This is a genomic window from Paraburkholderia sp. DHOC27 (genome assembly GCF_003429005.1).
Taxonomy (GTDB): domain Bacteria; phylum Pseudomonadota; class Gammaproteobacteria; order Burkholderiales; family Burkholderiaceae; genus Paraburkholderia.
The window spans coordinates 671,535-728,447 of record NZ_QVQV01000001.1 but is presented as its reverse complement, the minus strand read 5'-3'; the positions used below and the strand labels follow the sequence as shown (position 1 = coordinate 728,447).

Here is a 56,913-nt window from a genome sequence, read left to right as displayed (position 1 = left end):
AGTTGTAGCGATTGTGCGCACGTGAACGCGCGGGGTAAACGGCTGGGACAGCACAACACTTGTGTCGGCAGCGAATAAGTCGATCGCACTCGATTTAATCGCTGCGCGTTGGTGCGTGAGCCGGACGGATCGTCACATTCGGCGTGTCTTCATGGCTCGCGATATGGTGTCCTGATTGTTTATCGACTGAACGTATCAAACCGGCAACGGGGTGCCTGCTTGCTCTGCGACGATATAGTCCGCGTACCACTGCGGCCAGTCTTCGTCATGCTCACCCGTCTTTTTCTCGTGTTCGCCATGTGCGGCCGCGGCGCGGCGCAATGCGCCCTCGAGTTCGAGCGCTGACGTGAAGCTAGTGACCTGTGCGTCGACGCGTCCTGGCAGCCGCGTGGTCACTTCCTGAAACATCCAGCCGTTTCCATCAGGGTCGCTGAACGACGCGAACGAACCATAGCTGCGGCGCTCCGGGTGTGGACCGTTCACACGTGCCTGATCGCCTGCGTGATGGAACAGGCCGCCAGCGTCATGGAACACTTCGCTCACTTCGACGCCTCGTGCGACCAGCGCCGCGCGGGCCTGCTCGACATCGGACACGATCAGATGCAGCCCTTGCAACGAGCCAGGAGCCTGCGTCGTGACGCCATTGCCAAAGAGAATCGAACCTTGCGATCCGGGCGGGGTGAAATGGACCACGCGAAAGCCATCGTCCTTCGCGATGTCGACGTCGAGTTTCCAGCCTAGTCCAGCGTAAAACTGTTTTGCACGATCCACGTTCGAGACGGGGATCACAACGACTTCGAGTTTCATGTCGAGCGTTTGCGTTGTTTCAACGGTTGCGCTGGCGGTGGCATGGGTTGGTGAATGGCTCATTTCAGACTCCTGGTAATTGGTCGATCAAGGCGTAACGAATGGGGTTCAGCTTCCGGTTTGCGTGTTGCTCGGGCGGATATCTGTACTACTCGCGCTGGCCATGTCGTGCGCTGTGCGGTCAGTGGCTTGCACTTTGGCCTCAGCCGCCTGGATGTCAGCCGGATAGTGCACGGTGACGTGATGAGGGTTGTAGCCGGTGGCTTCCAGTTGCACCAGCTCGGCGCGTACCTGAGCACGCGTCAGACCCGCGCTGGTCTGCTGCGCCGATGCGGTGGCCGGCAAAGCGGCCACTGCGGTGAGGGCGACGAATGCGGCGGTAACGAGGCGAAGCTTCTTCATGATGTAACTCCAATAGCAGTCTTGAGTGGGATACGGGAACGACGTGTCGTTCGTCGATCAATCGCATGCGATGTAAATGCGTGAGACGGATCATCGTTGAAAATTTCCACCTCGTCAATCGCATACGATTCATTCGCATGCGATTTATATGGTCTTGAGCGGACATTTTTGTATCCCAATGTATCGGGGCGCCGTGTTGATACAAAGCCCGTGATTTGGCAAAACTCTCTTGACCCGCCCGAGCGGCGCGTACGCCATGCTCTCCAACTTGTTCCTCCGAATCACAAGTGTTTGTCCGTGCCGGGTATTTGCACTTGTCGCCAACAAGCCTAGATTTACGACCTATCGGAGCCACGGGCCCGATCCGCAAGAGCCCACTCAACTGATTTGGAGGTTTTCCATGAGCACGTCGCAAAAGGTCGCAATCGTTACAGGCGCATCGCAAGGTATCGGCGCAGAAACCGTCAAGGCATTCCGTCAACTCGGCTATCGTGTGGTTGCCACCGCGCGTAGCATCAAGCCGTCGGAAGATCCCAATCTCGTGGCAGTGGCTGGCGACATCGCCGATCCTGAAACCGCCCGCCGTGTGATCAAGGAAGCGGTCACGCGCTTCGGTCGCGTCGACACGCTCGTCAACAACGCCGGCATCTTTATCGCCAAGCCTTTTACTGCGTACACCGCGGAAGAGTATGCGTCGGTGATCGGTGTGAATCTGAATGGTTTCTTCCACATCACGCAACTCGCCATTGCCGAGATGGAAAAGCAAAACAGCGGTCACATCGTCAGCATCAGCACCACGCTGGTCGATCACGCCATCGACGGCGTGCCTTCGGTTCTCGCTTCGCTCACCAAGGGCGGCCTGAACGCAGCCACGCGCTCGCTCGCCATTGAATACGCCAAGCGCGGGATTCGTGCCAATGCAGTGTCGCCCGGCATCATCAAGTCGCCGATGCACGCCGAAGAAACGCACGCGGCACTCGGTGCGCTGCATCCGGTAGGCCGCATGGGCGAAATGAGCGACATCGTCAACGCGATCGTCTATCTGGATACCGCCGCATTCGTCACGGGCGAAATCCTCCACGTGGACGGTGGCCAGAGCGCCGGCCACTAAGCCTCGCTTCACCGCCTCGTTGTATAGCAGGCAACCGCAAAGACTCACTGATCAGAACGGACGCCTCCGCCATGCGGAGGCTGATCCGTCCTCTAACGTCAAGGAAGGCACCATGCCAATCGTCACGATTCAGGTGACCCGTGAGGGCACCAAGCCGGGCGTCGACTCGGTCACCGCGCAAGAGAAGGCGGAACTCATCAAGGGCGTGAGCCATTTGCTGCTCGACGTGCTAAACAAACCGCTCGAAGCGACTTTCGTGGTCATCGAAGAAGTGGATAAAGAGAACTGGGGATGGGGCGGGCTGCCGGTAGACGAGTATCGCAAGCAGCGAGCCCAGAAATAACTTCGTGCACGATACCGGCGCAACAAGTGGGATGCGCGCCGCTCACTGGCTATCAAATCCGGTGATACCCCTATCGTTATAAAGCGCCCGCTGGCCGCGCAAACATTGCTAGAGTGATGCGGCACAGCGAGCGTCGCGGCCGCGTTTTTTCTTTTAGCTCGTGCTCCCATCATGTGTTGACGATCTGCACACGCCGCATTTTCCGTATTTCCAGCGAGATTGAGGATGGACCAGCTTTACATGCTGCGCGCCTTCGTTGCAGCGACCCAGCATAAGAGTTTTAGCAAGGCGGCGGCTTCGCTCGGCGTCACGACGGGTTCCATTTCAAAAGCCATTGCGAAACTCGAAGCGTCCATCCAGACGCGTGTGCTGCATCGGACAACGCGCTCGGTCACGCTCACGGAAGAAGCACAAGCCTATTATCTGAGCTGTGTTCGCCTGCTCGAAGAATTCGACGAAGCGAATCGGCGCATTACGCGCGCGCGAGAAGTCGATAGCGGCAAACTCCGTCTGGCCGTCCATCCTGCACTGGTGAACGGCACCTTCCTGAAGATGGTGTCCGAGTATCACGCGCTCGCACCGAACGTGAACCTGATGGTGTCGATACAGGAAGACGTGGTCAACCTCTATGATGGCCGCTACGACGTTGCGATCGTTCCGCCGCAACTCGTCGAGCAATCGGCGGTGATACGCAGGACCTTGTCGAAGACGCCGAACGTGCTGGTCGCGACACCCGCCTATCTGGACAGGCACGGCATGCCGGCGCATGTGGAGGATATGTCGCGACATTTTCTATTGATCGATCCACGGCTGCGCCAGACGGACTCCCATTTCATCGCGCTGTTCGAGCACGGCCGGCCCGTGAGTGTGTTGCCGATGGCATCTCTGGACGGCAACGAGGCCCTTCTGCGAGCGGCTGCGCTCATGGGAACAGGCATCGCCGTGTTACCCGAAGCCATGATCCGGCAAGACATCGACGATGGAAATCTGATGCACGTCTTGCCCGGCTGCTCGACCTCTGAGAGCGAGATCGAAATCTGTTTGTTCTATTCGCACCGTGAATTGCTGCCGGCCAGGTTCAGGACGTTTGTCGACTTTTGCGCGGCATTTTTCAGCGAGCGACATGGCAGGCAGCGAGCGCCGCGCAACGCGCCGACGCACAAACCCATGCCACCTGCCAAGCCAACGCTGACGATTGTCTGATGCGGTGCCCGCATGTGCACGCCGCGGGCTCAGCGGCGGCTTTCTCTCAGGCTGCCGCCATTAATGAAGCTCGTTCGGACAATGCAATATCGAGGAAGGCACGCATCGCGCTCGACACATAACCGTCATGCCGGCGAATGAAAAGCGTCTGAACAGAGGCCATTTCCGAGGCAAGCGTGTGAAGGGCAACGATATCCTGTTCCCCCGCTTTCGCGACCACGCCACGCGGCAGCAACGTGATGCCGATACCCGCAGCAACGCACGCGATGATTGCATCCAGTGAACCGAATTCGAGCGGCGTGGCCGTGACGATTCCTCTATCCGCGAGGAAGGCGTCGAGCCGCTGACGATATGAACATCCCGCGCGATAGACAATGGTCTTGAGATCCTGCACCGCGCGCAGCGATTCAAGCGAACGGATCGTGCGGGGCGTGACCAGCACCAGTTCTTCGGTGAACATGGTATCGACATGCAGCTCGGGATGATCGACGGGGCCAGCCACGAACGCGCCATCGAGACGACACTCCGCAACATCGCGCGTCAGGCCGCTGCTCGTGCCCGTAGTCAGCGACAAGTGCACCTGCGGGTACATCGTGGCGAAATGACTGAGAATGGGAGACAGGCGCAATGCCGTGGTGGTTTCGAGTGCACCCAGCGTGAGCGCACCGCCTGGGGGGCCGTCGTCCTGAGCCGCGTGTTTGGCATCGGCCACCAGCTTTGCGATGCGCGCGGCGTACGGCAGCATGCGCTGCCCCGCCGGTGTCAAACTCACGCCGCGCACGTGACGGTGAAACAGCGCGACACCCACCTCTCTTTCCAGCGCGCGAATCCGCGCCGTCACGTTCGACTGCACCGTGTGAAGTTCAGCAGCCGCTTTGTTCATGCTGCCGTGGCGAGCAACGGCTTCGAGTACCTTCAGGTCGGCGACATCCATGCTTTGCACCTGTTCGCTATGAGCCAAACCGGCAGCCAGCCACGCCGTGCGCGCACTTGATACTGCCATGTGAACCATGCACGTGACACCGACGTGTCACGAAGCCTGACCGCCGCGCTGTTTATTGCCGCTCTTCCACGGCCTTGATGAGGTTGTTGCGCAGCGTGGCAATGGCCTTTTGCACCTTGCCGAACTCCTGCGGCGTGAGCCCACAGGCGTCGACGAGGTCCATGTTGAGGCCTTTCTCGCGCAGGCGCCGCCCGCTTCGCGTGAGACTCACGAGCACCTGACGTTCGTCCGCAGGGTCGCGCTCCCGGGAAAGGTAGCCCATTGCCTCAAGCTTCTTGAGAATGGGCGTGAGCGTATTCGACTCCAGAAACAGCTTTTCGCCCAGGCTGCCCACCGTCTGGTTGTCTTCCTCCCACAACGCAATGATGGTGATGTATTGCGTATAGGTGAGACCCAGCTCGTCAAGAATCGGTTTGTAAGCCTTCCCAAACGCGAGATTGGCCGAGTAAACCGCGAAGCAAAGAAAGTCGGCCAGCTTTGGCGCTGTGCCTGCCTTTTCAATCGTGCTCATATGCGTCCTTCAGCGCGTCGCTGATACGTCATGAAAGGCGCATTATATATCGCATACGATTAACTCGCAAAGGCGGTATTTTTCCGGACCTCTTTGCCAACCTCTTTGCCGGTCCTTTTCCCGCTCTCTGTTAGCGGATGACGGGCTCCAATGGCATGGACCGTTCATGCCGCGCTTCGGCCAGCCGCCACGGGTACTCTTCGCGACAGTCCTTGGCTGGCGAAACCGTTTCGGCGTCTTTGGCGCCGTATCGTGCGGTGGACCTGAAAAACTGCGTGCAATAGTCGACGAAAGTGCGCAGACGCGCCGGCAGCAGTTCGCGGTGCGAGTAGAAGAGACAGATCTCGGCCTTGGTGTCGGAGGTCGTGCACATGGGCAGGATATGCGTGAGATTGCCGGCTTCAATGTCTTCACGCACCATTGTCTCTGGCAATGCGGCAATGCCGGTTCCCATGAGCGCCGCTGCCCTGAGCAGGATTTCGTTGCCGTCCATCGACGACATGGGCGACACGCTCACACGTGTTTCGCTTTCGAACAGATCGACTACCTCCACGCCTTTCTTGCGCGAATCCGTGTCGAGCAACAGGAAGTGATGCGTCAACTCGGCAGCGGACTGTGGGACGCCATATTGCTCGAGATAAGCAGGCGCAGCGACGAAGATGCGCGGCGAGGCCGACAACGTGCGGCGAATCACGGCGGACTGTTCGACCAGATGCGGCGGAAGAATCGCCATGTCGAAGCGGCCGTCATACAGGTTGGCCGTGCCTTCCTGAACCGAGACGATCAAGCTCACGTTGGGCGCAATGGCGCGATAGCCTTGCACGAGGCGCGAAAACGTTTCGCTCATCAGCATGGGATGCACGATCAGCCGCAGCTTTCCACTATCCACTTCACGAGAACGCGCAATGCGACGGTTCGCTTCGTCGAGTTCCTCTAGCAGACGGCAGCAGCTCAGATAGTAAGGCTGGGCCGCTTCGGTCAGCGAAACGGAGCGCGTGGTTCTGAGCAGAACCCGCGTCTGAATGCATGCTTCGAGCTTGGCGATCGCTTTCGACACCGACCCGGTGGTCACATTCAGCGATTCTGCAGCCTTACTGAAGCTTTGATACCGTGCAGCAGCAACGAATGCACGCAACATGTAGAGCTGATCCATCTCGTACCTCATTGGTCAACATAGAGCGGAGTAAGCAGCCGTGCCATCCAGAAAGCGCTACACAAGGCAGGTCTGCAACGGTTCAATCTCGTTCAGGGCCGATTCGAGAATCATGGCGCGCGCGTTGACAGGCGCTGGCTTCGAACGGTGTGGATGAAAGATACGGTCGCCGCGCCGGATGCGTTGGCCGCTCAAGGCACACACCCCGGACACCTTGGCATTCGCGGCACGCCAGATCTGCGCGCCGTAGAAGCAACTCGTCGGATCACGCCATGCGATGGTCACAGTCGACGAGGTGGTTCGCTCGATCAGACTCACCTTCAGATGCGGCGAGCGCGCAGCGAGCGGTGGCTTCACATCGCGGCCGCAGGATGCGCCGCGTCTTGTCACGGATGTCGCCTCGACACCAATATCTGGGAATCGCGCTCCGAACGATAGCAACTGAATCGTTTGAACCCACGGATCGACTTGGCAAAGCATGGCCGCGCTCCTTACGAATCGAAACATGACGTGTCACTGTCTCAGGTCAGGACTCTGCGCCGGCATCTATTTGTTTTGCTCGCCGAAGGAATGGGTCGTGATTCAGGTGCCCACCATCGACTGCCGCCGCGTTACAGTAAGGTATCCAATGTTTCGTTGCATCGCTAGTCGTGCAATCGGATGCGTTAAGCACCTCATCGTTCAACCTCGTCATACTTTCGCATAAGCATCCCTAACCGCTTGCCTCATTTCGCGCGATTTGAAATCATTTCGTCAGGATTGCGACTCGCTCCTCACGTCATTGAATCCCGGTATGGGTGGTGGTGTAGCGTGGCTGCGGACTTACCTTCGCAAGCAGTTGCATCAAATCGGCGATTGGCTGCTCGTCCAGCATGACGACCTGCTGGATGATTGCGTTTCGCAGCGCTTCGTCTGCATACGGCTCGCTGAGCCAGTGGAATTTCTGCACCGTACGTTCCCACGTGAATGGGTTCTCAAGACCGCCTTCGAAGCCGGTGTGTTCCTTCGAAAAGCTTCGCCCGTCCTTGCAGCGGATCGTCACACGGGTATTCAGCGCTTGCGGATATTGCGCGCTGAAGGTGGCGTCGGGTTGCACCGTGACTTTGTTGAGTAGCGCTTGTGCGTCGGCCGCCTGGATGCGTTCGGGTTCGAGCTGCGCGGGACCCACCTCGTCATCGAGCAGCGCTACCGCGATCAGATACTTGAGGTTGTAATCGGCCTGCTCTTTTGTCTGCGGATTGTCTTTCGCACCAAAGCCGCCGCCTCCCGCAATATCGAAGCCGGTCTGAAAGATGTCGCATCGCACTTCCTCGACCTCCTCACTCGTCACGCCATGTTGGCGCTTCAACTGCAGCGTCGCTTCGAGCACCGGTTGACCGTGAATCAGCGAGCAGTATTTTTTCATTACTGTCTGATGAATCACTTCCAGTTGTGGATCATCCCAGTTCACCTCGAGCGGCTGATCGAACATGCGTTCCAAACCGTTGGGTCCTTCGAACAGACGAAGCGGACCGGTGAAGCCGCGTTTGGCCAGAGAGGCCGAGTAGATTGCACGCATCCCAGTGATGCCGGGCGAAAACCCTTTCCATTGCGATACCGGTTCGGAATGGACACAGGTGAGCGAGATGTTGTCAGCGGTCGCGATCGCCACCGCGTGGGCGATCTGTTGCGCGTCGAGGCCGAATAACTTGCCCGATCCCGCAGCCGCTGAAATCGCCAACTGGATGGCGTGATTAAAGCCTTTTGCCATGACCGGAACGATGGCGGTGATGCGGCAGCCAATCTCGTACGCCACGGCAAGCGCCAGCATGAAATCTTCACCGCTTGCCGATGCGTGATCCGCGGCTGCGAGGATGGTGCCGAAGTTGTCACTGGGGTGACATAGACCGCCAGGCGACATGTAGCTGTCGAGTAGATCGACATAACGCACGAGGCCCGAGTTGTATAACGCGGCCTGATCGGGCGACGAGGTTCCGCCGCCAATCAGCGTGCACTTGCCGGAGCGGCCATATTCATCGAATTGCTCACGCAGTGCTGCGAATGGTTTGCCGGACAATGCGCCGATTGCGCAACCAAGGCTGTCGAGAATGTTGCGCTTGAACAGCGCGCGCGATTGCGGCGTGAGATGACTGGCGTGGGCATTGAATGCAAATTGCCCGATGCGTTGCACGGTGGTGGGTGGATTCATGTTGCGAATGCCTCATGGTGGGACGCCATCTAGCTGAAGCTACAGCTAAGTGGCGATTGAGAACTGGCATTCAGCAACTTCGCACCGTTTGTCCGCTGCGACAAGCGATGCCGAACGATAGGGGTATCTGTGGCGCAGATATCCAGCGTGGCGGCGCTAGCGTTTGCGCAACACCCTGCTTCAGTTATTCGAGGTTGCCTCGCGTGCCACCTCGTCGGTGGAGAGCGCGCCATCGGTCCAGTCGCGCAGGAATTCGATCCACGTTTTGATTTTCGCGTCGAGATATTGGCGCGACGCGTACACCGCAAACACATTCAGCGTTTGCAGTTGATACGCCGGCAAAACGCGCTTGAGCGCGCCCGCGTGCAACAGCGAACGCACCGTGAAGGTGGGTAACGCGCCGATACCCATGCCTTCCAGCACGGCGACCGCCATAGCATCGGGCACGTTGACCTTGAAGCGGTCGTCCGGCAGCATGAATTCGTGCTCGCCGTTGACGTCTTCCAGATGCCAGCGGTCCGCCGAAAAGATCGGCATGGCAACCTGCAAACACGTGTGGTTCGAGAGATCCGCGATGGTTTGCGGCACGCCGTGGATCTCCAGATATCTGGGCGAGGCGCACAGAATGCTGTAGAACGTACCCAGCCGCCGCGACACATAAGCGGAGTCGGGTAACGCGCCCTGCGTCACGCGCAGGGCCACGTCGTAGCCTTCTTCCAGCAGATCGGGCACGTTCTGCGACAGGGTGAGATCGACGGTGACCGCCGGATAGCGTTCCTGATACGCCGCTATGGCGGGCACCAGATAATTCTGCCCGAGGCTCGTCATGGCATGCACGCGTAGCGTGCCGATCGGCTTGGCGTGCGCGTTCGATGCTTCGGCTTCGGCCTCCGCAATCGAAGCCGTGATCGCATAGCATCGCTGCAGGTAACGCTCGCCTGCTTCTGTCAACGCAATACGCCGCGTCGTGCGATTCAGCAAACGGGTGCGCAGATGCGATTCGAGCTCGGAGATCGAGCGGGACACAAAGCCCGTGGTGGTGCCCAGTTGCTGGGCCGCCGCCGTAAAACTTCCCGCCTCGACTACCTCGACGAAAGTCTTCATGTTGCGAAACGTGTCCATGCTGCTCCGATCATTTCATAGCGAATGGAGACAGCACGCCGCTGCTCCGTCGCATTCAGGCGGCAAGCCGCATGAGCGATTGTTGAATGCTCGCGGCCTGTGTGTAACCCGAACTGAGTGGGCTAATCTTGCCATCCACTTCGACAAACAGCGACGGGAAGCCCGATACGCCCAACTTGCGCGTCAGCTCGAAATCTTTGCGCGCTGCCAGTTTGGCGTTATCGGACGACCACACGGCGAGAAACGACTTCGCATCCACGTCGAACCCCGCAGCCTGCAAGGCCGATGCGCCGACCTCAGCCAGTACTTCACCGCTGGTGGTATCGGCGCCATCCACGTAGAAGGCACGCTGGAATGCGGCGAGCACCTTCAGCAGATCAACCGACGGTTCGATCAGACGCGCCGTCACCACGGCACGGCACACGGGCTCCGTGTCATAGACGAAATTCTTCCGTGCCAGCAACGCTTCACGATTGAATTCCACGCCGCTCGCCTGTTCAACGCGCGCCCAATGTGTGAGGCGAAACCGCTTGCCTGCATCGTCCAGAACGGTGGTCGAACCGGCGGCGAGGCCGCCCATTACAACCTGCACGTCGAGATCGGGCAGCGTTTGCACGATGGTTTTCATCTCTTTGCTAAAACCATAGCACCACGAGCACATCGGATCGCCTACGAATATCAGTTTCATTGCACTTCCAGTTAAATTTCGGTTCCTGCGGCCGCTTCTGTCAGCGGTTAGTGCAGTAGATTCCAGATGGAACAACGGGTAACGTCCGTGCAAAAACTATAGGGCCAAACCGCGTCCGCATTAACCTGGTGAGACTCAATTCAGTTTTTACATGGTGTAACCAGGGCTTCGAAAACCCGCTTATGAAAATGTCGGCAAAACGACGCTGCCTAGTTCGTCGAGTATCTCGGCATAGGGACGCGGCGTGACCTTCGGGTTGAGCGCAACGTGCTGAACGCCTGCCTCACGTGCCTGCTCGAGAAAGTCGCGCAGCACGCGGCTGCCAATCGCAAAGCCGCCTCGAATGCGTCTGAATGCGCAATGCGGATTGCGGTGCAGATAGAGAAATCCACCGAATGCCAAGGGCTTGCGAGTGGCGCCGTGCCCGTCATCAGGCATTGCATCACGCCACGCGTTCCCGAACGCGTTCAGCTTGTCCGGCTCCGGCACGAAGCCGAGGTAGCCATCCATGTTGCGTGCAATCCATTCAAGGCTTTGCTGTGCGCCGCCCACCGCAATCGCGGGCGTGCGTCCGTGCAGGGGCTTGGGCAACATGTCCAGCGAGCCATCACTGCGGCCAAAACGTGCGGAATCGAAGCGCGGAAACGATTGCTCGCCCACCGTGCGATAAACGCTGAACGCGTCTCTGAAGCGATCGCCGCGCGTGTCGAAGTCGATTCCGAATACCGGATACTCGGACGGACGGTCGCCGGAAGACATTCCCGCCACGAGTCGCCCCTGCGTGAGCTGATCGAGCGAATTGATCTGCTTGGCCAGCAGCATGGGCTCGCGCATTGGCAGCACAATGCCGGCCGTGCCGAGCGTGATGTGGCGCGTCGCAGCGGCCAGATGCGCGATGTAGATGAGCGGATCGAAAATCTGCCCGACGTCGCCGTAGGCTGGATCGAAGAACGGAATGTCGCGTGCCCACAGGGCGGCCACGCCAAGATCTTCCGCCTTTTGCGCCATCGCGATGTGGTCGCGCATCGTGGGCTGCGGAGAATGCGGATGCGTCTCTAGCGGCAGGATCAGACCCACGGTCAATTGCTGCTCGCGAAAGACGCGCCTGTAGCCCGGGTGCGATTTCACATCTGACGCGTGAATGGCCGGTCGTGACTCGTGGATGGGGAGCGACATGTCCATGAACTTTCCTTAGGGTTTCGAAGCAGAGTACTGACTTTCGAACCCATCGGAAACGCAGCGCCACTAAAAACACTTGATACGGCGCGTCAAGAATCGCGAGCCTGACACGCGGGCGGCGGAGGCCACGAGGAATGCTGAGCCCGCGCCGCCATACCATTACGCCTGCAACAGTTTGACCAGCTCTTTGGCAGCCGGGCCTGACGACGCCGGATTCTGGCCCGTGATCAGGTGTCCATCTACTACCGTATAAACCGACCAGTCAGGGCCTTTTTCGTAGAGGCCACCCAGGCGCTTGACTTCGTCTTCGACAAGAAACGGCACGACCTTGGTGAGCTGCACCGCTTCTTCCTCGCTATTGGCAAAGCCCGTGACGCGCTTTCCCTTGACGATGGGCTGCCCCTGATACGTGACGTTATTCAACACGGCAGGCGCGTGGCAGACGGCGGCGACTGGCTTACCTGCGTTATAGAACGCCTCGATCAGCGCGATGGAGTGTTTGTCGCTCACCAGATCCCACAATGGACCGTGACCGCCAGGATAGAACACCGTGTCGAATCCTTCAGACGTTACTTCGGATAGCTTAATTGTATTAGCGAGAACCCGCTGCGCGGCAGCGTCTTTTTTGAAGCGTTCCATTGAATCGGTCTGATTGCCCGGCTCGTCGCTCTTTGGATCGACAGGCGGTTGACCGCCCTTCACCGACGCGACGGTGACGTCCGCTCCGGCATCGAGGAAGACGTAATACGGGGCCGTGAATTCTTCGAGCCAGAAGCCGGTCGGTTTGCCCGTATTTCCCAGCACGTTGTGTGACGTCAACACCATCAAGATCTTCATTGTGAGTCTCCGTTCGTTGAGACGAATGCCATGAGAGGCATCGTCGGTTGCAAGCTCGAAGTGAATGTGCGGACCCGCTCGAGGTACTCGCAAGGATGCGTGTGTGCGGACCTGGAGAACCGTACTTCGAATAGCGCCGGCACGCCATCAATCCAAGGCATGCTGCAAAGGTGCACTTCGGTTCGGACGACATATACCAAGGTATGGCCCAGACAGCACTTAAGCATGCAAGTGAGGTCTTCACGTCGCGGATTACCCATCGTCGAACTGTCTGCGAGCACCGCCCATTGGCACATGGAGCTATACCCTCGTATGAGGTCCCCACGCTCTTTAAGAGGCTGCCCAAGACGTTCGTACAATAGTTTTCTGGTGCTGGACCGTCTACCTTGATGTCATGGCCAACGCGTCTAATTCATGCGCGGCCGACATGGAGGATGTGTCGTGAACGCACGGGAAATAGCAGATTCGATGACCGCTTTGCGGATCGACGCACTGGCAGCGGAACCGCGCTGGATTCACAGCGATATCCCCCCATCGAATGCCCTCTCAGAGCGGATGTTCAAAATCCTCGTCGTGGCCGTCTGCGGCTGGTCGCTGCTCGAAACGCCCCTGGAACTGGGCGGCGCCGACGCGCAGGTTGGACTGCTTGCGTTGCTTGTATCGAAGCTCGTGATGCTCGCCGCCGGTCTCGCCGCCGTAGCCAACCTACGCTTTGCACGCGGCACGTTCGCGTTCATTTGCGGGGCAAGCGTATTGGCGATCGCGCCGGCGCTGCCGCTGGAATACAAACAGTCCTTTGCGATCGCCACGGTCTCGACGGTTGAGTGCCTCGTCAAGGCCGCGTGCGTGGTGGCCTATGGCTTCGTCTCGTCACGCACGCGGCGGTCACATCAGCAGTGAAATTCGCGGTTGCCGGTCCCGGTAAAAATCCTGATGCGCGTCGTCGCGTCCGTTTGAGGAGTGAGTCATGTCCAACGTATTGCACAACTGGATTTTTCTGGGCAGCAACGCCTACGACGAGTACACCTTCGTGCCCTGGCTCAACAAAAACGTGTACCGCCGCACTGTGGATCTCAGCTGCGTTTGTCTGCTGTGAGCGGATGTGTCTCCACCCCGCTACCTATCCGAAGGTATGAGTGGAGCGAACCATGAGATGAATGAGCTATCCGCTCGCACACTGGTGATCGAACGCGAATTTGTTTAGGCTGGGTGCGGTACCCAACTGGAGCGGCGTTCCGCAGTGCTGAAGGGGGCCATCAGGTAAAGCAATCCGCCGGGCCACCGACAATCGGAAAGACTGTCCACAAACGGTAGCGTTAAGGTCCAGCATTGCTTACCATACGAAAAGATCGGCGGCGTCTTGCCGTAGTGGACTTTTCGAAGATCGAGCGATGAAACAGGACAACGGTGTCACGGGAAGTGAATCACTGCCGGACTCGCTGGTTTATGTAGTCGACGACGATGAATCTATTCGAGGCGCACTGACGTCCCTACTCATGTCGGTCGGCATTCATGTGCGCGCTTACGAATCGGCCGACGACTTTCTGGCAGCCGAGCGGCCCGACGTGCCGAGTTGCCTCATTCTCGATGTCCGGCTGCGCGGTACGAGCGGCCTGACCCTGCAGCAGGAGCCTTTTAAGGAAACTGTCCGGTTTCCAGTCATCTTCTTGACTGGGCACGGCGACATTGAGATGTCGGTCAAGGCCATGAAGGCGGGCGCTTTCGATTTTATGACAAAGCCGTTCAAGGACCAGGATCTGATTGATACGATCGCCGCAGCCCTGAAGAGGGATGGTGAATTGAAGCGCCAGGAGAGGATTGTCGCGGATATCCGCCAAGCCTACGATTCCCTCACGGCACGCGAGCGGGAAGTGATCAGGTTGGTCGCCGAAGGGCTCCTGAACAAGCAGATCGCCGACCTCCTTTGTTTGAGTGAAGTGACAGTGAAGATCCACCGCGCGCAAGCGATGCACAAGTTACATGCGCGCTCGGTGCCTGACGTAGTCAGGAAGTTGCAGCAGGTGGTGCCCGCCCAGCAAGGCGCCAGGTAGAACTTTCTGGATCTGCTGCGTGAGGCAACGGTTCGCTGCGGCGAACGGGTCACGGCTAATACGAACTGTCACCCAAATCATTCGAAGGTCTTATTGTCGCCTCTCCCGTAGACCTGTAATTTGTGCAGAGGATTCGACCTTTCCGAATCCTTTCGATGGCCTGCGGACCCGAGATGATCGCAAAGCACTCTTCTGCAGTGATTGGGGTTGTGGACGATGACGAGTCCGTCCGCATGGCGACATCGAGTTTGCTGCGTTCAGCGAACTGGAAGGTGGTCGCCTATCCTTCCGCCAGCCATCTTCTGGACGATACGCACCGCTCCCGACTCAAGCTCGTGGTCGCGGATATCCATATGCCCGGCATGGACGGCTTTGGTCTGCTCGAAGCGATCAAGCAATGGAAGCGGCCCGTGCCCGTGATCTTCATCACCGCCTTCGCAACCCAGGAACTTCTCGAACGCGCCAACACGGGCGGCGCCGCGGGCTTTTTCTCCAAGCCAGTGGACGATGAGCGGCTGCTCGCGCTGATCGACGAGATACTGCAGACATAAGAGCAACGCCGCGCAGTGCGCTTAATGCTTGCCCGGCGCCGTTCCGTTGTGTTGCGCGGGCAAGGTGAACTGGAAGATCGCGCCAGTCGGCACATTCGATGTCACGGATAATTCGCCTCCGTGACTTTCCACGATCGTGCGGCAGATCGGCAGCCCCATCCCGAGGCCATTCGATTTGGTCGTGAAGAACGGCTCGAAGATGCCTTCCAGCTGGTCGGCATCGAGACCGGGCCCGGAATCCTGCACACTCACGCGCAGCCAGTTAGCGTCGATGCTGCCGGTCTGGATCAACATCGTTCTCTTGCCCGCCTTCACCGTGCTCATCGCTTCGAACGCATTGATGATCAGATTCATCATGACCTGCTGCAGTTGTACGCGGTCGCCCTGAATCTGCGGCAAGCCGTCTGCCAGGCGGGCTTCGAGTTCGACCGCGTATTTGTCGGCTTCGGTTCGCATGAACGCAATCAATTCGACAATCGTCTCGTTGATGTCGAGGCCGTCTTTGCGCTGCGGTTCCTTCTTGAAGAAGGCGCGGGTCCGGTCGATGATCGTGTTGGCGCGGCCGCTATCCACCAGAATGCGGTTGAGCGCCTGACGCACTTCGGCCAGATTGGGCGGGTGCGCCGCCAGCCAGCGCAAGCCCGCGCTCGCGTAAGCCACGGTCGCGGTAATGGGTTGCTTCACTTCGTGGGCGATGGAGGCCGATAACTGTCCCATCGTCGCCGCACGATTCGAATGCGCGAGTTCCATCTGAAGCTCCAGGTAGCGGCGTTCGCTGTCGCGCATCTCCTGTTGTGCCCGCTTTTGATCGGTCAGGTCGATGATGAAGGCCACACCCTGGCCCTCACGGTCGCCGAATGCCGCCGGCCCGATCAATACGGGCACGCGGCGCCCGTCCTTGCGCACGTACTCTTTCTCGAACGGTTTGGCGCTACCTGTTGCCATCAATTCGACTTTTGCCAGTTCGTCGGTTTCACGCCACTCGGACGGCGTCAGATCGGGCCAACGGATGCGCCGCGAAACAAGATCGTCCCGGCTGTAGCCGACGATGCGCAGAAATGCGTCATTGGCTTCGACGATGTTGCCTTCGAAGTCCCAGATGTGAATACCGATGATGTTGGAATCCACCAGGCGTCTGACCTTTGCTTCGCGCTCCTGAAGATCGGCATAGAGGCGCGTGTTTTCGAGCGAAATAGCCGCCTGTGACGCGAGCAGGTCCAGCAATGCAGAACGGCGTGCGGTAAATACATGCGACGTAGCCGTGTTCTCCAGATACAGCAGCCCGCTCAGCTTGCCCTGCCTGACGAGCGGCAGGCAAAACACGGAGCGGGTCGCGCCGCTTGCGAGGTAGCTGTCCTGCGAAAACAGATTGGGCTGCAACGCATCGTCAACGATCACGCTTTGCTGCGTGTGCATCACGTAACGCAAAACGGTGGCGGGAACGGCTGAATGCGCGAGCGGGCCGCGACTCAGCGCGATCCCGTTGCCATTGATGCGTGCCTCTGCCTCGATGCGGTAGTCATCGGGTTGCTCCAGCACGACCAGCAGGCCCCGGTCTGCGCCCGCTGTTTGCAAGGCGATGGTCATCAGACGCTCAATCAGGCCCGTCAACTCGATCTCACTGGAAAGCGCCTGCGATGCCTTCAGCAGCGTGGCGGCGTCGAACTGGCGCCAATCGAAGCTCAAGGTCGAGGTTGCCTTGTTGCCATCCTGCTCCGCAAGACGCGGAAATTGGGCGTCGAGTTGCGCGACTTTGCCATCGGCACCCCACACCGCGAAGCAGCGGCGCGCCTGGCGCAAATACGCGTCGGCACTCGTTCTGAAGCCACGGTCCAGATAAAAACGGCCAGCGAGTTCGTTGGCCATGCCTTCGTGCTGCAGAAAGCCATTTTCATGCGCCGATTGAATCGCCTCGTCGTAAAGATGCATGGCGTCCAGATCACGGCCCTCGATGCGCGCCAGCTCCGCGCGAATCAAGGCATAGCGGTTCTGATAGTTTTCGGGGCAGTGCGTCGCCCACATCTCGAACTTCTCGAGTTTCGCGGCGAGCAGGTGCGCAAACACCTGCTTCTGTTCCGCGGACGCATCTGCATAAAGCGCGGTCAGCGTGAGCACATGAAAGAAGTGATAGGTCGGCTCGATAGCGAGCGCCATCACCGAACTCAAAACCGCCTCGGCTTGCTCGACCGCTGCCAGCGCGTCGGCGTAGCGGCCGTCCAGGAAGGCGAGGATCACCTTGATGATGCGATAGACGCCAATTGCACAGCCGAAATTAGACCGGATGATGGCGTCGAAGCAGGCGGCTTCATCGAACGTGTCGTCGTTCAGATTCAACGGCTCGCGGGTTTTGCCGCGCAGGCTGGCCACGAACTGGTCTTCGACGCGAATCAGTTCATACACTGCGTCGTTGTGGCTCTCGCGCATGAGCGCTGCGTATCTCTGCGCTACCGCATGCACGTCTTCGAGGGCCGCGCCTTGCTCGATGGTCTGCCACACTGCATTGAAAGCGACGTTGCCCGCAAACACGAAGTCCCCGACTTCGAGACACGCAGCGGTGGCCCGTTCGAGCACCGGCAGGTTGGCCGCCATGTGACAGCGCCAGAAATTGACGTGAGCACCATACAGATGCAGCAGCTTTCCGTAGAGGCGCCGGTTGTCGAACTTCTCATTCAACTTGATCGACATTTCCGAAAACTGCACGGCTGCGGGGATATCGCCGATCAGCGAGACCAGCATCAACGCATAGTTGCCGTAGGCAAAACTCGAGTTCTCCGTATTGCCGTGCTGCAACGACAGGTTGACCGCCTTGAGCGTGATGAGCGGATAGTACGCAGGCCGCGCGGCAAAAGCGCAGTTCATGGCTTGCAGGAGCAGATTGACGATTGCGAGGATGGCCGGATCTGTCGCAACGGGGGTCTCGACCAATGCGCTAACGGGTCGCGTCCCTTGATTGACGTGGACGTTCTGTAGTCCTTCACGGAAAGCCGCGTCGATGCCCTGCGGGGTTTCCGGAAAGACGATGCCAAAGTCACGCAGCGCGGCGAGTGCAACGCTGAAGCTTTCGTCATATCTACCGGCAAGCTGATACAACTCGATGCGCAGACTGAATACCTGGGCACGATCCAGATTCGAGCGCGCTTTGCCGAGCATCATGTCGACCAATGCATCGGCTTTGGCAAAGTCGCCGGCCAGATATTCGCATTCCGAGTACGCGAGATATAGCGCGAAGGTGCTGTCGTAACGTTGCATCCATGCGTCGGACGACAGCAAGGCGACGCCTTGCGCCAGATAGCTGCGCGCGGCGGCGTAGGCCGTCGAATTCATGGCGCGCCGTCCTGCGATGAGATTCAACGCCACCGCCTGCTCACGCTCCGTCTGCGTCACGATAAGGCCTGCACCGCGATTGAGATGGTTGACGATATCGAAGATGGCGTCTTCGAGCGCGTCGGGCGGCGTGCGCGCCACCAGTGCCCGGCCGATTCGCAGATGTGCAGCGGCGCGCTGGTCGGCAGGGATAAGCGCATACGCGGCCTCCTGAACACGATCGTGGGCGAACTCATATGCCGTGGCTTCACGAAACACGAGGCCCGTACGCACAGCTTCCCACAGATTCGCATGCATCGCCGTTTCGGAGCCGCCCTGCACCCAGCTTAGCGCGGTGACATCCGCGACGTTGCCCAGACACGCAAGCTGCCCGAGCGCGGCGCGCGTTTCGGGCGGCAGGCGCGCCAGCCTCGCGGCCATCAAGTCAGCGACATTCTCCGTGTAGCCCTTCGCACGGATGCGCGACAGATCCCAGCACCACGCCGCCGCGTGCGGATCGAAACTCAGCAGATTTTCGTCGGCGAGCGCCGTCAAAAACTGGATCGTGAAGAATGGATTGCCACCAGTCTTTTCATGCACAAGTTGCGCGAGCGGCCCGGCTGTGGCGCTGTCGCAATGCAACGAATCGGTCACGAGTTGCGTGACGTTGGCCGACGTGAGCGGCGCGAGTTCGATCTGCTGCACTTTTCCGTCAGCATGGCTGATCGATTCGAGCGTGCGCGCAAAGGGATGAGCGGCGTCCACTTCGTTGTTCCGGTACGCGCCGACCAGCAATACGTGCTTCACGTCGGGATGCGTGACGAGATACGCGAGCAGGTCGAGCGTCGCCGTATCCACCCATTGCAGATCGTCGATGAATAGCGCAAGCGGATGTTCAGGTCGCGCAAATACGCCGATAAAACGGCGGAACACCATCTGAAAGCGGTTCTGCGCATCCTGTGGCGGCAACGCGGGTGCGGGGGGCTGTTCACCGATGATGAGCCCAAGTTCGGGAATCAGATTCACCATCAACTGAGCGTTGGGGCCGAGCGCTTCCAGCAACGCATGGCGCCACGGCTCCACTTCGACGTCGCTCTTGCTCAACAGGTTGCGTACGAGCGTCTGGAGGGCCTGCGCGAACGGCACATAGGGGATGTCGCGGCGATACTGATCGAACTTTCCAGAGGCGAACAGGCCGCGCGGCGGCACGAGTACGCGGTGCAGTTCGTTGACGACCGATGATTTACCGATCCCGGCATAGCCCGCAATGAGCACGAGTTCAGCGCCGGCGCCGCCCACCACGCGATCGAACGTCGCAATCAGCGCGTCGATCTGCGCCTCGCGTCCGTAGAGCTTCTCGGGAATCAGCAACCGGTCCGACGCGTCGTGCTCGCCCAGCGGAAACGGCTCGATGCGCTGCTGCGACTCCCATGCCGCGAGGCACGTGCGTAGATCGGCTTCGACACCGGCTGCGGTCTGATAGCGGTCTTCCGCAGCCTTGGCGAGCAGCTTCAGGACGATGCGGTCGAGCGCCTCGGGGATACTGCCCACGCGTTCATGCAGAGGCGCGGGCTTGCGCGCGATGTGACAATGAATCCACTCCATTGGGTCCGTTGCGGCGAACGGCAGCGTACCCGTGAGCATTTCGTAGAGCGTGACGCCGAATGCGTAGAGATCGCTGCGTGTGTCGATGGAGCGATTCATGCGGCCCGTCTGCTCGGGCGCCATGTAGGCGAAGGTTCCGGCGACGATCTCGGGAGGCGCGGGCGGCTGATGCTCCTGAGGCAGTTGCGACGCAATACCAAACCCGGTGAGGCGCACGTTGGCGTTTCTGTCCACGAGCACGTTCGCCGGCTTGATGTCTTTGTGGATGAGACCGCGGCGATGAACGTGGCCGATCACCCGGGCCAGGTTGGCTGCAATGCGCAGACAGCGCGTGAGTTCCAGCGGCCGGCCGAGTGAGCGCAACAGGGGCTCGCCGCCGTCATCGTCGAGCACGAGCATGGGTGGCTCGCGGCGGTGGAACAGCGCGAGCGGTTGGGCGGCCCAACTGGCGTCGAGCAGCGAGGCCAGTCCATACTCATGTTCGAGACGCGTAACGCTTTGCGACGCCGCACGCGTGGCGACCAGCGCGAGCACCGAAACGGCATGATTGGGTCTGCGCGCGCGATAGAGCGAAAAGTCGCCATCGTCGTGCAGCGGCTCCAACTCGTATCCGGTGAGATCCACGATGGACGTCCCTGTCATGCTGCAAATTCCATCCAGATTGCACGCTGCGACCTTACCTGTTTGGTGCTCGCTCAGGCCGCCTGTGGCTCGCTCTTTCTGGACAGTTGTGAGGTGCCTCGAATTCCGCTGAAGAATGGAGTGAAAGCGGCGACGCGCTGCGTTTTAGCTGGACGTCTACGGCGTTACGGTCCGAACAACAATACATGGCATCAATGCTTAAGTACATGCTGTGGTGCGGTATTTTGCGGCGTAGCGCTTATAGGCGGGAGATCTGCACGTTCGTGCGGTTTCGCTTTTGGCGCTGGGAGGTGTTTGCGTTGGCCCTGTGTACTGGGGGTTGGTGGCGCGTTGACGTTACCTGTCGTCGTTTATTCTGTGTGAGGATCAGCGCTTTTTATCAGGATCACTGATTAAACTTGATTTGCGCTGCGTGGATTTGCAAAACGGCTTCAGCGAAGGAACAGAGTGCGCGCAGAACCGCCGAGCATGGGCGCGATTGCGGAAAGTACGGGAGATTGCGGAAATTTTCGGGGACTGCGGAATTGGCGAAAAGCCTTGGTGGGCCGGGTGGGAGTCGAACCCACGGTGTCCTTTCGGAGGCGGATTATGAGTCCGCTGCCTGCAACCAGCACGGCGTCCGGCCCTTAGATTTGCTACCAAGAAAAAGACCCGGTCGGAAGGCCGGGCCGATTCGCTGATTGGCCGACATGGTACACGAAAAAAGGGGCTTCCGGCACCGTCTCGCGCGAGCAAAACAGTCGGGAAGCCCCTCTGTCCGTATTACCGGACATCGCTCAATCAGTTTCCTTCAAGAAACGATTTCAGCTTGTCAGAACGGCTCGGGTGACGCAGCTTGCGCAGCGCCTTCGCTTCGATCTGACGGATGCGCTCACGCGTCACGTCGAACTGCTTGCCCACTTCTTCGAGCGTGTGATCCGTGCTCATCTCGATACCGAAGCGCATACGCAGCACCTTCGCTTCACGCGGCGTCAGCGAGTCCAACACATCCTTCACGACATCACGCATGCTGGCATGCAGCGCGGCGTCGGCCGGCGCCACTGTGTTGGTGTCTTCGATGAAGTCGCCCAGATGCGAATCGTCGTCGTCACCGATCGGCGTTTCCATGGAGATCGGCTCCTTCGCGATCTTCATGATCTTGCGGATCTTGTCTTCCGGCATTTCCATCTTTTCGGCCAACGTTGCCGGATCCGGCTCGAGACCGGTTTCCTGCAAAATCTGACGCGAAATGCGGTTCATCTTGTTGATCGTTTCGATCATGTGAACCGGAATACGGATGGTGCGCGCCTGGTCCGCAATCGAACGCGTGATGGCCTGACGGATCCACCACGTGGCGTACGTGGAGAACTTGTAGCCGCGACGATATTCGAACTTGTCCACCGCCTTCATCAGACCGATGTTGCCTTCCTGGATCAGATCGAGGAACTGCAAACCACGGTTGGTGTACTTCTTCGCAATCGAAATCACGAGACGCAGATTGGCCTCGGTCATTTCACGCTTGGCCTGACGCGCTTTCAGCTCACCGGCCGCCATCTGACGGTTGGTTTCCTTCAGGTCCTTCAGCGGCAGAACGACACGCGCCTGCAGGTCCAGCAAACGTTGCTGCTGTTCGCGAATGGCCGGAATGTTACGCGTGAGGATCGCGCTGTAGGCGTGACCTTCCGTGACGATCTTGTCCGCCCATTCCAGGTCCGTTTCGCTGCCCGGGAAACGCGCAATGAACTCGGCACGCGGCATGCCGCACTTGTCGACCACGGTGTGCAGGATCTGACGCTCGACCTGACGCACTTCGTCCACTTGGGCACGCAACGTGTCGCACAGACGTTCGACGGTACGCGCGGTGAAGCGGATGGTCATCAGCTCGTTCTGGATCGTTTCCTGCGCCTTCAGGTACGACTTCGACTTGTAGCCTTCCTTCTCGAACGCGCGGCGCATCTTGTCGAACCATTCGCTGATGAGGGCAAACTTTTCGAGCGACGCACGCTTCAACGCTTCCATCTGCGCTGCGTTGGCGGTGGCTTGCGCCGCGCCGTCGTCGTCTTCTTCGTCCTCTTCCTCGTCCTCTTCGACTTCCTCTTCTTCGCTCTCGATCGCTTCCGCTTCCTGCACCGAGAAGCCGTCGGCATCTTCCGCATTGGCGTCGATCAGACCGTCGACCAGTTCGTCGATGCGGATTTCCTCGTTCGCCACGCGCTCGGCCATAGCGAGGATGTCGGCAATCGTCGTCGGGCACGCCGAGATGGCCATCACCATGTGCTTCAGGCCGTCTTCGATGCGCTTCGCGATTTCGATTTCGCCTTCACGCGTGAGTAGCTCGACCGTACCCATTTCGCGCATGTACATGCGCACCGGGTCGGTGGTGCGGCCGAATTCGGAGTCGACGGTGGAGAGCGCCACTTCGGCTTCTTCTTCCACTTCGTCGTCCGACGAAGCAGCCGGGGCGTTGTCGTTCAGCAGCAGCGTTTCAGCATCGGGGGCCTGTTCGTACACGGCCACGCCCATGTCGTTGAACGTGCTGATGATGCCTTCGATCGCCTCGGTCTCGGTGAAGTTGTCCGGGAGGTGGTCGTTGATTTCGGCGTAGGTCAGGAAGCCGCGTTCCTTGCCGAGCTTGATCAGCGCGCGCAGTTTCGAACGGCGCTCTTCGAGCTCTTCGACGGTGCCTGGCTGGGAAGACGCGAACGCGTCTTTCAGCAGCGCTTTTTCCTTCGCGCGGCGGTCGCGTGCCTTGGCCTTGTCGCCTTTGCCCGGAGCTGCAGTAGTTTCCTCGCTCGGGGTTGCGTCGTCATCGACGGATACTTCATTCAGCTTTTTCGTCATGGAGTTCGCCATACCGGCTGTAGTCTCGACTCGCGGCTGCTGGACAACAGCCGGTAGAACCGTGGATACTGAAGACTCGCGCGCTACCGCATCGTCCTGGGCGGCAACCGCTTCCCTTGCGCTTCTGGCACCCGGCTGCTTCGTAACCGGTTTGACGGCTTTCACCGCGCTCACCGACGCCGCTTTCGCAGCCGAAGAAGCCGAGCTTCTCTTACTCACAGCAGGCGCAACGCTGGCAGTGGAGCTGGCGGGCCTGGCGGACCTTTCACTTGCGGAAGAAGCAGAACTGACCTGGGTGACCTTTTTGGTCGGCTCATTCGAGCTTTTGTCTGTTCCATTCTTTCCGCCTGTAGTCTTTGCCATTGCAATCGCCTTTTGCCCGCTGTTCGCACGCCGCTGTTCGCACGCTTTTGCCTGGAAAACAAACCGCTGAAAACCTTTTATTGTAGCACCTCGGTTTCAGCCCACCCCTGTCACAACCCGAGCTGACGCTTCATGTCCGCCCGTTTCTGATTCAGATCCGACAGCTCCGCGAACTCCTCAGCGGTATGCCTGGATTGCCGCGAAAGCTGGTCGAGACGCTCGCAATAAGCGTCGTACCGCATCTTCAGGATCGCGGCTTTCAATTCCTCACCGACAATCCGTTCCTGCTCGCGCCGCTCCTCGATGACGGCCGGATCCGTGGGATCCTTCAGCAACAAATCCCGAACGTTTTCATCATAGTCCAGAATTTTGCGAAAGATTTCCTCGAAAGTCGGGGCGTTCTCGCCATTTCGCAAGAGGTCGGACAACAACTGGAATTCCGCCGCCTCGCCCAGCGCACGGGCATGGGTCGTCACTTCCTCGAAAAGCTCGCCATGCCGGGTGATGGTCAGCAGCGCCTGTTCCGCCTCGTCCTCGAGCACGGCCACGGTGCGCGGGTACATCACCAGATTACGGAGCGTTTTCTCCTCGATTCCGGTCACGCTGCGCCGGTCCTTGCGCGCCGGCGCGGCTTTGGCCGCCGCCGCGATGCGCGCATCCACTTCGCATAGCGCCGCTACCTCGTCGAACGGCACGTCCAGCCGGTCGGCGAACATATGCATGATCTGGGCGCGCAACGCATTGGCCGGCAGCGCCTGCAGCAGCGGCTTTGCATCGAACAACGCGCGGGCCCGGCCTTCCGGCTGGTCCAGCTCTTTGCCGGCCAGTACCTCGTTCAGCATGAACTGCGACAGCGGCATGGCCCGCTCAACCTGTTCGGCAAACGCTTCGGTGCCGAATTCCCGCACGTAACTGTCCGGATCGTGCTCCGTGGGCAGGAACAGGAAGCGAATCGTCCGGTTGTCCGCCGCGTGCGGCAGGCAGGCATCCAGCGCGCGCCGCGCCGCCCGGCGGCCGGCCGAATCGCCGTCGAAGCTAAAAATTACCGTGTCGGTCTGGCGCAGTAATTTCTGCACGTGGATCGGCGTACAGGCGGTGCCAAGCGTAGCAACGGCGTTCTGAAACCCCAACTGGGCCAGCGCAACCACGTCCATGTAGCCTTCGACCACCAACACGTAATGCTGTTCACGAATTGCCAGTCTTGCCTCGAACAGCCCATACAGCTCGCTGCCCTTGTTAAATAGAGGCGTTTCCGGGGAATTCAAATACTTGGGCTCGCCGCCGTCCAGCACCCGTCCGCCAAAACCAATGACCTGACCTTTCACATTGCGGATCGGGAACATGATCCGCTCGCGAAACCGGTCATAGCGGCGGTTCTGGCCCTGCGCATCGGCCTTTTCACTGACGATCACGAGTCCCGATTCGACCAGCGCATCGTCGCGGTAGTTGGGGAACGTCGCTTCGAGGTTTTGCCAGCCGTCGGGCGCATAACCGAGGCCGAATCGAAGAGCGATCTCACCGGTCAAGCCACGCTTCTTCAGGTACTGGATCGCTACCGGCGCGCCGCGCAACTGCTTGCGATAAAAATCACATGCGGTTTGCATCACGTCGGACAGCGCCGTGGTCACCGCCTTGGAGACCGCCGGTGCATAACCGCCGCCGCCCTGCGTGGGTGACGGCTCCTGCGGCACGGTCAGGCCAACCGACTGCGCCAGATCGTTGACGGCCTCAGGAAACGTCAGGCCGGCGTGCTCCATCAGGAAGCCGATCGCCGTGCCGTGCGCGCCGCATCCAAAGCAATGATAGAACTGCTTAGTCGGACTAACCGTAAAAGAAGGGCTCTTTTCGTTATGGAACGGACACAGCCCCATGAAGTTCGCACCGCCCTTCTTGAGCTGGACGTACTTGCCGACCACGTCGACGATATCGACGCGGTTCAGCAGATCCTGCAGGAACGAATGCGGAATCACAGTGCGGGCGCTACCTTGAATGCCTGAAGGATGCGCGGCGGGACGGCTTACCCCAGACCGCGCAGAGCGGAAAAAGCGCCTGCCTTACTTCGCCAGTGCCGCCTTGACGAGACCGGACACCGCGGTCATGTCGGCGCGGCCGGCCAGCTTCGGCTTGAGGATGCCCATCACCTTGCCCATGTCCTGCGGGCCCGCAGCGCCGCTTTGGGCCACTGCCGCCTGCACTTCAGCAGCGATTTCCGCCTCGGACATCTGGGCCGGCATGTAGGCGGAAAGAATCGTGAGTTCGGCCTGCTCTTTTTCGACGAGATCAGTGCGCCCGGCGCTTTGGAACTGGCTGATCGAGTCTTTGCGCTGCTTGATCATCTTGTCGATGACGGCCGTGATGGCGGCGTCGTCGAGCGTGACGCGCTCATCGACTTCGCGCTGCTTGATCGCGGCGAGCAGCAGGCGAATGGTACCGAGGCGCTCGGTTTCGCGCGCCCGCATGGCGGCCTTCATGTCGTCGTTGATCTGATCCTTGAGACTCATCATTCACCTGAATACGTTAAGAGGTAAAAAGCCGGGCCATGCATACTGCATCAACACAAAAACCCGCTTGGGACTGCTTCCTCAAGCGGGTTGGCGCGAATTCGCGAAGTGGATGCGGCTTGACCAGGTGGGTCGCGCTGGGCCGCGTTGGTCGCGCGTTGATCATATCGTCGACCTTGAAAAAGCCCGGTTTTCCGCGTGGCCGGATGCCTGGCGTCACTACCGGTTGCGCGCCGACGCTCCACAGGAACCGCTGCGACGTCAGAATCAATAAAACTTCTTTGGCAGCATCTGGCTGCGCAGGCGTTTGAAATGCCGTTTCACCGCTGAGGCTTTTTTGCGCTTACGTTCGGCCGTCGGCTTCTCGTAAAACTCGCGCGCTCGAAGTTCGGTCAACAGGCCGTTCTTTTCGATCGTGCGTTTGAAGCGGCGCATGGCTACTTCAAAAGGCTCATTTTCTTTTACGCGGATGATCGTCATTTCGCAATAACGGAACTTTGTAAAGGTTCAGGAGTATAGCAAACCTTTCTCACAAAGACACGGCGCCGTCAAGCCCCCCGGACGTACTCCGCAGCCGCCTGCCCCGCTGCCACGCCGGAGGCCCACGCCCACTGGAAATTGTAGCCGCCCAGCCAGCCGGTGACGTCGACGGCCTCGCCGATAAAGTACAGCCCCGGCACGCGGGCGCTCATCATGGTTGCGGAAGACAGCTCGCGCGTGTCGACGCCGCCGCGCGTCACTTCGGCCTTGCGGTAGCCCTCGGTGCCGTTTGGCGTCAGCGTCCAGCGTGACAGCGCCTCGCCGACACGCCGCAGCGTCTTGTCCGGCAAGTCGGCGAGTCGCGCCTCCGCTGGAATCTGATGCGTTTCGAGCCAGACGTGCGCGAGCCGGGTAGGCACCCATTCGGCCAGCAGATTGGCGATCTGCCGCTTGCTGGCGGTCTTCGCCTCCAGCAGCGCATCGGCGGCCTCTCGCTCCGGCAGCAGATTGATATGGATCGGTTCGCTTGGCTGCCAGTAGCTCGAAATCTGCAGCACGCCAGGGCCGGACAGGCCGCGATGGGTCAACAGCAGATCTTCGACGAATTCCGCGCCGGTTTTGCGATTCCCGGTCGCCAGCTGCACCTCCAGCGAGACGCCGGAGAGCGCCGCAAACGGCTCCCAGTCAGCGGCGGCAAATGTGAGCGGCACGAGCGCCGGGCGCGTGTCGATGAGCTTGTGACCGAACTGCTTGGCGAGCCGGTAGGCAAACTCCGTGGCGCCGATCTTCGGAATGGAGAGGCCGCCCGTCGCCACCACCAGCGCGCGTGCATGGATAGGGCCGGCGTGGGTATCGAGCGTGAAGCCGGCGCTCGCGTCATGCCTCACCTGCTCCACCGCGAGCGGCCTGCGCCACGCAATGCCACCCGCGTCGCATTCGCTTTTCAGCACGTCGATCACGGCGTCGCTGGACTGGTCGCAGAACAACTGCCCTTTGTGCTTCTCATGCCACGTGACGTGATAGCGCTTGAGCAAGGCCATGAAGTCGCGCGGCGTGTAACGGGCCAGTGCGGAGCGGCAAAAATGCGGATTCGCCGACAGATAGTTCGCCGGCCCGGCATAGAGATTCGTGAAGTTGCAGCGGCCGCCGCCCGAGATGCGGATTTTCTCCGCGAGGCGTGGCGAGTGGTCGATCAGCACGACGCGTCGGCCCTGCTGCCCGGCGACCGCCGCGCACATCATGCCGGCGGCACCGGCGCCGATGACCGCGATATCGAAGGATTCCATGGCGCGCATTGTACCTGTGGCCCTCGCCCCTCACTGCTATACTTTCAGGCTTGCCTTTTCACTTTTTGGGCGCTGAAGCCGCGCGTTGTCTGCGTGTTCGCGGCGCTCATCCTGTTCTCTGATCATGCTCGTTCTTGGCATCGAAAGCTCCTGCGACGAAACCGGTCTCGCGCTCTATGACACCGAGCGCGGCCTGCTCGCGCACGCGCTGCATTCGCAGATTGCGATGCATCGCGAGTATGGCGGCGTCGTGCCGGAACTCGCGTCACGCGACCATATCCGGCGCGCGCTGCCGCTGCTCGAAGAAGTGCTGGAGCGGGCCGGCACGGCGCGTACCGAGATCGACGCGATCGCCTATACGCAAGGGCCGGGGCTCGCCGGCGCGCTGCTGGTGGGCGCCAGCATCGCCAATGCGCTGGCTATGGCGTGGGACAAGCCGACCATTGGCATTCATCACCTCGAAGGGCATTTGCTGTCGCCGCTGCTGGTCGACGAACCGCCGCCGTTTCCGTTCGTCGCGCTGCTGGTCTCAGGCGGCCATACGCAATTGATGCGCGTCACGGATGTCGGCGTCTACGAGACGCTTGGCGAAACGCTGGACGACGCCGCCGGCGAGGCCTTCGACAAGACCGCCAAGCTCCTCGGCCTCGGCTATCCGGGCGGTCCCGAAGTGTCGCGCCTAGCCGAATTCGGCACGCCCGGCGCGGTCGCGTTGCCGCGCCCCATGCTGCATTCGGGCGACCTCGACTTCAGTTTTAGCGGGCTGAAGACCGCCGTGCTGACGCACGTGAAGAAGTTGGGCGGCGCGAATATCTGCGAGCAGGCCAAGGCCGATCTCGCACGCGGTTTTGTCGACGCAGCCGTGGACGTGCTCGCCACCAAGTCGCTTGCCGCGCTCAAGAAGACGAGGCTCAAACGGCTGGTCGTCGCGGGTGGCGTAGGCGCGAACCGGCAACTGCGTGAGGCGCTCTCTGCGGCCGCGAAAAAGCGCGGCTTCGATGTGCATTACCCCGATTTGTCGCTGTGCACGGATAACGGCGCGATGATCGCGCTGGCGGGCGCGTTGCGTCTCGCGCGCTGGCCCGAGCAGTCAGGGAAAGATTACGCGTTCACGGTCAAGCCGCGCTGGGATTTGACGTCGCTCGCGCGGTAAAGCGCGGTAATCAAACGCACCAGCGAGCACCCGGACCCACCGGGACGCTGCAAAAGAAAACGGCCGCATAGCGCGGCCGTTTTCACATCATCGGGTACAGCAACTTCGCGGCTTAACGCGCCACCCGCTTGTCCTGCTCGATCACGGCATAGGCGCTGTGATTGTGGATCGATTCGAAGTTCTCCGCTTCCAGTACATAGGCGACGATCCGCGCGTCCGCGTTCAAACGCTGCGCCACGTCGCGCACCAGGTCTTCGACGAATTTCGGGTTCTCGTAAGCGCGTTCCGTGACGAACTTTTCGTCAGGACGCTTGAGCAATCCCCACAGCTCGCACGACGCCTCTTCTTCGGCAATCCGGATCAGATCTTCCACCGGCACGTCGTCAACCAGTTCGGCGTTGATCGTCACATGCGAACGCTGATTGTGCGCACCGTACTGCGAAATCTTCTTCGAGCACGGGCACAGGCTCGTCACCGGCACCAGCACTTTCAGGAACAGACGCGTGACGCCGTTGCGCGTGTCGCCAGTCAGCGTCACTTCGTAGTCCAGCAGACTTTGCACGCCCGAAACCGGCGCGGTCTTGTTGACGAAATACGGAAACGACACCTCGATGCGGCCCGCCTCGGCTTCCAGCTTGTCCAGCATCGCGGACAGCATCTTGCGGAAAGTGGCCGGTTCCAGCGGCGCCTTGTTTTCTTCGAGCAGTGCCACGAAGCGGGACATGTGCGTGCCCTTCTGATCCGCCGGCAGATGCACGTCCAGATTCCACGTACCAATGGTCGGCTGCACGTCGCCGCTTTGCGTACGCACCGTGAGCGGATGGCGCACGGCCTTCACACCAACCCGTTGGATGGGAATTTGACGCGTATCGACGGTGCTTTGCACGTCGGGCATCACAAAGGCGGGATTCATCTGATTCATCTTCTAGTCCTCTCGGGCTGCGCGCGGGGCACGTTGGCCGTGCACGTTGCGAGGCACGCAGCGGCAAACGCCGGCATGAGCCGGCGCTGCATGATGGGCACGCAGGCCCACCGATTCAAGTTGGGAATTGCCGGAGCCGCGAGGGCGCGCGATTAACGCGGTCGCCCGGCTTTCGGATCTGCGTGAAGGCAACCTGAAGCAGACTCAGACCCGCAGACCCAAACCCGCAGATCCGAACGCCAAACGCGGAACGCTTACGCGACGCGCTTGACCGACTTGCCTGCGGCGCCGGTCGCCTGATCCAGGAAACGCTCGCGGATCGACTTGGCAATGCCCATGCTGTCCAGCCCGCATGCGGAGAGCAGCTTGGCCGGATCCCCGTGATCAATGAAACGATCGGGGAGGCCCAATTGTAGTACGGGCCGCATAACCCCACTGGCGTTCAGGGCTTCGACGCAGGCCGAACCCGCACCGCCCATCACACAGCCTTCTTCGACCGTGACGATGTAGTCGTGCGTTTCTGCCAGTTGGCGTACGAGATCGGCGTCGAGCGGCTTGACGAAGCGCATGTTCGCGACCGTCGCATCCAGTTCCTCCGCGGCCACCAGCGACGGCGCCACCATCGTGCCGAACGCCAGAATGGCGATGCGCTTGCCCGCCGGTTGCGCGGTTTCGCGGCGCACTTCACCCTTGCCAATGGGCAGCGCGGTCATCTGCTTGACCGTTGCCACGCCCGTGCCGGCGCCGCGCGGGTAGCGCACGGCCGACGGATTGGACTGCTGCAACGCGGTGTAGAGCATCTGACGGCATTCGTTTTCGTCAGATGCAGCCATTACCGTCATGTTCGGGATGCAGCGCAGGAAGGCCAGATCGTAGGCGCCCGCGTGGGTTGCGCCATCGGCACCGACCAGACCTGCGCGGTCGATGGCGAACACCACCGGCAGATTCTGCAACGCGACGTCGTGGATCAACTGGTCGTAGGCACGCTGCAGGAACGTGGAATAGATCGCCACGACCGGCTTCATGCCATCCGCTGCAAGGCCGCCAGCAAACGTAACCGCGTGCTGTTCTGCAATGCCCACGTCGAAATAGCGGTCCGGGAAGCGCTTCTCGAACTCCACCATGCCCGAGCCTTCGCGCATGGCCGGCGTGATGCCTACGACGCGCGGATCGAGTTCCGCAGCGTCGCACAGCCACTCGCCAAAGACCTGCGTGTAAGTCTTCTTCGACGACGCGGCCGGCTTGATGCCCTCAGCCGGGTTGAACTTGCCGGGGCCGTGATACAGCACCGGATCGGCCTCGGCCAGCTTGTAACCCTGACCCTTCTTGGTCACCACGTGCAGGAACTGAGGACCGCGCAATTCCTTGATGTTCTGCAGCGTGGGGATGAGCGAATCGAGGTCGTGACCGTCGATCGGGCCGATGTAGTTGAAGCCAAATTCTTCGAACAGCGTAGCCGGTACGATCATGCCCTTGGCGTGCTCTTCGAGCTTGCGGGCGAGGTCGAGCATGGGCGGTGCGACGCGCAGCACGCGCTCGACACCGGCCCGCGCCGCGGCGTAGAAACGGCCCGACATCAGACGCGCGAGGTGGCGATTGAGCGCGCCCACCGGCGGCGAAATCGACATGTCGTTGTCGTTCAGGATCACCAGCAGCGGCACGTCGTCTTCGACGCCGGCGCTATTGAGCGCCTCGAAGGCCATGCCGGCGGTCATCGCGCCGTCGCCGATCACGGCGATACCCATGCGGTTCTCGCCCTGCAGCTTGCTGGCAATGGCCATGCCGAGTGCGGCGGAAATCGAGGTGCTCGAGTGCGCGGTGCCGAAGGCATCGTATTTCGACTCGTCGCGTTTCGGGAAGCCCGAGATGCCGCCCAACTGCCGCAGCGTGCTCATCTGGTCGCGGCGGCCCGTCAGGATCTTGTGCGGATAGGTTTGATGGCCGACGTCCCAGACGATCCGGTCATTCGGCGTGTCGAACACGTAGTGCAGCGCAATGGTCAACTCGACCGTGCCGAGGTTGGACGAAAGATGGCCACCCGTCTGCGAGACGCTGTCGAGCACGAAGGCACGCAACTCGTCTGCAAGCGGTTGCAACTGGCGGCGATCGAGGCGGCGCAGGGCGGCCGGGTCGTCAATGGTTTTCAGCAAGTCGTACATCGTCGTTCCATTGTAGGAAAACTTACGCGTCCGCACTTCATTCACGCAGCCAACCCTACGGATGCGCGGCGGCGGACTTTCGCGTTCAGCTGACCCGGTTCACCACCAGGTCGGCCAGTTCGGCAAGACGCTGCGCACGCGCGCCAAACGGCGCAATCGCAGCGTGGGCGTCGGTGCGCAGTTGCGCTGCGAGCGCTCGCGACGCATCGAGCCCAATGATCGACACGTAGGTCGGCTTGCCGTCCTTCGCGTCTTTGCCTGCCGTTTTGCCGAGCGTCGCGGAATCGGTCGTGACGTCGAGAATATCGTCGACGACCTGAAACGCGAGGCCCACGGCGGCCGCATACGCGTCGAGCGAACGCATCGCGTCCGCACTCGGCGCTTCGCCCGCCAGAGCGCCCATGCGTACCGCAGCACGCAGCAAGGCGCCGGTTTTCATCCGATGCATGGTTTCGAGCTGCGGCCGCGTCAGCGTATGACCAACGCTTGCGAGGTCGATAGCCTGGCCGCCGGCCATACCGATCGAGCCGCTCGCCAGCGCCAGTTCACGCACCAGGGCCGCTTGTTGCGCAGGCGCCAGCACGTCCGCCGTCAGCGCGACAAACGCCTGGGACTGCAACGCGTCGCCGACCAGCAGCGCCGTCGCTTCGTCGTATTTGACGTGCACCGTGGGCTTGCCGCGGCGCAGCGCGTCGTCGTCCATGCACGGCATGTCGTCATGCACCAGCGAATAGACGTGGATCATCTCCAGCGCCGCCGCCGCTGCTTCGAGGCATTCGGCACGCGCGCCGGTCAATTCGCCCGCCGCGTGGCACAGCAGCGGGCGCACCCGCTTGCCGCCACCCAGCACCGCGTAGCGCATTGCTTCGTGCAGTTGAGCCGGCTCGATGGCCGGTTCCGGCAAATAATGCTCAAGGGCTGTTTCGACACGGCCGAGCACTGCCTGCATCCATTGTTCGAAAGTCATAGGTCGTCCCCGCTGTCGGTCGCGGTTGTGCCTGCGCCACTCATGGGCAACGGTTTGAGCGTCTCGCCGTCGAGCACCCGTACCTGCTGTTCGACCTTCTCCAGTTGCTGCTGGCAGAAGGTGACGAGAGCCGCGCCGCGCCGATAGGCCGACAACGACTCCTCGAGGCTCAGGCTGCCGCCTTCCATCCGCGCCACCAGCCCTTCGAGCTCCGCCAGCGCCGCCTCGTAGTTCTCGGGCAGCGGCGTGCTGTCGGCACCCTCGACGGGTAGGGCAGCTGTGTCGTTCGATGCGGTCTTCGCCATGAATGGTCGCAAAATTAAAACAAGTCGGACATTCTACGGCAAAAGCGACAAAACCGATCCGCTCAGCGCCTTGCGCCCACACGGGTTCTCTTACATCACACCCACAGCCTGACAGAAAAAAATCGATCGTGTGTGTGCGAGTGCAACGAAGTTCCTGGAGAATTTTGACCCAAATCAGGGACTTAAGTACCCCAAGGAGGCCGAAACAGGTATAATCGCCGGCTCCCTAAATCGAAACCTTCGATGGTTGGGTTGTTCACTGCTTTCATCTTCACGGGAGTGGGAATGTCCAATCTGAGCAATGCATTGCAGTTGCGGTCTGTTCACAGCCAGCTGCCAGTCACGGCTTACTTTGACGAAGCGCTTCTAACGCGCGAAATCGACACCCTTTTCAAGAAAGGTCCTCGCTACATCGGCCATGAACTCATGGTGCCGGAGGCGGGGAATTATTTTGCTTTGCCGAGCGAGAGCGAAGGGCGTGTGCTCGTCCGTAACCAGCAGTCACAAATCGAACTGCTGTCGAACGTGTGCCGCCACCGGCAAGCCATCATGCTCAACGGCCGCGGCCAGACGGAGAACATCGTCTGTCCCCTGCACCGCTGGACCTACGACCTGAATGGCCAGCTCCTCGGTGCACCGCATTTCGCTGACAACCCCTGTCTGAATCTGGGCGCCACGCCGCTGCAGAACTGGCAAGGGCTGCTGTTCGAAGCGCAGGGCCGTGACGTCGCACGCGACCTGGCGCGGCTTGGGCCGAGCCAGCATTTCGACTTCTCGGACTTCATGTTCGATCACGTCGAAGTGCACGAGTGCAACTACAACTGGAAGACCTTCATCGAGGTCTACCTTGAGGATTACCACGTCGCGCCATTCCATCCGGGCCTCGGCAGCTTCGTCAATTGCGACGATCTGACGTGGGAGTTCGGCGACTGGTACAGCGTGCAGACGGTTGGCGTCCACAAGGATCTGGAACAACCGGGTAGCCCCACGTATCGCAAGTGGCACGACGAGGTGCTGCGCTTCCGTCGGGGCAAAACGCCTGAGTTCGGCGCCATCTGGATGGTGTACTACCCCGGTCTCATGATCGAGTGGTATCCGCACGTGCTGGTGGTGTCGTGGCTGATCCCGCGTGGTCCGCAAAAGACCACGAACGTGGTGGAGTTTTACTACCCCGAGGAAATCGCGCTGTTCGAGCGTGAATTCGTCGAAGCGGAACGCGCGGCCTACATGGAAACCGCGCGTGAAGACGACGAGATCGGCGAACGTATGGACGCGGGGCGCCGCGCGCTGATGGAGCGCGGTGAGTCGCAGGTAGGCCCATATCAAAGCCCGATGGAAGACGGCATGCAGCACTTCCACGAGTTTCTGCGGCGCGAACTGGGCACGATCTGATCGACGTGCAAAGAACAGAAAGACGGGCTTCGGCCCGTCTTTTTTTGTTTAGACTAGAAGCTCAGTTATTCAGCCACCCCATTCTGTTTTCATCTGCATTTGTGTCTTGCGTCGGCTGACGCCGCCGCCAGCGGCACGCGCGCATGACACGGGTTCGCTGGGTTCGCCCGATTCGCAAGCATCTCGCATGGGCCACAGTCAGCCGCAAGCCGCTGATTCTGGTCGACACAGGAGCCGTTATGCCGCACACCCACTACACCACGCTGATCTCCGCCGCGAATCTCTCGGAACGTCTGACGGCTGCGCCGGGCAGCGTATTCGTGATGGACTGCCGCTTCGACCTGGCAGATCCTGCTGCGGGCGAGAAAGCCTACGCCGCCGGACATCTGCCCGGCGCGCAGTATTTCAACCTCGATCGCGATTTATCTGGCCCAAAAACGGGCAACAATGGCCGGCATCCGTTGCCTGATCGCGCGGCGCTGGTCGCGCTGCTGGCCGGACGCGGTCTGAAACACGGCCAGCAAGTGGTGTGTTACGACGCGCAAGGAGGCATGTACGCCGCCCGCGCGTGGTGGCTACTGCGGTGGCTGGGTCACGACGCGGTTGCGCTGCTCGACGGCGGACTGCAAGCCTGGGAGACAGCGGACCTTCCGTTGACGCAGGACGTCGCGCCACTCCAGGCTGGCGACTTCAAGGCCGCCGCGCCGCTCTCCGTCACCTTCGACGTGCACGCGGTGGAGCGCAATCTGAGCACGCGTGAGCGGGTGGTGGTCGACGCCCGCGCGGCAGATCGGTATCGCGGCGAGAACGAGACGCTTGATGCGGTGGGCGGCCACATCCCCGGCGCACTGAATCGCTTCTATAAGGACAACCTGAACGCCGACGGCCGCTTCAAACCGGCGCACTCGCTACGCGAAGAGTTTGGCGCGCTGCTGGGCAACACCGCACCGGAACGCGTGGTCTTGCAGTGCGGCTCCGGTGTGACCGCATGTGTCAACGCGCTGGCACTGGAAGTGGCCGGCCTGCACGGCGCGGCCCTCTACGTGGGATCGTGGAGCGAATGGAGTTCGAACCCGTCGCGGCCTGTGGCGACCGGCCCTAATCCGTAAGAGGAGAGGAGAAACGACGCGGTCAGGCCACGCCGTGCTGCTTGAACCACACCAGCGCACGGCGCCAGCCGTCCTCCGCATCGTCCTTCTTGTAGCTCGGGCGATAATCCGCGAAGAACGCGTGGCCGGCATCGTCGTACACGACGAACTGTGAGCCGCGCCCCGCTTGCGGCCCTTGGGCAATCGCCTGTTTCATCGCCGCCAGGGTGTCCTGCGGAATGCTTTGATCCTGCAGACCATAGAGCCCGAGCACCGGCACCTGAAGATCAGCCACGCGGTCAATCGGATTGGCCGGCGTGTTGGCCGTGTGATTGCCCGCCACCCGTCCGTACCAGGCCACGGCCGCCTTCACATGCGGATTGTGCTCGGCATACAGCCACGTAATGCGCCCGCCCCAACAGAAGCCATTCACACCCACCCGCTTCAGATCGCCGCCGTTCGCACCCGCCCATGCCACTGCGGCGTCGAGGTCGGCCAGCACCTGCTCGTCCGGCACCTTGCTGACGAGTTCATCGTTCAATTGCTGCATGCTCGGATACTTCGACGCGTCGCCTTCACGCACGTACAGATCCGGCGCGATGGCCAGATAGCCGAGCTTGGCGAAGCGGCGGCATACATCGGCAATATGCTCATGCACGCCGAAAATCTCATGCACGACGATGATCACCGGCAGATGCGTCTTGCCAAGCGGCTGGGCCCGGTACGCCGGCACCAGCGTATCGCCGGAATGGAAGGCCACTTCGCCGGCTTCGAGGCCGTCGCTATCGGTATGAATGGTTTGCGCGGACACCGGCAGCACCGCTGCGGCGAATCCGGTGCCGAGCGCGGCCTTGATGAACGTGCGTCGATTGAAGGGAACGTGCGGGACGAGGCAGTCGACTTCAGGCTTCAGCATGCGGCGCTCCTTTGAATGAACAGGAATCGGGACGATCAACGCGCGGGTCAGTGCAGTTTGACCCGCGGCAACGTAGTGCGATGCAGCCAGTGCGCGAACGTATCGAGCACCATCCGTGCATAGCCGTGTAGCGCGGCAATATGCAACCGGTACAGCGACATGTACATGAAGCGCGCGAACAGCCCTTCGATGAGCATGTTGCCGCCAATCACCCCACCCATCAGATTGCCGACCGCGCTGAAATGCCCGAGCGAGACCAGCGAGCCGAAATCGCGGTAGGTGAACTCCGGCAAAGGTTGATTGTTGAGCCGTGCCGTCAGCGCCTTCAGCAGAAAGCTCGCCTGCTGATGCGCGGCTTGTGCACGTGGCGGCACGTTGCGCTCGTTGCCGGGCCACGGGCACGCCGCGCAATCGCCGAGCGCGAAGATGTTGTCGTCGGTTTCGGTCTGGAGCGTGCGGCGCACGATCAATTGTCCGAGCCGGTTGACCGGCAGGCCGTCCAGTTGACTCAAGATGGCAGGCGCCTTGATACCCGCTGCCCACACGGTCAGATCGGCGCGGATCACCTTGCCGCTGGCAGTGCGCACCACGCCCGGCGCGACCTCGGCCACCGTCTCGCCGGTCATCAGCTTGACGCCCAGCTTGGTCAGCAGTTCGGCCGTGGCCGTGGAAACGCGCTCCGGCAGCGCCGGCAAAATGCGCGCGCCCGCTTCGATCAGCACGATACCCACGTCATGGCGCGGGTCGAGCTTGTGCAAACCGTATGCCGAGAGTACCTGGGCGGTATTGCGCAATTCGGCAGACAATTCCACGCCGGTCGCACCGGCGCCGACAATCGCGACCTGAACGCGCGGCTCGGTGGAGGGAACGGAGGCGTCGGCAACGGGTTCAACCGGCGCATGCGCCTGATGCTCGGCCCGCATGCAGGCCGCGATCAGACGTTTGCGGAAACGCTCGGCCTGGCTGACGGTGTCGAGCGCTAGCGAATTTTCCGTGGCACCGGGCACGCCGAAAAAATGCGTCGTACTGCCGATGGCAATGACCAGCGTGTCGTAGTCGAGGTAACGCTGCGGCAGCAGTTCGGCGCCGTCGTCGTCGATGACGGGCGCCAGCGTGATGCGTTTAGCCGCGCGATCGAGGCCGATCAGATCGCCCTGCTGAAACTCGAAGCCGTGCCAGCGTGCCTGGGCGGCGTAGGCGAGTTCCTGCGTGAAGGGGTCCATGCTGCCCGCCGCCACTTCGTGCAGCAGCGGCTTCCAGATGTGCGTCGAATAGCGGTCGACCAGCGTGACCTGGGCCTGGACGCCACCCTTGTTCTTCTGCGGAGCGTAGCGGTCGCCGAGACGTGTCGCCAGCTCGAGACCACCCGCACCCCCACCAACGACGATAAAACGATGCATCGCAGCTCTCCGTGTTTGTCGATCGGTTGGGCATCGAGACGGCCCTTCACGCATGACGCCCGCTGGGCCGTCTGTCGCTGATTGTCCGCGAGCTGCACGGGTTGCCACAAGTCATCGAGGCGCATAGGCGACATGCGCACGATGATATCGCCTTACGTCGATTACATCAGAGTGCCTGTCTAGTGTGCTTCTTCCCAGTTGGCACCCGCGCCCACCTCGGCAACCAGCGGCACTTTCAACGCCGCCACACCGCACATCAACTCGGGCAGGCGCTTGCGCACGTTGGACAACTCGTCGTCCGGCACTTCGAGGATCAATTCATCGTGGACCTGCATGATCATGCGCGTGTTGAGCTTCGACGCCTCGAGCCAGTCCTGCACGGCGATCATCGAGAGTTTGATCAGATCGGCCGCCGTACCCTGCATGGGTGCGTTGATGGCGGCGCGCTCCGCGGCCTGGCGGCGCGGTCCATTGCCGCCGTTGATCTCGGGCAGCCACAAGCGGCGGCCAAATACCGTTTCGACATAACCCTTGGACTTCGCGCTGAGGCGGGTCTCGTCCATGTAGCTCGCCACGCCCGGATAGCGCGCGAAATAGCGGTCGATGTACAGCTTGGCCGCATCACGCGTAATGCCCAGGTTGGCAGCGAGACCAAACGCGCTCATGCCGTAGATCAGCCCGAAATTGATGACCTTGGCAACGCGCCGTTGATCACTCGACACTTCGAGCGGCGTCACGCCGAAGATTTCCGCGGCGGTGGCCCGGTGAATATCTTCGCCTTGCGCAAATGCACGCAGGAGCGAAGCATCACCGGAAATGTGTGCCATGATCCTCAGTTCGATCTGCGAATAATCCGCGGATACCAGCTTGTGCCCCGGCGGCGCGATAAAGGCCTCGCGAATGCGCCGGCCTTCAGCGGTGCGCACGGGAATGTTCTGCAGGTTCGGATCGTTCGACGCAAGACGTCCCGTCACCGCCACGGCCTGCGCATAGTTGGTATGCACGCGGCCCGTTTGCGCGTTGACCATGCGCGGCAGTTTGTCGGTGTAAGTGGACTTGAGCTTCGAGAGACCGCGATGCTCGAGCAGCAGCTTCGGCAACGGGTAATCTTCCGCGAGCTTTTGCAGCACTTCTTCGTCTGTTGAAGGCGCGCCGCTCGGCGTTTTCTTCACCACGGGCAACTGCAATTTCTCGAAGAAAATCTGGCCGATCTGCTTGGGCGAACCGAGATTGAATTCGCCTTCGGCCAGCACATACGCTTCGGTTTCCAGTTCGATCAAACGCGCGGCAATTTCATTGCTTTGCTGGCGCAGCTTCTCCGCGTCGATTAAAACGCCGTTGCGTTCCATCTTGCGCAGCACGCGCGAGGTCGGCACTTCGATCTCGCTATAGACGCGTTGCAGGCCCTCGTCCGCCGCGATCTGCGGATACAACGCCTGGTGCAGACGCAGCGTGATATCCGCGTCTTCGGCCGCATATTCAGCCGCCTGTTCGAGCGCGACTTCGTCGAAGCCGATCTGCCCCGCACCCTTGCCCGCAACGTCTTCGTACTTGATGGTCTTGATGCCGAGATGACGCAGCGCGAGGCTGTCCATGTCATGCGTGCGATGCGATTCGAGCACATACGACTGCAACAGCGTGTCGTGTTCGATGCCGTCCATCACGATGCCGTAGTTCCTCAGCACCTGTTCGTCGTACTTCATGTGCTGGCCGACTTTCTTGTGCTCCGCGCTCTCCAGCCAGGGCTTGAGTTTCGCCAGCACTTCGTCGCGCGGCAACTGCACCGGATGATCCGGGCCACGATGTCCGACAGGAATGTACGCGGCGGCATTCGGCTCGACGGACAGCGAAATGCCCACCAGTTGCGCGAGCATCGGATCGAGCGCGGTGGTTTCCGTATCGAAGGCGGTGATTCTGGCGACGTTGATCTTCGCGAGCCACGCGTCGAACTGTTCCCACGTTTGCACGGTGTCGTAGTGGCGTTCGCCGTCGATCACCGGCGCCACGTCTTCGCCGGCGCCCGGGCCTTCCACGACCTCGGCCACCTCGACTTCGCGCAGCCACGTCTTGAAGCCGTGCCGCGCGAACACGTCGCGCAGTTCGTCACGCGCTTCAGCGCGGGTGGCTAGGCTCTCCTCGATGGACACCACATGCTGCGCCAGATCGCACTGCGTATCGACGGTCACGAGCTTGCGTGCCATAGGCAGAAAATCGAGCGCCTTGCGCAGATTGTCTCCTACCGCACCTTTGATCTCATTGGCGTGTGCGACGATGCCATCAAGCGTCTCGTACTGCGTGAGCCATTTGACCGCTGTTTTCGGCCCGCATTTCTCGACGCCCGGCACGTTGTCGACGGTATCGCCGATCAACGACAGATAGTCGACGATGCGCTCCGGCGGCACGCCGAATTTGGCCACCACGCCAGCGCGATCGAGCGTCTCGTTCGTCATCGTATTGATGAGGGTGACATGGTCCGTCACGAGTTGCGCCAGGTCTTTGTCGCCGGTCGAGACGATGACCTTCATGCCGCGCTTTTCGGCCTCGACGCTGAGCGTACCGATCACGTCGTCGGCTTCGACGCCGTCCATCATCAGAAGCGGCCAGCCGAGCGCGCGCACTGCAACGTGGATGGGTTCGATCTGCCGCGCGAGGTCTTCGGGCATCGACGGACGGTTCGCCTTATAGTCGGGATACCAGTCGTCACGGAATGTTTTGCCCTTGGCGTCGAACACGCACGCGCTATACTCTGCGGTAACTTCCTTGCGCATGCGCCGAAGCATATTGATGATTCCATACAGCGCCCCTGTAGGGCCACCGTCGGGGCCGCGCAGATCAGGCATCGCATGGTAGGCCCGGTAGAGATAGCTCGAACCGTCGACCAATAGCAGGGTCTTCCCTTCCAGCTCGTTGCCCAGCTTAGTTTCCAGGACTCGTTCTTCAGGCATTATGACAAAGAGAAAAGTGATTCCGAGTCTGCGATCACTCGCAGATCAAGAGCGCGCGACGGCCAAAAAGGCTCGCGCATCGTGGCAGATGTTCACGATTATGGCAGAGTTTATTGAGGCGACCGAGTACCTCTCGGAGATTCGTCCGGCTGTCAGCATCTACGGTTCAGCGCGCCTGAAACCGAACTCGCCGTACTACAAACTGGCCACGCAGATTGCGCGCAAGCTCTCCGATGCGGGCTTCGCGGTCATCTCGGGCGGCGGCCCCGGCATCATGGAAGCGGCCAACAAGGGCGCACATGCGGGCAAGGCGCCTTCCGTGGGTCTGAACATCGAACTGCCACACGAGCAATCCGGCAACCAGTGGCAGGATATCTCGCTGCGCTTTCGGCACTTCTTCACGCGCAAGGTTACGTTCGTCAAGAACTCGGACGCGGTCATCGTCATGCCGGGCGGCTTCGGCACGCTGGACGAACTCGCCGAAGTGCTCACGCTGATTCAAACCAAGAAGTCGCGCCACGTGCCGATCATTCTGGTGGGCGGCGAATTCTGGACCGGCCTGCTTGCGTGGTTTAAAGATTCGCTCGTGCCGATGGGCCTCATCAATCCCGACGACATGAACCTGATGCAGGTGATCGACGATCCGGACCAGGTGCTCGAAGCGGTGCTCAAGTTCTACGAAGATCGCGAAGAGGCCGAACCGCATCCGGTGAAGTCGGATGAAGACCGGATGTTCTATCTGTGAGGTGATGGCGGGGCGCGCGGGAATCACGTCTAACGACGATTCGGCGCGACCCTGCGCATGATCGAAAGACGCTTCTCGGCAACATGGATCACGATCTCGACCCGGCCGAAACCGGCCACGCGGCGCCCCCCACTTCCTTCGAAATTTTCAGCGGCTTTCTCGGCCTCGGACTGATCTCGTTCGGCGGCGCCCTGCCGCTCGCCCGGCGCGCGATTGTCGAACAGCGCCGCTGGCTCACTGCAAGCGAATTCACCGATCTGCTCGGCCTGTGCCAGTTTCTGCCTGGCGGCAACGTGATCAACCTGTCGGTGGCGATCGGCATGAAGTTTCGCGGATTGCGCGGCGCGCTCGCGGGACTGCTGGGTTTGATCGCGGGGCCTTCGCTGGTCGTGATCGGCCTTGGCGTGTTGTACGAGCACACGCAAAACGATCCACACATCCGTCATCTGTTTGCCGGTCTTGCGGCAGCGGCCGCCGGCCTGCTCATTTCAATGGCGGTCAAGATCGTCAAGCCGCTGCGGCACAAGCCCGCTGGCGCGGCCATCGCGGTGCTCGGTTTTGTCGCCATTGCGCTGCTGCGCCTTCCTCTGTTGCCGACCATGCTGGTGCTCACACCGCTCAGCATTTATCTGGCTGCGAGGGACGCGCGATGAACGACACGCTGATCTCGCTCGCCATCATCTTCAGTCAACTATCGCTGCTTGCGTTTGGCGGCGGCAACACCATCTTGCCGGAGATGCAGCGTCAGGTGGTCGACGTGCATCACTGGATGTCCGCCAGCGAATTCAGTGCGCTGTTCGCGCTGGCGCAGGCCGCGCCTGGTCCGAATCTGATGGTCGTGACGCTGGTGGGATGGCACGTGGCCGGATGGGCGGGCATGCTGGTCAGTTCCGCCGCCAAGTTCGGGCCGTCTTCCATCGTGACGATTCTCGCGCTCCACGCGTGGGAGCGCTTCAAGGACCGCCCCTGGCGCAGCTATGTTCAGGCGGGACTCGTGCCGGTGACGTCGGGTCTGGTGGCCGCGAGCGCGGCGCTGATCTCGCGGGCTTCGGATACGACAGCCATCGCCTGGGCGATCACGGCCATGTGCGCGGTGCTCGCCATCAAGACCCGCCTGCATCCGCTGTGGCTGCTTGCTGCCGGTAGCCTGATCGGGCTGACCGGCTTCGGCCAGCCCTAGGTTCTGGGCCCTGGGTCCTACCGTCAGCCCAGGTTTTACTGGAACGCCACCTCGGCGAAGCTGCGCAGCTTGCGACTATGCAGACGATGCAAGCCGTTCATGCGCAGCAGTTCCATCGCCTTCACGCCAATCTGTAGATGCTGGTCGACCTGGGCGCGATAGAACTGATCCGCCATGCCAGGCAGTTTCAGCTCGCCGTGCAGCGGCTTGTCCGATACGCAGAGCAAGGTGCCGTAAGGCACACGGAAACGAAAGCCGTTAGCGGCGATCGTCGCGCTTTCCATGTCGAGCGCAATGGCGCGGCTTTGCGACAAACGCTGCACCGGCTCGCGATGATCGCGCAACTCCCAGTTGCGGTTATCGACGCTCGCCACCGTGCCGGTGCGCATCACGCGCTTGAGTTCGACGCCGTCGAGCTGCGTGATCTGCGCCACCGCGCGCTCCAGCGCCACCTGCACTTCGGCTAGCGCCGGGATCGGTACCCACAACGGCAGATCGTCGTCCAGCACGTGATCCTCGCGCACATAGCCGTGCGCGAGCACGTAGTCGCCGAGGCGCTGCGTGTTGCGCAGACCGGCGCAGTGCCCGAGCATGATCCACGCGTGCGGACGCAGCACGGCGATATGGTCGGTGATCGTTTTGGCGTTCGACGGCCCCACGCCAATGTTGATCATGGTGATACCGCTGCCGTCGGCGCGCTTCAGGTGGTACGCGGGCATTTGCGGCAGACGCGGCGGGGCCGTGCCTTCCACTTCCTGATCGCCGAGATTGGCGTTGTAGGTGATCACGTCACCCGGCTCCACGAACGACGTGTACTCGCTGCGGTACGTGCGCAGTTCGGCGTCGTCCGTGTGCGCCATCATCGTGCGGCCGAGCTTGATGAATTCGTCGATATAGAACTGGTAATTCGTGTACAGCACGTAGTTCTGGCAATGCGTGGGCGAGGTCGCCGTGTAGTGCTTCAGGCGATGCAGCGAAAAGTCGACCCGCGCCGCCGTGAAAAGCGCGAGCGGGTGCGGGTCGCCCGCGTCCGGTTCATACGTGCCGTTGACGATGCGATCGTCGAGGAAGCGCAGGTCCGGCGTGTCGAACACATCGCGCAGCCCAAACAGACGTTCGCGATCCAGATCGCCTTCCAGGTGAATGCCTTCCGCGAAAGCAAAATGGATCGGGATGGGCTGATCGGAAACGCCGACCTCGATCTGCACGTGATGGTTCTTCGTCAACAGCCGCAGTTGCTCACGATAATAGTTGCCGAACAGATCCGGCCGCGTCACGGTGGTTTCGAACACGCCCGGGCCGGCCACGAAACCGTACGAGCGGCGCGAGTCGATGTGTGTGTTGACTTCCGTGCGGACTCTGACGAACGGGTAACAGGCGCGCACGCGCTGCTCGAACGGTTCGTTGCGGCGGTAGCGCGCAAACGCGTCGCGCAGAAACGACGTATTTGCTTCGTAAATGGCAGATAGATGCGTGACGGCCTGGGCGGCGTCGTCGAAGGCCTCAGTCGGGAACTCATTGGCGGGTGTCGTCACCGCGCGTTGATTGGTGTTGTTGTTCATCGTCATTTCCCTCGCTTGATGCAACGACATTACCACGGAAATTTACCGTATTGATGTTCGGGGACGGACCAAACGCGGTTCGCCACATTTGCGCCCGAAGCGCGCCAAAGCGGCGCAAAATAAGGGATGACGCCCGATAGCCCGCGCCGGATGCGCATTTGCTAGAATCGGGACACCTTATTGGAGAATCACCATGAAGCCGCTCCTTCCCATCGCTGTTGCGCTGGCACTCGTCGTCGCCAACACCGCGATGGCCGCCGAGCCTGTGGACCCGCCACCGCCCGCCGACGAACCCATGTCCGCCAACGAACGGGCCGGTTTGCCGGACCTCAAGGCCATCAACCGGCCGGCCGCCGAGGTCAGTTCGAAGGTCGAGATCAACCAGCCGCGCCTGCCGAGCTTCTACGAAAAGAGCCCGAACGGCACCGAGATCACGGAATACCGCGATAAAGGCAAGCCGGTCGAAATCAACGTGCACTCGAATTTCGGCACCAGCTATCACATGGGCGCGCCGCTCGATTCATCGCCGTCCGCGCAAATCAACGGCCAGCCGAGCCAGCGGCTGCCGTCCGTGAGCCTGTCCTACTGAGCTGATCGCGAGGGAAACCGCGGCGGGGCACAGTCCATCACGAAGCAGGTGGCGCGCTCGTTACAGGCCTGCCGCCTGCCGGCGCCAGCACGATCTGGCGAGGGCCTGATGACCGTGCGCTGACTGTCTGATGACCGCCCGCTGACATCCGACTGGCTGATCGATCACTTGAACCGCTCGCCTTCACCTCGCCACTTTTGACGTTTAGCTCGCCGCACTGGCCGCATTGCGCCAGCCCCACCACCTGATCCGACGTTTCCCGCATGGCTGTCTTCACCGCTGTCACCGAATCCCAACTTGCAGAATGGATGCAGCATTACGATCTCGGCGACGTCGTCGAGTTTCGTGGCATCACGTCCGGTATTGAAAACAGCAACTTCTTCCTGACGACGACGCGCGGCGAATACGTCCTGACGATTTTCGAAAAGCTGACGGCGCAGCAGTTGCCCTTCTACCTCGATCTGATGCAGCACCTGGCGGCTCACCGCGTGCCGGTGCCCGACCCCATGCCGCGCGAGGACGGCAGCCTGTTCGGCATGCTGCACGGCAAGCCGGCCGCAATCGTCACCAAGCTGGACGGCGCACCGGAACTTGCCCCGGGCGTCGAGCATTGCATCGAAGTGGGCCAGATGCTGGCGCGTATGCATCTCGCCGGGCGGGACTACGCGCGTCATCAACCGAATCTGCGCAGCCTGCCGTGGTGGCAGGAAAACGTGCCCGCCGTGCTGCCGTTTCTCAGCCCTGCGCAAAGCGAGTTGCTGACCTCGGAGCTGGCGCATCAGCAGGCGTTTTTCGCTTCCGCCGACTACGCCGCGTTGCCCGAAGGTCCATGCCACTGCGACCTGTTCCGCGATAACGTGCTATTCGCGCACGCCGCGCCGGACAGCGGCCACGAAGTGCGCCTGGGCGGCTTCTTCGACTTTTATTTTGCCGGTTGCGACAAGTGGCTGTTCGATGTGGCGGTGACCGTCAACGACTGGTGCGTCGATCTCACCACCGGCAAACTCGACGACGCGCGCATGGAGGCCATGCTGCGCGCCTATCAGACGGTGCGTCCGTTCACGCCTGAAGAAAACCGGCACTGGGGCGACATGCTGCGCGCCGGTGCATATCGTTTCTGGGTCTCGCGCCTGTATGATTTTCATCTGCCGCGCGCGGCCGAATTGCTCAAACCGCACGACCCCGGCCATTTCGAGCGCATTTTGCGCGAACGCCTTGCTGGCGTGGCACTTCCTGGCATCCATACCTCATGCAATTAATTGAAGTCCCCGCGAAGACCGGTTATGTATGGTTCCGGCAAGGCATCTGGCTGTTCCGCAAGAACCCGCTTGCCTTCCTGACGCTGTTCTTCGCTTACCTGCTGGTGATGACGCTGATGGCGCAGATCCCGGTCGTGGGTGGCGTGCTGCCGCTGGTGTTCATTCCAGGCGTGGCGGTTGGCTTCATGGCGGCGTGCCGCGACACCATCGCCGGCAAGCCGGTGTTTCCGACCATTCTCGTGGACGGCTTCCGTTCCTACGGCAGCGTGGTGAGCAAGCGTCTGTTGTTGCTCGGGGTGCTGTACATCATCGCGATGACGCTGGTGCTGGCCGGTTCGGCGCTCGCCGACGGCGGCACGCTGCTGAAGGTCATGGTGGGCGCGGCGTCTGTGGACCCCGACCAGATCGGGAACAGCAACATCACGCTGGCCTTCATGACGGCGCTCGCGTTCTACATTCCCGTGGCGATGCTGTTCTGGTTCTCGCCCATTCTCGCGGCGTGGCACGACGTGCCGCCCGTGAAGGCGATGTTTTTCAGCCTCGTCAGTTGCTGGCGCAACCGTGGCGCGTTTATCGTTTTTGCGGCGCTGTGGTTCGCGGTGGCGATTACGGTGTCGATCGGGTTGTCGGCGCTGATGCAGGCACTCGGCGCCGGTGACTTTGCGATCGCCGTGATGATGCCCGCCTCGATGATCATCCTCGCCATGATGTACTGCTCGTTCTATGCGACGTATCGGGGCTGCTTCGGTGTGCAAACGCCCGATACGCCGGATCTGCCGACGACGTCCGCGAGTTGAAGCGGCGCACATTCCTCGTTTCGAGGTTGGCGCCTGGCCTGCCGGGCCTCACACGGGCGGTGGCAGCGACCCTGCACCCAGCGCCGCTTCGAGACGGGCGAGCACGTCGCTCCAGTCGCCGCGCTGTTGTTGCGTGAACAGCCGCACCGTCGGATACCACGGGCTGTCCTCGCGACCGCGCAGCCAGCGCCAGCATCCGGCGAAGCGGTTGATGAGCCACACCGGCTTGCCCATCGCCGCGGCGAGATGCGCCACCGAGGTATCCACCGAGATAACCAGATCCAGATTGTCGATCAGCGCTGCGGTGTCGGCGAAATCCGTGATTTCATCCATCCAGTCCAGCAAGCCGCTTGCATCGTCGGGCGCCATGCGTTTGGTCGCGTCGTCGGTCTTTTGCAGACTGATCCAGCGCACGTGACGCAGCGACAGCAGCGGCTCGATCTGCGCGGGCGTGAGACTGCGCGCGGCGTCGGCGCTCCAGCCGGAGTTGCCGCCCGCCCATACCAGTCCCACGCGCGGCAGATCGGCTCCGGGCAGGTCAGCCAGTCGCGCAGCCCACTGTGCTGAACGTGACGGCTCCGCGTACAGATAGGGTATCGCAGCAGGGACCATGTCCAGCCGGGTCGCGAACGCCAACGGTAGCGATAACAGCGGACATTGCCAGTCCCACTCGCTGAACTGCTCGGGAAAATCGTCGAGCAACGACAGCCCCGGCCAGCGCGTGCATAAAGACTCTTCGAACAATCGCCGCAATGGCTTCGGACAAACAAAGCCAACACGAGAGAATCGTGCAAGTGCCAGCGGCAGATAACGCACGAACTGCAGGCTGTCGCCGTAACCCTGTTCATGGAATACCAGCAGGCGCTGGCTCGCTGCGTCGTGCCCGTGGCCTTTCCACTGCGGCAACGGTAGATCCGGGCGCCCCGCCCCCGCCTGGTCGATCAAGGTTCTCGCACCGGCCCAGCGGTCTTCAAACAAAGGCCATGCCTCTTCATAGCGTCCCAACGCCAGCAACACGTGACCCAGATTGCTACGGGCTTCGAGATTGTTCGGATCGAGCACCGTGGCGCGCTGGTAATGCCATGCGGCGCCGGTCAGATCGTCTAGCGCGCGCAAGACTGTGCCCAGGTTGTTGCAGGCCGCCGCGTGCTCCGGTTCGAGTTCAAGCGTCCGCTTGTAGCTGACGGCCGCTTCCTCGAGTTGGCCTTGCAGTTGCAACGCGAGCCCCAGGTTGTAGTGGAGCACCGGCACGTTTGGTTCGAATTGAATACCTTGTTGAGCGCTTCGCGCTGCATCCGGAAGTGCTCGCAGATTCGTCTGCACGACGCACAGGCTGTTGAAAAAAACGGCCTGGGGTTGGATCTCGACAGCGCGCGTGATCCAGCGTTCAGCCGCAGCGCCGTCACCCAGCGCGAACGACACCAGGCCGCGCAGATGAAACGCGTCGGCGTGCGTACTATTCAACGCGAAGAAATGGTCCAGTGCCTCGAGCGCGGCTTCGTAACGCCCCGCTTGATATTCGGCAGAGGCGCGTTCGTACCACGCTGAGCACGCGTCGGAGGCTGATGATGAACTGGCTGACATGGCTTGAATCGGAAGTGACGCGAGAATCGCCGCGCTGACGGAACAGTTCTTGCGAAATGCTCGCAGGCTGGCAAGTGTGTGCGCGTATGACGGTGCAACCAATGATATCTTCCAGCAGCCCAACCGTGCGCATCCGTGTGTTCTCAAGATGTGGCACATCAACTTTCATGGATTGATACGCATGACGCGCGTCCGCCGCCTGAACTCCGATTTCGACACCGGCCTTGTCTGGTTCCGCCGCGATCTGCGCGCCACCGATCACGCCGCGCTCTATTACGCCTTGAAGCATTGCCAGCGGGTCTGGTGCGTGTTCGTCTTCGACACGCCGATCCTGCAACCGATCATCGACGTATGGCACGCGAGTCATCCGAAAGAGACGCCCCAGGATAGGCGTATCGACTTCATCCTGGCAACGCTCGAGGAACTCGACCAGGCGTTGCGCAAGCACGGCGGCGGACTGATCGTGATGCATGGCGACGCGCGTGAAGCGATTCCTTCGCTCGCCGCGCAACTCGAAGTCGAAGCCGTCTTTACCAATCACGATTACGAGCCGGTGGCCGCGGAGCGCGACGAGGCGGTACGGGAACAGCTCGCTGCTCAAGGGCGTGAACTGCTTACCTTCAAGGATCAGGTGATCTTCGAGCGTGACGAAATTCTCACTGGCCAAAGCAAGCCGTTCTCGGTTTTCACGCCTTATAAGAACGCGTGGTTGAAAGAACTCAACGCGTTCGACCTGAAGCCGTATCCGGTCGAGTCGTACAAGAAGCATTTCGCCAAGCCACCCGCGAAACTCGACCACGGCCTGCCCAAGCTCAAGCAGCTCGGTTTCGCGCCCAGCAATCTGGCCGAGCTAAAGATCCCGACCGGCGCGAGCGGCGCCAAACATCTGCTCGATGATTTCAAAAGCCGCATCGACAGCTACGCGGAGCGGCGCGATTTTCCCGCCGCGAAGGGGCCGAGCTATCTCTCCGTGCACCTGCGTTTCGGGACGATCTCGATTCGCACACTCGCGCGACTCGCGCATGAACTTTCGTTGCAACCGGATGGACAAGGCGCTGCGACGTGGCTGTCGGAGCTCATCTGGCGAGACTTCTACTTCATGATTCTGTCTCACCATCCGAAGCTGGCAAGCGGTGCAGCCTTCAAGGCCGAGTACGACTCGCTGCGCTGGGAGAAAGGCCGGCACGCGAACGAGGCATTCGCCGCATGGTGCGACGGGCGCACGGGCTATCCGCTGGTGGATGCCGCGATGCTGCAACTGAACCAGACCGGCTACATGCACAACCGGCTACGCATGGTGACAGCGAGCTTTCTGGTGAAGGATCTGGGAATAGACTGGCGACTCGGCGAACGTTATTTCGCGGAGTTGTTGAATGACTTTGATTTTTCAGCGAATAACGGCGGCTGGCAGTGGGCGGCGTCGACAGGCTGTGATGCCCAGCCGTATTTCCGGATTTTCAATCCAGTGACGCAATCGGAGAAATTCGACCCGGAGGGGCGCTTCATCAAGCGCTACTTGCCGCAACTGGACAAGGTGCCGCCCAAGTGGATTCACGCGCCGTGGATGGCAGGCGTTGAGCGCTTGGCTGAATTTGGCGTGACGCTGGGTGAAGACTACCCGGTGCCGATCGTGGATCACGCGGAAGCGCGAGAGCGGACGCTGGCGCGCTTTGGCAAATGATCGGCCAAAGGAGACAGGATGATGCTGATCATCTTTGTGAATCTACCACGACGTGCGATCAATCACGTTCATGCGAATCACGGTCATGCAATTCACGCGCGTGCATTCGAATGCATACAGCGTGTCGAGGCGCGACGGCTTCGTCATGGCCTCACTCGCTCGGCGAGCTAAATCTCGGAGCCGAAGCGAGTCATTTACAACATTAGCAAGTACTCACATACACGAACCGTGGCTTTCCGACGATTCGTCCAGCGCGAAAACTTAGTGCTGGGTCATCCACGACGGTTGACGAACGGCCGCTTCGCGATCGAGCTTGCGCATACGGAATTCGAGGTCGTACAGATCCGTGGCTTCAGCCAGGTAAGCGTCGCTACGCTCTTTGGCAACTTGGTCAGCGGACTTCGTCAGGAACAGGAAAAGGCGGCTAATGAGAAACATGATGTACCTCGCATAAGATCTAGGGTTACTGCCTAGTGGATAACCCGTATTATAGGGAAAACCCTAGGGGTTGCCAAGCGATCTTTTCCGAAGCGTTCCTCTATGTCTCGTTTTTACCGCGTTGTGGCCGGATTTCGGCCCCGCGCCGGGCTTGCGGGTCGATCAACGCCCGCCCGCAGCCGCCCGCGCCGTGACCTGCTCTGCTTCCAATGGCTTCGCCACCCGGCGCTGATGCTTGAAAAACTCCCAGATCAACGCACTGGCATCCGGTCCTTTTGACGAGTGGAACGGAATCGCATCGTCGCCGCCGCTCCAGGCGTGACCGAGAGCCTGGACGTGGCACAGGCGAACCACGCGCCGTCCGCTGCGCACGTAATCACGCGTCACCACGCCCGCCTTGCGCTCCTCGCGCATTTCTCCCGCCCTACGGTCGCCTTCTGCGTCGAGCAGGCGGTTCAGACGCAAAAACTCCGTAGTCAATTGCTCGGCGTTGACCGGCGCAACAACGTGATCCGCGTCACCGTGGATGATGATGGCGGGCATGCCGGGGTAAGCGGCGACATCGACGGCCTCGTCGATCAGCGCCACGGGGTCCTGACGCGCCCCACGGCGCATGACATCCATCGCGACGATGCCGGAGCGCGCCTCGCCGAACGCCGGTCCCGAATGCATGGCCACGGCGGCGAACCGGTTGGGATAGTGAGTGGCCAGCAGCGTGGCGAGCCCCGCCCCCGCCGACAGCCCCGCCGCATAGACGCGCTCGCCATCGAAACCATGCTCGGCCACCAGCGCATCGACCAGCGACACGACCGCGCGCGCCTCGGCGCCGCCGGCGGTCTCGCTGGCGTCATACCAGTGCCAGCAGCGATGCGCGTGCACATGCTTGGACTGCTCGGGATACACCACCGCGAAGCCGTAGCGGTCGGCGAGCAGATTCATGCGGGTGCCTTCCGCGAATTCCTCGATGGACTGTTTGCAGCCATGCAGCATGACGACCAGCGGCAGCGGCCCGGCGGTGTGTCCGGACGGCACATACAGACCGTATTGCAGATGATTGACGAGCCGCCCCGGCGCGGCCGGCGCCGAGTGAAACGAACGGGTCCACGCGCCGCTCGCCCAGGCCGCAGCACGCGGACGCACGCGCGATTCGCGCGCACCCGGACGCGGCGTTTCACGTTTGGCGGGGGTGCGGAGCTTGGGGGTCGCCTTGACGGGCTTGAGCTTGGCCGTTACTTTGCCGGCCGGGCGAGCCGGACGCGCGGCGGTGCGCTTGACCGAATCGCGGGCGTGCTTGCTCTGGATGGCAATCAGGCGTTTCAAGCCGCCCAACCAGATTTTCGTCAGACTTTTTGCCATTGGATAATGACCTCGCAAAAAGGGACAGGTGGCGCGCTGCAAACATCACAGATCGTTGTGCATTGCACAATAACACCATTCCCCATGCATTGCTGAGCATCGCAACGGCGCATCAGTCGGTACGAACATGGGTACAAACCGACCTCACGGCTGCGCTCCCGTGCGGCGTGTGGACGCGCCGCTGGGCGCGTGGCGGCGGGCCAATGGCCTGGCCGTCGCCCGCCTCTACCTTGCCGGCAGCGTGCAGACGGCGGGGTTGCATCCGGTCGGATCGGGCCCCGTCAAAGTGCGCGTTGAACGCCCCGTCGGGCACTCCCGTCTATACTGACAGTCATACCGAAGCGGACATCGTGAAATGTCCCGCTGCCATGTCGGCCAAATGAAGAGCTGGCGCGTTGTTATCTCAACAGGGTTCCGATTCTACGCGGCGTGCGCCGCGTTTTTGCCATGCCAGAACTGCCCCATCACCTTTGGTTTGCCATCACCAGCCTCGGCGGGGCGGGGGTGACGCTGCCGCTCGCCATTGCGATCGCGCTGTGGCTGGCGCTCGGCTATTCATGGCGCATTTCGTTGGGCTGGCTGGTCCTGCTGGGTATGGCAATCGGTGTCGTCACCGTCACGAAGCTGGCGTTTCTCGGTTGGGGCGTCGGCGTTCGCGAGCTCGATTTCACGGGTTTGAGCGGCCACGCGGCGCTCTCCACGGCGGTCTATCCGGTCGCCATGTTCCTCATGTTGCTGCCGGCGCGGTCCAAGGTTCGCGCGGCGGGCGTGGCGCTCGGCCTCGCCATCGGCATCGCGGTGGGTCTTTCGCGGGTTGTCGTCGAGGCGCATTCGCCGTCGGAAGCCATCACCGGGTGTATCGTCGGCGCGGTCACGGCGCTGATGTTCGTGCGCTGGGCATGGGACGCCGAGCCCGGCCGCCTCTCGGCCATGCCCGTGGTCGTCAGTCTGCTGACATTGACCGTCGCACTGCACGGCGTGCGTCTGCCCACGCAACGCTGGGTGACACATATCGCGCTCAAGGTGTCGGGCCACGAACGCCCGTACGTGCGCGCACGCTGGAAGGCTGGTCAGTACGACCCGCCCAGCACGGTGCCGCTGACGCAAAGACAGAGTGCGGCGTCGGCGCAGAGGCTTTCCGACGGACGCAGCGTCTGACATTCACTCCGCTTTTCCCCGTCTGATTTTCGGTTCGCGCAAGGCGCGCAGCAGGTGCTCCGCCTCCTGCGCCGTATAACGCTTTGCCGCCTCGGTCCACCCGCGTGCGAAGCCGGCCTGATACGGCTCCACGTCCAATGCTTCCAGATAGCGCAGTGCCACGGCCACGTCGTTGCCGTCGCCCAGCACGCCCTGTAAGCGGGAGAGCGTCTTGATGCATTCACTGCGCGTCTTGCGCGAAGCGATCGACTCGAAAAACTCCAGCGTGTAACGCAGATACTTCGCGTGAATGCGCTCCTTGTGACGCGCCTCGTCATCGAGCGTGGTGAGTTTCGGCGCGCTCATGAGACGCTCGTAGTACTTGCGCACACGCTTTTTCGCGTACGCGTGCAGCGACTGCTCTCTGTCTTTGGCGGGCGCTTCACGTGACGGCAACGCGCTCAGCCATTCGAGCCACGCCAACGCGAGTTGCGCGTAGCGTGTCGAAGCCACAGCCGCCTGCACACGTTCACGTGCGGCGAGACGACTCAGGTTGGCGCGCTCGCGGGTGGCATTCCAGCGCGTGGCGTCACTGTCGGCGGCGGCGAGCGCGGGCAGCGTCGTATCGACGAACACGTCCCAGTCTCGCGCCTCTCCGAGGATGCCGCCGAGCCACTTCAGATCCGGTGCGATGCGCGTATTCCATGCCTCGTCGGCCCAATGCGGGAAGATGCGCAGCGCCGTCTTCAGGCGCCTCTGCGAGACACGAAACTGATGCACGAACTCGACGCTGATTGCATCGCGTACCCCCGCATCGTTGCCAAACCAATGCGCGGCGAGATTGCCGCCTATCGCGATCAATGCGGCCTGCGGTGTCGAGAGATCGGTCAGATCGATGGGCGCAGCGCGAGCAGGATGCGTTTCGGGCGCGGCGTGCAGGGTCGTGCTGTGGTTCGTACTGCGGCTCGTACTGTTGTGACTGGTATCGCGTTCTTCCTGGCTCACGTCTTCGCTTATGTCTTCGCGTGCGCTGTGCAGCACAGGAAACGCGGGGACGATGGCCGCCACCTCGTTCGCCGCCTTGAACAACGCAAGCCGTGCGACGTCCGCGGCATCCTCCTCAAACGGAGTCGTAAGTCGAAGCTCGAACGGAAACGATGCTTCGCCATCCTTAGTAATGGCGTCCCGCTCGAACCACACACTAACCATCACCGCATCATCCATCTGCCACCGCCAGCAGTCGCGCGTGTACGCGTGAGCATCGAGTGCAGTGAGATCGCCTGCCGCGTCGAGCGTCGGTTTAAGCGTATGCGGCGCCGCAGCCAATGCCTCGCTTAATGGTGCTTCAAACTCGGGCAGCGGTGCGCTAAATGACACTTCGCACACGCTCAACGCCGGTGAGTAACACGAATGCCGCGTCACGCTAACGCGACGCCCATCCGGTCCTGTTTCAAGCTGGACGCGCAGCCTGGCCGCGGCCAGGTTGCGGTTTTGATCGCGGCAGGGGGTGATGGTCGTGTTACTGCCGCAGGCTGCATCAGCGCTCGACACATCCTCCGTCGCCCAACGTGCCGCTCGCGGCGCACCGCTCAGCGCCTCGACAAATGCCGCGCCGAGTTCGTCATCGGACCACGCGCGCGGGTTTTCGTTGCGCGGCACCATCCACGCGTGAGCCGCTGGCCGCGGCAGACTCAACACGAGTTCGAAGTGACAAACCATGAGTTCCTCAAAACGTGAGGGAAGCGGCTCGTGCGCCCAACGTCGGCGCGAAGCCTCTTATTCATGGTACATGGATGGTTCGCGAAGCGGCAGCAAGCTGCTATCGCAATGGGCGCACCGCCGCTCACGCGCGCCTTGCATCATTCCATCAGTATTCAAACCGCATACTGCGCAATGCCATTGCCGAACGACCAGTTTTCCTTTGGCACATCCACGACATTCACGAATACGTCCTCGGGCCGCACGCCTGGATTCTCCACCAGACGTTCCGCGATCCGCTTGTACAGCGCCTGCTTGAGTTCCACCGTGCGCGTGTTGTTGGCGGTGATCTGAATGATCACGAGATCGTCGCTACGCTTGATATCCAGATAATTCTTGCTGTAGACAAAGTTGTCCGGAGCGTGCTCGGTGACGACCATGAACAGATCGTCTTCCGGCACGTTGAAAACTTCTCGCAGCGACTGGTAAACGCCCTGCGTCAGCGCTTTGCGGTAAGCCGCCGGTTTGCCGGCGCGCACTTCGATACGGGTGAACGGCATGATCAACGCTCCTGAATGAGAAGAATGAGTACACAGCGTAGACCGCTTCAATCATAATGAACAGGCATTCAAACTGATTTCATTTATTTTCATTGGAAATGAAAGTCCTCGATCTCGATGCGGTTCGCGCTTTCGTTCTGGTGGCCGATCTGCACAGCTTCACCCGCGCCGCCGATGCGCTCGACACCACGCAATCCGCCGTCAGCCTGAAGCTGAAGCGGCTGGAAACGCATCTGGGTAAGCAATTGATGGAGCGCACGCCGCGCGTCGTGCGGCTGTCGGCGGATGGCAATGCGTTCCTCGGCGCCGCACGCGATCTGCTGAACGCGCATGAGCGCGCGCTCGGTTCGCTGGCCATCGAGCAGCGCCGCCTGGCCCTGGGTTTGAGCGAGCACGTCGCCGGGCCGGATCTGGCGGAGTTGCTGGCCAAGCTCAATTCCTACGATCCGGGGCTGGTGCTGGAACTGCACCTGGGAATGTCAGCGGCGTTGCTCGCGCAGTTCGACGAGCGGCGGCTCGATGCCGTTATCGTGCGCTTCGAGCCCGACGATGCGCCACGCGACGACGCCACCGTGCTGTTCACCGAGCCGCTCGGCTGGCTCGCCGCGCCACACTGGCAGCCGCGCGCCGGTGAACCCTTGCCGCTCGCGCTGCTCACGCCGCCATGCAACGTGCGCGCCGTCGCGATTCACGCGCTGGAGACGGCCGGTATCGCGTGGCGCGAGGCGTTCGTGGGCGGCGGCGTCGCGGCCGTGGGTGCGGCGACGGCGGCCGGGCTCGCGGTATCGCCGCTGGCACGGCGAGTGGCGCCGCGCGGCCTGATCGACGTTGGGCCGCGCATGGGCTTGCCGCCGTTGTCCGAGTCGCGCGTCACGTTGCATTCGCGCGTGCGGGATGCCCGTTCGCTGGACACGCTGCGCATGCTGGCGGG

49 protein-coding genes and 1 tRNA gene (1 of these 50 cut by a window edge) are annotated in these 56,913 nt (G+C 61.3%); 19 read left to right on the top strand and 31 right to left on the bottom strand.

Annotated elements, in window-relative coordinates; all coding sequences use genetic code 11:
- Window positions 1–195 precede the first annotated feature (195 nt).
- Both D0B32_RS03165 and D0B32_RS03160 read right to left on the bottom strand, forming a co-directional pair.
- Window positions 196–870 (bottom strand): VOC family protein, encoded by a 675-nt coding sequence (locus D0B32_RS03165; protein WP_117332214.1) that lies wholly within the window; start codon window positions 868–870, stop codon window positions 196–198.
- A gap of 45 nt (window positions 871–915) precedes the next feature.
- Entirely contained in the window at window positions 916–1,209 is a 294-nt protein-coding gene (locus D0B32_RS03160) for a DUF4148 domain-containing protein (RefSeq protein ID WP_117332213.1), read from the bottom strand.
- 400 nt (window positions 1,210–1,609) lie between these two features.
- Between D0B32_RS03160 and D0B32_RS03155 the strand changes: the two genes are divergently transcribed.
- From D0B32_RS03155 to D0B32_RS03145, 3 genes are all read left to right on the top strand, one after another.
- A complete protein-coding gene (locus D0B32_RS03155) occupies window positions 1,610–2,320 on the top strand; it encodes an SDR family NAD(P)-dependent oxidoreductase (protein ID WP_117332212.1) in 711 nt (236 codons plus the stop codon).
- Between the two features lie 112 nt (window positions 2,321–2,432).
- Complete coding sequence (locus D0B32_RS03150) at window positions 2,433–2,663, top strand: 4-oxalocrotonate tautomerase family protein (RefSeq protein ID WP_117332211.1); 231 nt, start codon at window positions 2,433–2,435, stop codon at window positions 2,661–2,663.
- A gap of 225 nt (window positions 2,664–2,888) precedes the next feature.
- Window positions 2,889–3,866: a LysR family transcriptional regulator gene (locus tag D0B32_RS03145; protein ID WP_117332210.1), complete on the top strand. Its 978-nt coding sequence runs from the start codon at window positions 2,889–2,891 to the stop codon at window positions 3,864–3,866.
- Between the two features lie 46 nt (window positions 3,867–3,912).
- Here the strand turns inward: D0B32_RS03145 and D0B32_RS03140 are convergent, their stop codons facing one another.
- The 9 genes from D0B32_RS03140 to D0B32_RS03100 all read right to left on the bottom strand — a co-directional run bounded on the left by D0B32_RS03140 (window position 3,913) and on the right by D0B32_RS03100 (window position 12,547).
- Window positions 3,913–4,800: a LysR family transcriptional regulator gene (locus D0B32_RS03140; protein WP_117333433.1), complete on the bottom strand. Its 888-nt coding sequence runs from the start codon at window positions 4,798–4,800 to the stop codon at window positions 3,913–3,915.
- 121 nt (window positions 4,801–4,921) lie between these two features.
- Window positions 4,922–5,380: a MarR family winged helix-turn-helix transcriptional regulator gene (locus D0B32_RS03135; protein ID WP_117332209.1), complete on the bottom strand. Its 459-nt coding sequence runs from the start codon at window positions 5,378–5,380 to the stop codon at window positions 4,922–4,924.
- A 130-nt stretch (window positions 5,381–5,510) separates the two neighbouring features.
- Window positions 5,511–6,533, bottom strand: coding sequence for a LysR family transcriptional regulator (locus tag D0B32_RS03130; RefSeq protein WP_117332208.1), 1,023 nt, complete (start codon window positions 6,531–6,533; stop codon window positions 5,511–5,513).
- A gap of 57 nt (window positions 6,534–6,590) precedes the next feature.
- Complete coding sequence (locus tag D0B32_RS03125) at window positions 6,591–6,923, bottom strand: DUF3331 domain-containing protein (RefSeq protein ID WP_259294862.1); 333 nt, start codon at window positions 6,921–6,923, stop codon at window positions 6,591–6,593.
- Window positions 6,924–7,311: 388 nt separating this feature from the next.
- Window positions 7,312–8,721, bottom strand: coding sequence for an MmgE/PrpD family protein (locus D0B32_RS03120; protein WP_117332206.1), 1,410 nt, complete (start codon window positions 8,719–8,721; stop codon window positions 7,312–7,314).
- A 180-nt stretch (window positions 8,722–8,901) separates the two neighbouring features.
- The gene (locus D0B32_RS03115; RefSeq protein WP_117332205.1) at window positions 8,902–9,843 is read right to left on the bottom strand and encodes a LysR family transcriptional regulator; all 942 of its coding nucleotides are present in this window, start codon (window positions 9,841–9,843) and stop codon (window positions 8,902–8,904) included.
- Window positions 9,844–9,898: 55 nt separating this feature from the next.
- On the bottom strand, window positions 9,899–10,531 hold the full coding sequence (locus D0B32_RS03110) for a DsbA family protein (RefSeq protein WP_117332204.1): 633 nt from the start codon (window positions 10,529–10,531) through the stop codon (window positions 9,899–9,901).
- Between the two features lie 180 nt (window positions 10,532–10,711).
- Window positions 10,712–11,713, bottom strand: a complete 1,002-nt coding sequence (locus D0B32_RS03105; RefSeq protein ID WP_117332203.1) for a TIGR03571 family LLM class oxidoreductase — start codon at window positions 11,711–11,713, stop codon at window positions 10,712–10,714.
- A gap of 156 nt (window positions 11,714–11,869) precedes the next feature.
- Window positions 11,870–12,547, bottom strand: coding sequence for a type 1 glutamine amidotransferase domain-containing protein (locus D0B32_RS03100; RefSeq protein WP_117332202.1), 678 nt, complete (start codon window positions 12,545–12,547; stop codon window positions 11,870–11,872).
- A gap of 441 nt (window positions 12,548–12,988) precedes the next feature.
- Here D0B32_RS03100 and D0B32_RS03095 point away from each other — a divergent pair, with 441 nt between their 5' ends.
- The 4 genes from D0B32_RS03095 (at window position 12,989) to D0B32_RS03085 (ending at window position 15,149) form a co-directional block, all read left to right on the top strand.
- Entirely contained in the window at window positions 12,989–13,447 is a 459-nt protein-coding gene (locus D0B32_RS03095; RefSeq protein ID WP_117332201.1) for a hypothetical protein, read from the top strand.
- 67 nt (window positions 13,448–13,514) lie between these two features.
- Window positions 13,515–13,643, top strand: coding sequence for a hypothetical protein (locus D0B32_RS32850; protein WP_259294861.1), 129 nt, complete (start codon window positions 13,515–13,517; stop codon window positions 13,641–13,643).
- Window positions 13,644–13,938: 295 nt separating this feature from the next.
- On the top strand, window positions 13,939–14,598 hold the full coding sequence (locus D0B32_RS03090; RefSeq protein ID WP_117332200.1) for a response regulator transcription factor: 660 nt from the start codon (window positions 13,939–13,941) through the stop codon (window positions 14,596–14,598).
- 155 nt (window positions 14,599–14,753) lie between these two features.
- Window positions 14,754–15,149 carry a response regulator transcription factor gene (locus D0B32_RS03085; RefSeq protein ID WP_117332199.1) on the top strand — a complete coding sequence of 132 codons (396 nt, stop codon included), beginning with the start codon at window positions 14,754–14,756 and terminating at the stop codon, window positions 15,147–15,149.
- A 21-nt stretch (window positions 15,150–15,170) separates the two neighbouring features.
- Here the strand turns inward: D0B32_RS03085 and D0B32_RS03080 are convergent, their stop codons facing one another.
- The 7 genes from D0B32_RS03080 to D0B32_RS03050 all read right to left on the bottom strand — a co-directional run bounded on the left by D0B32_RS03080 (window position 15,171) and on the right by D0B32_RS03050 (window position 28,149).
- Window positions 15,171–20,699 (bottom strand): ATP-binding sensor histidine kinase, encoded by a 5,529-nt coding sequence (locus tag D0B32_RS03080; protein ID WP_259294859.1) that lies wholly within the window; start codon window positions 20,697–20,699, stop codon window positions 15,171–15,173.
- A gap of 538 nt (window positions 20,700–21,237) precedes the next feature.
- A tRNA-Ile gene (locus D0B32_RS03075) sits at window positions 21,238–21,325 on the bottom strand.
- Between the two features lie 154 nt (window positions 21,326–21,479).
- Window positions 21,480–23,882, bottom strand: a complete 2,403-nt coding sequence (gene rpoD / locus D0B32_RS03070) for an RNA polymerase sigma factor RpoD (protein WP_117332198.1) — start codon at window positions 23,880–23,882, stop codon at window positions 21,480–21,482.
- 110 nt (window positions 23,883–23,992) lie between these two features.
- Window positions 23,993–25,852: a DNA primase gene (gene dnaG, locus D0B32_RS03065; protein WP_117332197.1), complete on the bottom strand. Its 1,860-nt coding sequence runs from the start codon at window positions 25,850–25,852 to the stop codon at window positions 23,993–23,995.
- Window positions 25,853–25,936: 84 nt separating this feature from the next.
- On the bottom strand, window positions 25,937–26,383 hold the full coding sequence (locus tag D0B32_RS03060; RefSeq protein ID WP_117333431.1) for a GatB/YqeY domain-containing protein: 447 nt from the start codon (window positions 26,381–26,383) through the stop codon (window positions 25,937–25,939).
- Window positions 26,384–26,650: 267 nt separating this feature from the next.
- Complete coding sequence (rpsU, locus tag D0B32_RS03055) at window positions 26,651–26,863, bottom strand: 30S ribosomal protein S21 (protein WP_074266548.1); 213 nt, start codon at window positions 26,861–26,863, stop codon at window positions 26,651–26,653.
- A gap of 68 nt (window positions 26,864–26,931) precedes the next feature.
- Window positions 26,932–28,149, bottom strand: coding sequence for an NAD(P)/FAD-dependent oxidoreductase (locus D0B32_RS03050; RefSeq protein ID WP_117332196.1), 1,218 nt, complete (start codon window positions 28,147–28,149; stop codon window positions 26,932–26,934).
- A 124-nt stretch (window positions 28,150–28,273) separates the two neighbouring features.
- Between D0B32_RS03050 and tsaD the strand changes: the two genes are divergently transcribed.
- Entirely contained in the window at window positions 28,274–29,302 is a 1,029-nt protein-coding gene (gene tsaD / locus D0B32_RS03045) for a tRNA (adenosine(37)-N6)-threonylcarbamoyltransferase complex transferase subunit TsaD (protein WP_117332195.1), read from the top strand.
- Window positions 29,303–29,414: 112 nt separating this feature from the next.
- On the opposite strand, the gene folE2 is transcribed toward tsaD, so the two are convergent.
- The 4 genes from folE2 to D0B32_RS03025 all read right to left on the bottom strand — a co-directional run bounded on the left by folE2 (window position 29,415) and on the right by D0B32_RS03025 (window position 33,655).
- A complete protein-coding gene (gene folE2 / locus D0B32_RS03040) occupies window positions 29,415–30,224 on the bottom strand; it encodes a GTP cyclohydrolase FolE2 (RefSeq protein ID WP_117332194.1) in 810 nt (269 codons plus the stop codon).
- 254 nt (window positions 30,225–30,478) lie between these two features.
- Window positions 30,479–32,383, bottom strand: coding sequence for a 1-deoxy-D-xylulose-5-phosphate synthase (dxs, locus tag D0B32_RS03035; RefSeq protein WP_117332193.1), 1,905 nt, complete (start codon window positions 32,381–32,383; stop codon window positions 30,479–30,481).
- A gap of 85 nt (window positions 32,384–32,468) precedes the next feature.
- Window positions 32,469–33,350 carry a polyprenyl synthetase family protein gene (locus D0B32_RS03030; protein WP_117332192.1) on the bottom strand — a complete coding sequence of 294 codons (882 nt, stop codon included), beginning with the start codon at window positions 33,348–33,350 and terminating at the stop codon, window positions 32,469–32,471.
- Complete coding sequence (locus tag D0B32_RS03025; RefSeq protein ID WP_117332191.1) at window positions 33,347–33,655, bottom strand: exodeoxyribonuclease VII small subunit; 309 nt, start codon at window positions 33,653–33,655, stop codon at window positions 33,347–33,349. The genes D0B32_RS03030 and D0B32_RS03025 overlap by 4 nt, the downstream gene beginning before the upstream one ends.
- Window positions 33,656–33,940: 285 nt before the next feature.
- Between D0B32_RS03025 and D0B32_RS03020 the strand changes: the two genes are divergently transcribed.
- Both D0B32_RS03020 and D0B32_RS03015 read left to right on the top strand, forming a co-directional pair.
- Window positions 33,941–35,047: an aromatic ring-hydroxylating dioxygenase subunit alpha gene (locus D0B32_RS03020; protein WP_117332190.1), complete on the top strand. Its 1,107-nt coding sequence runs from the start codon at window positions 33,941–33,943 to the stop codon at window positions 35,045–35,047.
- Window positions 35,048–35,286: 239 nt separating this feature from the next.
- Window positions 35,287–36,156 carry a sulfurtransferase gene (locus D0B32_RS03015; protein ID WP_117332189.1) on the top strand — a complete coding sequence of 290 codons (870 nt, stop codon included), beginning with the start codon at window positions 35,287–35,289 and terminating at the stop codon, window positions 36,154–36,156.
- 22 nt (window positions 36,157–36,178) lie between these two features.
- Here D0B32_RS03015 and D0B32_RS03010 read toward each other — a convergent pair whose 3' ends face one another.
- The 3 genes from D0B32_RS03010 to polA all read right to left on the bottom strand — a co-directional run bounded on the left by D0B32_RS03010 (window position 36,179) and on the right by polA (window position 41,396).
- Window positions 36,179–37,051, bottom strand: a complete 873-nt coding sequence (locus D0B32_RS03010; protein WP_117332188.1) for a dienelactone hydrolase family protein — start codon at window positions 37,049–37,051, stop codon at window positions 36,179–36,181.
- A 47-nt stretch (window positions 37,052–37,098) separates the two neighbouring features.
- On the bottom strand, window positions 37,099–38,451 hold the full coding sequence (locus D0B32_RS03005; RefSeq protein WP_117332187.1) for an NAD(P)/FAD-dependent oxidoreductase: 1,353 nt from the start codon (window positions 38,449–38,451) through the stop codon (window positions 37,099–37,101).
- Window positions 38,452–38,630: 179 nt separating this feature from the next.
- A complete protein-coding gene (gene polA / locus D0B32_RS03000) occupies window positions 38,631–41,396 on the bottom strand; it encodes a DNA polymerase I (RefSeq protein ID WP_117332186.1) in 2,766 nt (921 codons plus the stop codon).
- 1 nt (window position 41,397) lies between these two features.
- Here polA and D0B32_RS02995 point away from each other — a divergent pair, with 1 nt between their 5' ends.
- The 3 genes from D0B32_RS02995 to D0B32_RS02985 all read left to right on the top strand — a co-directional run bounded on the left by D0B32_RS02995 (window position 41,398) and on the right by D0B32_RS02985 (window position 43,321).
- Entirely contained in the window at window positions 41,398–42,141 is a 744-nt protein-coding gene (locus tag D0B32_RS02995) for a TIGR00730 family Rossman fold protein (RefSeq protein ID WP_117332185.1), read from the top strand.
- An 83-nt stretch (window positions 42,142–42,224) separates the two neighbouring features.
- Entirely contained in the window at window positions 42,225–42,794 is a 570-nt protein-coding gene (locus D0B32_RS02990; RefSeq protein ID WP_117332184.1) for a chromate transporter, read from the top strand.
- Window positions 42,791–43,321 carry a chromate transporter gene (locus D0B32_RS02985; protein WP_117332183.1) on the top strand — a complete coding sequence of 177 codons (531 nt, stop codon included), beginning with the start codon at window positions 42,791–42,793 and terminating at the stop codon, window positions 43,319–43,321. Before D0B32_RS02990 ends, D0B32_RS02985 begins: the two co-directional genes overlap by 4 nt.
- 35 nt (window positions 43,322–43,356) lie before the next feature.
- On the opposite strand, the gene D0B32_RS02980 is transcribed toward D0B32_RS02985, so the two are convergent.
- Window positions 43,357–44,883 carry an AMP nucleosidase gene (locus tag D0B32_RS02980; RefSeq protein WP_117332182.1) on the bottom strand — a complete coding sequence of 509 codons (1,527 nt, stop codon included), beginning with the start codon at window positions 44,881–44,883 and terminating at the stop codon, window positions 43,357–43,359.
- A 193-nt stretch (window positions 44,884–45,076) separates the two neighbouring features.
- Between D0B32_RS02980 and D0B32_RS02975 the strand changes: the two genes are divergently transcribed.
- From D0B32_RS02975 to D0B32_RS02965, 3 genes are all read left to right on the top strand, one after another.
- Complete coding sequence (locus D0B32_RS02975; protein WP_117332181.1) at window positions 45,077–45,472, top strand: hypothetical protein; 396 nt, start codon at window positions 45,077–45,079, stop codon at window positions 45,470–45,472.
- 263 nt (window positions 45,473–45,735) lie between these two features.
- Window positions 45,736–46,731, top strand: a complete 996-nt coding sequence (locus D0B32_RS02970; RefSeq protein WP_117332180.1) for a homoserine kinase — start codon at window positions 45,736–45,738, stop codon at window positions 46,729–46,731.
- Window positions 46,722–47,528, top strand: coding sequence for a BPSS1780 family membrane protein (locus D0B32_RS02965; RefSeq protein ID WP_117332179.1), 807 nt, complete (start codon window positions 46,722–46,724; stop codon window positions 47,526–47,528). Before D0B32_RS02970 ends, D0B32_RS02965 begins: the two co-directional genes overlap by 10 nt.
- A 48-nt stretch (window positions 47,529–47,576) precedes the next feature.
- On the opposite strand, the gene D0B32_RS02960 is transcribed toward D0B32_RS02965, so the two are convergent.
- Window positions 47,577–49,112, bottom strand: coding sequence for a tetratricopeptide repeat protein (locus D0B32_RS02960; protein ID WP_117332178.1), 1,536 nt, complete (start codon window positions 49,110–49,112; stop codon window positions 47,577–47,579).
- Between the two features lie 181 nt (window positions 49,113–49,293).
- Between D0B32_RS02960 and D0B32_RS02955 the strand changes: the two genes are divergently transcribed.
- Window positions 49,294–50,793 carry a deoxyribodipyrimidine photo-lyase gene (locus tag D0B32_RS02955; RefSeq protein WP_117333430.1) on the top strand — a complete coding sequence of 500 codons (1,500 nt, stop codon included), beginning with the start codon at window positions 49,294–49,296 and terminating at the stop codon, window positions 50,791–50,793.
- Between the two features lie 261 nt (window positions 50,794–51,054).
- On the opposite strand, the gene D0B32_RS02950 is transcribed toward D0B32_RS02955, so the two are convergent.
- Together D0B32_RS02950 and D0B32_RS02945 are read right to left on the bottom strand one after the other, a co-directional pair.
- Window positions 51,055–51,231, bottom strand: coding sequence for a DUF3563 family protein (locus D0B32_RS02950; RefSeq protein WP_117332177.1), 177 nt, complete (start codon window positions 51,229–51,231; stop codon window positions 51,055–51,057).
- A gap of 162 nt (window positions 51,232–51,393) precedes the next feature.
- On the bottom strand, window positions 51,394–52,587 hold the full coding sequence (locus D0B32_RS02945; protein WP_117332176.1) for a PHB depolymerase family esterase: 1,194 nt from the start codon (window positions 52,585–52,587) through the stop codon (window positions 51,394–51,396).
- A 447-nt stretch (window positions 52,588–53,034) separates the two neighbouring features.
- On the opposite strand from D0B32_RS02945, the gene D0B32_RS02940 reads away from it, so the two are divergent.
- Complete coding sequence (locus D0B32_RS02940) at window positions 53,035–53,745, top strand: phosphatase PAP2 family protein (RefSeq protein ID WP_117332175.1); 711 nt, start codon at window positions 53,035–53,037, stop codon at window positions 53,743–53,745.
- A gap of 3 nt (window positions 53,746–53,748) precedes the next feature.
- Here the strand turns inward: D0B32_RS02940 and D0B32_RS02935 are convergent, their stop codons facing one another.
- Window positions 53,749–55,443, bottom strand: a complete 1,695-nt coding sequence (locus tag D0B32_RS02935; protein ID WP_117332174.1) for a CHAD domain-containing protein — start codon at window positions 55,441–55,443, stop codon at window positions 53,749–53,751.
- 155 nt (window positions 55,444–55,598) lie between these two features.
- Window positions 55,599–55,982: a tautomerase family protein gene (locus tag D0B32_RS02930; protein ID WP_117332173.1), complete on the bottom strand. Its 384-nt coding sequence runs from the start codon at window positions 55,980–55,982 to the stop codon at window positions 55,599–55,601.
- Window positions 55,983–56,080: 98 nt separating this feature from the next.
- Here D0B32_RS02930 and D0B32_RS02925 point away from each other — a divergent pair, with 98 nt between their 5' ends.
- Window positions 56,081–56,913, top strand: the 5' portion of a protein-coding gene (locus D0B32_RS02925) for a LysR family transcriptional regulator (RefSeq protein ID WP_117332172.1). 22 nt of this gene lie beyond the right edge of the window; only the first 833 of its 855 coding nucleotides appear in the window; the start codon lies at window positions 56,081–56,083; the stop codon falls past the right edge of the window.

What these genes read in the sequence shown, in the direction of transcription:
- D0B32_RS03165 (WP_117332214.1), bottom strand. Translation starts at nt 870, where the DNA reads ATGAGCCATTCACCAACCCATGCCACCGCCAGCGCAACCGTTGAAACA.
- D0B32_RS03160 (WP_117332213.1), bottom strand. Translation starts at nt 1,209, where the DNA reads ATGAAGAAGCTTCGCCTCGTTACCGCCGCATTCGTCGCCCTCACCGCA.
- D0B32_RS03155 (WP_117332212.1), top strand. Translation starts at nt 1,610, where the DNA reads ATGAGCACGTCGCAAAAGGTCGCAATCGTTACAGGCGCATCGCAAGGT.
- D0B32_RS03150 (WP_117332211.1), top strand. Translation starts at nt 2,433, where the DNA reads ATGCCAATCGTCACGATTCAGGTGACCCGTGAGGGCACCAAGCCGGGC.
- D0B32_RS03145 (WP_117332210.1), top strand. Translation starts at nt 2,889, where the DNA reads ATGGACCAGCTTTACATGCTGCGCGCCTTCGTTGCAGCGACCCAGCAT.
- D0B32_RS03140 (WP_117333433.1), bottom strand. Translation starts at nt 4,800, where the DNA reads ATGGATGTCGCCGACCTGAAGGTACTCGAAGCCGTTGCTCGCCACGGC.
- D0B32_RS03135 (WP_117332209.1), bottom strand. Translation starts at nt 5,380, where the DNA reads ATGAGCACGATTGAAAAGGCAGGCACAGCGCCAAAGCTGGCCGACTTT.
- D0B32_RS03130 (WP_117332208.1), bottom strand. Translation starts at nt 6,533, where the DNA reads ATGGATCAGCTCTACATGTTGCGTGCATTCGTTGCTGCTGCACGGTAT.
- D0B32_RS03120 (WP_117332206.1), bottom strand. Translation starts at nt 8,721, where the DNA reads ATGAATCCACCCACCACCGTGCAACGCATCGGGCAATTTGCATTCAAT.
- D0B32_RS03115 (WP_117332205.1), bottom strand. Translation starts at nt 9,843, where the DNA reads ATGGACACGTTTCGCAACATGAAGACTTTCGTCGAGGTAGTCGAGGCG.
- D0B32_RS03110 (WP_117332204.1), bottom strand. Translation starts at nt 10,531, where the DNA reads ATGAAACTGATATTCGTAGGCGATCCGATGTGCTCGTGGTGCTATGGT.
- D0B32_RS03105 (WP_117332203.1), bottom strand. Translation starts at nt 11,713, where the DNA reads ATGGACATGTCGCTCCCCATCCACGAGTCACGACCGGCCATTCACGCG.
- D0B32_RS03100 (WP_117332202.1), bottom strand. Translation starts at nt 12,547, where the DNA reads ATGAAGATCTTGATGGTGTTGACGTCACACAACGTGCTGGGAAATACG.
- D0B32_RS32850 (WP_259294861.1), top strand. Translation starts at nt 13,515, where the DNA reads ATGTCCAACGTATTGCACAACTGGATTTTTCTGGGCAGCAACGCCTAC.
- D0B32_RS03090 (WP_117332200.1), top strand. Translation starts at nt 13,939, where the DNA reads ATGAAACAGGACAACGGTGTCACGGGAAGTGAATCACTGCCGGACTCG.
- D0B32_RS03085 (WP_117332199.1), top strand. Translation starts at nt 14,754, where the DNA reads ATGGCCTGCGGACCCGAGATGATCGCAAAGCACTCTTCTGCAGTGATT.
- D0B32_RS03080 (WP_259294859.1), bottom strand. Translation starts at nt 20,699, where the DNA reads ATGACAGGGACGTCCATCGTGGATCTCACCGGATACGAGTTGGAGCCG.
- rpoD (WP_117332198.1), bottom strand. Translation starts at nt 23,882, where the DNA reads ATGGCAAAGACTACAGGCGGAAAGAATGGAACAGACAAAAGCTCGAAT.
- D0B32_RS03060 (WP_117333431.1), bottom strand. Translation starts at nt 26,383, where the DNA reads ATGAGTCTCAAGGATCAGATCAACGACGACATGAAGGCCGCCATGCGG.
- rpsU (WP_074266548.1), bottom strand. Translation starts at nt 26,863, where the DNA reads ATGACGATCATCCGCGTAAAAGAAAATGAGCCTTTTGAAGTAGCCATG.
- D0B32_RS03050 (WP_117332196.1), bottom strand. Translation starts at nt 28,149, where the DNA reads ATGGAATCCTTCGATATCGCGGTCATCGGCGCCGGTGCCGCCGGCATG.
- tsaD (WP_117332195.1), top strand. Translation starts at nt 28,274, where the DNA reads ATGCTCGTTCTTGGCATCGAAAGCTCCTGCGACGAAACCGGTCTCGCG.
- folE2 (WP_117332194.1), bottom strand. Translation starts at nt 30,224, where the DNA reads ATGAATCAGATGAATCCCGCCTTTGTGATGCCCGACGTGCAAAGCACC.
- dxs (WP_117332193.1), bottom strand. Translation starts at nt 32,383, where the DNA reads ATGTACGACTTGCTGAAAACCATTGACGACCCGGCCGCCCTGCGCCGC.
- D0B32_RS03030 (WP_117332192.1), bottom strand. Translation starts at nt 33,350, where the DNA reads ATGACTTTCGAACAATGGATGCAGGCAGTGCTCGGCCGTGTCGAAACA.
- D0B32_RS03025 (WP_117332191.1), bottom strand. Translation starts at nt 33,655, where the DNA reads ATGGCGAAGACCGCATCGAACGACACAGCTGCCCTACCCGTCGAGGGT.
- D0B32_RS03020 (WP_117332190.1), top strand. Translation starts at nt 33,941, where the DNA reads ATGTCCAATCTGAGCAATGCATTGCAGTTGCGGTCTGTTCACAGCCAG.
- D0B32_RS03015 (WP_117332189.1), top strand. Translation starts at nt 35,287, where the DNA reads ATGCCGCACACCCACTACACCACGCTGATCTCCGCCGCGAATCTCTCG.
- D0B32_RS03010 (WP_117332188.1), bottom strand. Translation starts at nt 37,051, where the DNA reads ATGCTGAAGCCTGAAGTCGACTGCCTCGTCCCGCACGTTCCCTTCAAT.
- D0B32_RS03005 (WP_117332187.1), bottom strand. Translation starts at nt 38,451, where the DNA reads ATGCATCGTTTTATCGTCGTTGGTGGGGGTGCGGGTGGTCTCGAGCTG.
- polA (WP_117332186.1), bottom strand. Translation starts at nt 41,396, where the DNA reads ATGCCTGAAGAACGAGTCCTGGAAACTAAGCTGGGCAACGAGCTGGAA.
- D0B32_RS02995 (WP_117332185.1), top strand. Translation starts at nt 41,398, where the DNA reads ATGACAAAGAGAAAAGTGATTCCGAGTCTGCGATCACTCGCAGATCAA.
- D0B32_RS02990 (WP_117332184.1), top strand. Translation starts at nt 42,225, where the DNA reads ATGGATCACGATCTCGACCCGGCCGAAACCGGCCACGCGGCGCCCCCC.
- D0B32_RS02985 (WP_117332183.1), top strand. Translation starts at nt 42,791, where the DNA reads ATGAACGACACGCTGATCTCGCTCGCCATCATCTTCAGTCAACTATCG.
- D0B32_RS02980 (WP_117332182.1), bottom strand. Translation starts at nt 44,883, where the DNA reads ATGAACAACAACACCAATCAACGCGCGGTGACGACACCCGCCAATGAG.
- D0B32_RS02975 (WP_117332181.1), top strand. Translation starts at nt 45,077, where the DNA reads ATGAAGCCGCTCCTTCCCATCGCTGTTGCGCTGGCACTCGTCGTCGCC.
- D0B32_RS02970 (WP_117332180.1), top strand. Translation starts at nt 45,736, where the DNA reads ATGGCTGTCTTCACCGCTGTCACCGAATCCCAACTTGCAGAATGGATG.
- D0B32_RS02965 (WP_117332179.1), top strand. Translation starts at nt 46,722, where the DNA reads ATGCAATTAATTGAAGTCCCCGCGAAGACCGGTTATGTATGGTTCCGG.
- D0B32_RS02960 (WP_117332178.1), bottom strand. Translation starts at nt 49,112, where the DNA reads ATGTCAGCCAGTTCATCATCAGCCTCCGACGCGTGCTCAGCGTGGTAC.
- D0B32_RS02955 (WP_117333430.1), top strand. Translation starts at nt 49,294, where the DNA reads ATGACGCGCGTCCGCCGCCTGAACTCCGATTTCGACACCGGCCTTGTC.
- D0B32_RS02950 (WP_117332177.1), bottom strand. Translation starts at nt 51,231, where the DNA reads ATGTTTCTCATTAGCCGCCTTTTCCTGTTCCTGACGAAGTCCGCTGAC.
- D0B32_RS02945 (WP_117332176.1), bottom strand. Translation starts at nt 52,587, where the DNA reads ATGGCAAAAAGTCTGACGAAAATCTGGTTGGGCGGCTTGAAACGCCTG.
- D0B32_RS02940 (WP_117332175.1), top strand. Translation starts at nt 53,035, where the DNA reads ATGCCAGAACTGCCCCATCACCTTTGGTTTGCCATCACCAGCCTCGGC.
- D0B32_RS02935 (WP_117332174.1), bottom strand. Translation starts at nt 55,443, where the DNA reads ATGGTTTGTCACTTCGAACTCGTGTTGAGTCTGCCGCGGCCAGCGGCT.
- D0B32_RS02930 (WP_117332173.1), bottom strand. Translation starts at nt 55,982, where the DNA reads ATGCCGTTCACCCGTATCGAAGTGCGCGCCGGCAAACCGGCGGCTTAC.